General features: G+C 41.8%; 44 protein-coding genes, 2 tRNA genes and 1 other RNA gene (2 of these 47 only partly in view). 3 read left to right on the top strand and 44 right to left on the bottom strand.

Annotated elements, in window-relative coordinates; all coding sequences use genetic code 11:
* The 10 genes from BPR_RS04815 to rnpB all read right to left on the bottom strand — a co-directional run.
* On the bottom strand, positions 1–930 hold the 5' portion of the coding sequence (locus tag BPR_RS04815) for an ABC transporter substrate-binding protein (RefSeq protein WP_013280335.1). 714 nt of this gene lie to the left of the window's left edge; only the first 930 of its 1,644 coding nucleotides appear in the window; the start codon lies at positions 928–930; its stop codon lies off the left edge, out of view.
* Between the two features lie 44 nt (positions 931–974).
* On the bottom strand, positions 975–1,895 hold the full coding sequence (locus BPR_RS04810) for a carbohydrate ABC transporter permease (RefSeq protein WP_013280334.1): 921 nt from the start codon (positions 1,893–1,895) through the stop codon (positions 975–977).
* Between the two features lie 41 nt (positions 1,896–1,936).
* Positions 1,937–2,893 (bottom strand): ABC transporter permease, encoded by a 957-nt coding sequence (locus BPR_RS04805; protein WP_042256571.1) that lies wholly within the window; start codon positions 2,891–2,893, stop codon positions 1,937–1,939.
* A gap of 295 nt (positions 2,894–3,188) precedes the next feature.
* Entirely contained in the window at positions 3,189–4,238 is a 1,050-nt protein-coding gene (locus BPR_RS04800; protein WP_013280332.1) for a LacI family DNA-binding transcriptional regulator, read from the bottom strand.
* A gap of 172 nt (positions 4,239–4,410) precedes the next feature.
* Positions 4,411–5,676, bottom strand: coding sequence for an HD domain-containing phosphohydrolase (locus tag BPR_RS19660; RefSeq protein WP_052301796.1), 1,266 nt, complete (start codon positions 5,674–5,676; stop codon positions 4,411–4,413).
* A gap of 159 nt (positions 5,677–5,835) precedes the next feature.
* Entirely contained in the window at positions 5,836–6,861 is a 1,026-nt protein-coding gene (locus BPR_RS04790; RefSeq protein ID WP_013280330.1) for a sugar kinase, read from the bottom strand.
* Positions 6,862–6,975: 114 nt separating this feature from the next.
* Positions 6,976–7,941: a bifunctional 4-hydroxy-2-oxoglutarate aldolase/2-dehydro-3-deoxy-phosphogluconate aldolase gene (locus BPR_RS04785; RefSeq protein WP_013280329.1), complete on the bottom strand. Its 966-nt coding sequence runs from the start codon at positions 7,939–7,941 to the stop codon at positions 6,976–6,978.
* Positions 7,942–8,049: 108 nt separating this feature from the next.
* A complete protein-coding gene (locus BPR_RS04780) occupies positions 8,050–8,892 on the bottom strand; it encodes a gluconate 5-dehydrogenase (protein WP_013280328.1) in 843 nt (280 codons plus the stop codon).
* A gap of 45 nt (positions 8,893–8,937) precedes the next feature.
* A complete protein-coding gene (gene kduI / locus BPR_RS04775) occupies positions 8,938–9,801 on the bottom strand; it encodes a 5-dehydro-4-deoxy-D-glucuronate isomerase (RefSeq protein ID WP_013280327.1) in 864 nt (287 codons plus the stop codon).
* A 377-nt stretch (positions 9,802–10,178) separates the two neighbouring features.
* Positions 10,179–10,658: RNase P RNA component class A (gene rnpB / locus BPR_RS20070), an RNA gene on the bottom strand.
* Positions 10,659–10,841: 183 nt separating this feature from the next.
* Between rnpB and BPR_RS04765 the strand changes: the two genes are divergently transcribed.
* Positions 10,842–12,278 (top strand): cell wall hydrolase, encoded by a 1,437-nt coding sequence (locus BPR_RS04765; RefSeq protein ID WP_013280326.1) that lies wholly within the window; start codon positions 10,842–10,844, stop codon positions 12,276–12,278.
* Positions 12,279–12,424: 146 nt separating this feature from the next.
* Here BPR_RS04765 and BPR_RS04760 read toward each other — a convergent pair whose 3' ends face one another.
* The 3 genes from BPR_RS04760 to BPR_RS04750 form a co-directional block, all read right to left on the bottom strand.
* Positions 12,425–13,219 (bottom strand): DUF4367 domain-containing protein, encoded by a 795-nt coding sequence (locus tag BPR_RS04760; RefSeq protein WP_042256566.1) that lies wholly within the window; start codon positions 13,217–13,219, stop codon positions 12,425–12,427.
* Positions 13,212–13,709 carry an RNA polymerase sigma factor gene (locus BPR_RS04755; RefSeq protein WP_042256564.1) on the bottom strand — a complete coding sequence of 166 codons (498 nt, stop codon included), beginning with the start codon at positions 13,707–13,709 and terminating at the stop codon, positions 13,212–13,214. The genes BPR_RS04760 and BPR_RS04755 overlap by 8 nt, the downstream gene beginning before the upstream one ends.
* Before the next feature lie 146 nt (positions 13,710–13,855).
* On the bottom strand, positions 13,856–15,547 hold the full coding sequence (locus tag BPR_RS04750; RefSeq protein WP_042256562.1) for a vWA domain-containing protein: 1,692 nt from the start codon (positions 15,545–15,547) through the stop codon (positions 13,856–13,858).
* Between the two features lie 233 nt (positions 15,548–15,780).
* Here BPR_RS04750 and BPR_RS19655 point away from each other — a divergent pair, with 233 nt between their 5' ends.
* On the top strand, positions 15,781–18,342 hold the full coding sequence (locus tag BPR_RS19655) for a bifunctional diguanylate cyclase/phosphodiesterase (RefSeq protein ID WP_013280322.1): 2,562 nt from the start codon (positions 15,781–15,783) through the stop codon (positions 18,340–18,342).
* 90 nt (positions 18,343–18,432) lie between these two features.
* On the opposite strand, the gene BPR_RS04740 is transcribed toward BPR_RS19655, so the two are convergent.
* From BPR_RS04740 to BPR_RS04660, 17 genes are all read right to left on the bottom strand, one after another.
* Positions 18,433–20,085, bottom strand: a complete 1,653-nt coding sequence (locus tag BPR_RS04740; protein ID WP_013280321.1) for a nucleoside kinase — start codon at positions 20,083–20,085, stop codon at positions 18,433–18,435.
* 68 nt (positions 20,086–20,153) lie between these two features.
* Complete coding sequence (locus BPR_RS04735) at positions 20,154–20,969, bottom strand: class I SAM-dependent methyltransferase (protein ID WP_242662200.1); 816 nt, start codon at positions 20,967–20,969, stop codon at positions 20,154–20,156.
* 39 nt (positions 20,970–21,008) lie between these two features.
* Entirely contained in the window at positions 21,009–22,223 is a 1,215-nt protein-coding gene (rpoD, locus tag BPR_RS04730; RefSeq protein ID WP_026663497.1) for an RNA polymerase sigma factor RpoD, read from the bottom strand.
* Between the two features lie 378 nt (positions 22,224–22,601).
* Positions 22,602–24,380, bottom strand: a complete 1,779-nt coding sequence (dnaG, locus tag BPR_RS04725; protein WP_013280318.1) for a DNA primase — start codon at positions 24,378–24,380, stop codon at positions 22,602–22,604.
* A 2-nt stretch (positions 24,381–24,382) separates the two neighbouring features.
* A complete protein-coding gene (locus BPR_RS04720) occupies positions 24,383–25,390 on the bottom strand; it encodes a deoxyguanosinetriphosphate triphosphohydrolase (RefSeq protein WP_042256560.1) in 1,008 nt (335 codons plus the stop codon).
* 128 nt (positions 25,391–25,518) lie between these two features.
* Positions 25,519–25,821: a hypothetical protein gene (locus BPR_RS04715; protein ID WP_013280316.1), complete on the bottom strand. Its 303-nt coding sequence runs from the start codon at positions 25,819–25,821 to the stop codon at positions 25,519–25,521.
* A gap of 43 nt (positions 25,822–25,864) precedes the next feature.
* Positions 25,865–29,731 carry a SpaA isopeptide-forming pilin-related protein gene (locus BPR_RS04710; protein WP_013280315.1) on the bottom strand — a complete coding sequence of 1,289 codons (3,867 nt, stop codon included), beginning with the start codon at positions 29,729–29,731 and terminating at the stop codon, positions 25,865–25,867.
* 86 nt (positions 29,732–29,817) lie between these two features.
* A complete protein-coding gene (locus tag BPR_RS04705) occupies positions 29,818–30,285 on the bottom strand; it encodes a hypothetical protein (RefSeq protein WP_013280314.1) in 468 nt (155 codons plus the stop codon).
* Between the two features lie 213 nt (positions 30,286–30,498).
* Positions 30,499–31,857: an MATE family efflux transporter gene (locus BPR_RS04700; RefSeq protein WP_013280313.1), complete on the bottom strand. Its 1,359-nt coding sequence runs from the start codon at positions 31,855–31,857 to the stop codon at positions 30,499–30,501.
* A 162-nt stretch (positions 31,858–32,019) separates the two neighbouring features.
* Positions 32,020–33,528: a sensor domain-containing diguanylate cyclase gene (locus BPR_RS19650; RefSeq protein WP_013280312.1), complete on the bottom strand. Its 1,509-nt coding sequence runs from the start codon at positions 33,526–33,528 to the stop codon at positions 32,020–32,022.
* Between the two features lie 80 nt (positions 33,529–33,608).
* A complete protein-coding gene (pgmB, locus tag BPR_RS04690; RefSeq protein ID WP_013280311.1) occupies positions 33,609–34,250 on the bottom strand; it encodes a beta-phosphoglucomutase in 642 nt (213 codons plus the stop codon).
* 15 nt (positions 34,251–34,265) lie between these two features.
* Complete coding sequence (locus tag BPR_RS04685; RefSeq protein ID WP_013280310.1) at positions 34,266–36,026, bottom strand: glycoside hydrolase family 3 protein; 1,761 nt, start codon at positions 36,024–36,026, stop codon at positions 34,266–34,268.
* Positions 36,027–37,568 carry an alpha-L-rhamnosidase-related protein gene (locus BPR_RS04680; protein ID WP_013280309.1) on the bottom strand — a complete coding sequence of 514 codons (1,542 nt, stop codon included), beginning with the start codon at positions 37,566–37,568 and terminating at the stop codon, positions 36,027–36,029.
* Positions 37,561–38,544: an ABC transporter permease gene (locus BPR_RS04675; RefSeq protein ID WP_013280308.1), complete on the bottom strand. Its 984-nt coding sequence runs from the start codon at positions 38,542–38,544 to the stop codon at positions 37,561–37,563. Before BPR_RS04675 ends, BPR_RS04680 begins: the two co-directional genes overlap by 8 nt.
* A gap of 16 nt (positions 38,545–38,560) precedes the next feature.
* Positions 38,561–39,763 (bottom strand): type 1 periplasmic-binding domain-containing protein, encoded by a 1,203-nt coding sequence (locus tag BPR_RS04670; protein WP_013280307.1) that lies wholly within the window; start codon positions 39,761–39,763, stop codon positions 38,561–38,563.
* Positions 39,764–39,792: 29 nt separating this feature from the next.
* Entirely contained in the window at positions 39,793–40,770 is a 978-nt protein-coding gene (locus tag BPR_RS04665; protein ID WP_013280306.1) for an ABC transporter permease, read from the bottom strand.
* A gap of 12 nt (positions 40,771–40,782) precedes the next feature.
* On the bottom strand, positions 40,783–42,282 hold the full coding sequence (locus BPR_RS04660; protein ID WP_013280305.1) for a sugar ABC transporter ATP-binding protein: 1,500 nt from the start codon (positions 42,280–42,282) through the stop codon (positions 40,783–40,785).
* A 227-nt stretch (positions 42,283–42,509) separates the two neighbouring features.
* Between BPR_RS04660 and BPR_RS04655 the strand changes: the two genes are divergently transcribed.
* Positions 42,510–43,565: an AraC family transcriptional regulator gene (locus BPR_RS04655; protein WP_013280304.1), complete on the top strand. Its 1,056-nt coding sequence runs from the start codon at positions 42,510–42,512 to the stop codon at positions 43,563–43,565.
* Positions 43,566–43,793: 228 nt separating this feature from the next.
* On the opposite strand, the gene BPR_RS04650 is transcribed toward BPR_RS04655, so the two are convergent.
* The 14 genes from BPR_RS04650 to BPR_RS04585 form a co-directional block, all read right to left on the bottom strand.
* The gene (locus BPR_RS04650) at positions 43,794–44,453 is read right to left on the bottom strand and encodes a flavin reductase family protein (RefSeq protein WP_013280303.1); all 660 of its coding nucleotides are present in this window, start codon (positions 44,451–44,453) and stop codon (positions 43,794–43,796) included.
* A gap of 9 nt (positions 44,454–44,462) precedes the next feature.
* Entirely contained in the window at positions 44,463–44,699 is a 237-nt protein-coding gene (locus BPR_RS04645) for a hypothetical protein (RefSeq protein ID WP_013280302.1), read from the bottom strand.
* 60 nt (positions 44,700–44,759) lie between these two features.
* Positions 44,760–45,629, bottom strand: coding sequence for a CPBP family glutamic-type intramembrane protease (locus BPR_RS04640; protein ID WP_013280301.1), 870 nt, complete (start codon positions 45,627–45,629; stop codon positions 44,760–44,762).
* A 342-nt stretch (positions 45,630–45,971) separates the two neighbouring features.
* Positions 45,972–46,055: transfer RNA gene (locus tag BPR_RS04635), tRNA-Leu, on the bottom strand.
* Positions 46,056–46,094: 39 nt separating this feature from the next.
* Positions 46,095–46,177: transfer RNA gene (locus BPR_RS04630), tRNA-Leu, on the bottom strand.
* Positions 46,178–46,197: 20 nt separating this feature from the next.
* A complete protein-coding gene (locus BPR_RS04625; RefSeq protein WP_013280300.1) occupies positions 46,198–46,530 on the bottom strand; it encodes a hypothetical protein in 333 nt (110 codons plus the stop codon).
* Positions 46,531–46,701: 171 nt separating this feature from the next.
* Positions 46,702–48,768, bottom strand: coding sequence for a Clp protease/crotonase-like domain-containing protein (locus BPR_RS04620; RefSeq protein ID WP_013280299.1), 2,067 nt, complete (start codon positions 48,766–48,768; stop codon positions 46,702–46,704).
* A gap of 47 nt (positions 48,769–48,815) precedes the next feature.
* Entirely contained in the window at positions 48,816–49,748 is a 933-nt protein-coding gene (locus BPR_RS04615; RefSeq protein WP_013280298.1) for an arginase family protein, read from the bottom strand.
* A complete protein-coding gene (locus BPR_RS04610; protein WP_143754264.1) occupies positions 49,745–50,518 on the bottom strand; it encodes an adaptor protein MecA in 774 nt (257 codons plus the stop codon). The genes BPR_RS04615 and BPR_RS04610 overlap by 4 nt, the downstream gene beginning before the upstream one ends.
* A 348-nt stretch (positions 50,519–50,866) precedes the next feature.
* Complete coding sequence (locus tag BPR_RS19645) at positions 50,867–51,505, bottom strand: sortase (RefSeq protein ID WP_013280296.1); 639 nt, start codon at positions 51,503–51,505, stop codon at positions 50,867–50,869.
* Positions 51,506–51,732: 227 nt separating this feature from the next.
* The gene (locus BPR_RS04600; RefSeq protein WP_042256554.1) at positions 51,733–52,830 is read right to left on the bottom strand and encodes a Cna B-type domain-containing protein; all 1,098 of its coding nucleotides are present in this window, start codon (positions 52,828–52,830) and stop codon (positions 51,733–51,735) included.
* A gap of 11 nt (positions 52,831–52,841) precedes the next feature.
* A complete protein-coding gene (locus BPR_RS04595) occupies positions 52,842–53,705 on the bottom strand; it encodes a class C sortase (protein WP_013280294.1) in 864 nt (287 codons plus the stop codon).
* 197 nt (positions 53,706–53,902) lie between these two features.
* Positions 53,903–55,375, bottom strand: a complete 1,473-nt coding sequence (locus BPR_RS04590) for a SpaA isopeptide-forming pilin-related protein (protein ID WP_013280293.1) — start codon at positions 55,373–55,375, stop codon at positions 53,903–53,905.
* A 98-nt stretch (positions 55,376–55,473) separates the two neighbouring features.
* A protein-coding gene (locus BPR_RS04585; RefSeq protein WP_013280292.1) for a Spy0128 family protein crosses the window boundary here: on the bottom strand, positions 55,474–57,671 show its 3' portion. Its footprint extends 2,956 nt past the window's final position; the window shows 2,198 of its 5,154 coding nt (coding positions 2,957–5,154); the start codon falls outside the window, past its right edge; it ends in the stop codon at positions 55,474–55,476.

Raw genomic sequence — 57,671 nt, 5'->3', positions numbered from 1 at the left:
AACGTCTGTCTTCCAAACGCCAATCTCATCCCATTCCTTCATCATCTTAGCAAATTCAACAAGTGAATCTGTATCTGTTACATATGGTGAATATACTGTGTAAAGGTCATCCTTTGTACCACCCCACATAGCGCCGGAGTTGATACCATCGATTGAAACATAGTTAGAGTGAGATGTGATCCATCCACCAACCATTGTTGCATACTGTGTGCCGTCTGAATCCCAAGGAATAACATCAGGATATGTAGCTTTTACATACTTGAAGTATGTTGTAAGGTCTTCCCAGCTCTTAACGCCATCAGCAAGGCCTGCTTCCTTAGCCCAGTCAAGACGATATGCAAATCCGTGGTTAGTCCACTGTGCATAGTTATCTTCAGGCATAAGATAGATTTCTCCGTTGTATTTGCAGAGATCCCAGTGCTCAGGTGAAACTGAAGCCCATGTCTTAGGAGCGTATGTCTTGAGCATATCCTCAGAAAGCTCAAGGAAAGCACCATTCTTGGCATTTGGCCAAGCATCAAGCCAGTCAGAAGCTGTACCAACGAGGTCAACAGTACCATCCATACGTGCAAGTGTTAAGTTGTAGTTTGAAAGGTAATCTGTCCAGTCGATGTAGTAAACTTCAAGTTCTGCATTAACCTTCTCTGTAAGGATCTTGTTCAGCTGCTCAAGCATTGCATCTGTCTGGTTTCCTTCTGGAGCGCCACCTGTTGTCATGTAAGTGATAACTACATGCTCAGATGTGTCAATTGCAGGAGTCTCAGCTGCTGTATCACTGCTTGCTGTCTCTGTAGTAGTCTCTGTTTTGGTTTCTGTCTGTGTTGCAGTTGTGTCTGCAGGAGCTGGTGTTTCAGCTGTAGATGAGCCACATGCTGCGATTCCCATTACCATGCTTGCGCTAAGTAATGTTGCTAATAACTTTTTCTTCATTTTTATCCTCCTTTTTGATAAGAAAATGAGTATATGTGTTCCGGTTAGCCCTTTACCGCTCCAACCGTAATACCACCGATAAAGTATTTCTGAACGAATGGATACAGGAATACGATAGGACCTGTAGCCATAACTGCAGTTGCCATCTTAAGTGACTCTGTAGGTACATCTGTAAGTGTGATGTACTGTCCGGCGATTGAATTCTTGAGCGCCTGAGTTTCGTTAACAACCTTGTACAGCTGGAACTGAAGTGGCTTAACAGCTACTCTTGAGCTAAGGAAAAGAGATGACTGATACCACTCGTTCCAATAACCAAGTGCAAGGAAAAGACCTATTGTAGCAAGAGCTGGCTTGAGCATAGGAAGAATAAGTCTTGTAAAGATGACCATATCTCCGGCTCCATCAATCTTACCTGATTCTGTAATCTCATGAGGAATAGCCTTAACGAAGTTCTTCATGAGGATGATCAGCCAAGGTGACATGAGAAGAGGGAAAAATACTGCCAGATAGCTATCATTTAATTTGTAGGTCTGTGTCATCAACAGATAATAAGGTGCAAGACCTGCTGAGAACAATGAAGTAAAGTAAATGTAGAAAGATATTGCATTTCTGAGAGGGAAATCTTTTCTCTGAAGTGCATAACCTGTCATAGCAATGATCATAAGTCCAACTGCTGTTCCACAAACAGTAAGAGTAATAGTAAGTCCGTAGGACCTCCAGATCATTCCGCCTCTTACAACCATCTCATAAGCCTTGAGAGTGAAGTCCTTGGGAATAAGCTTAACGCCCTCTGCTCTGATTACTGTTTCATTGGTAAATGATGTACCGATGATAATAAGGAACGGAAAAATACATGCCAGTGCATAAAATGTAATGAGTACATAACCAAATACTCTGATTATAATATCTGAAACGCCAAGTTTAACTTTAACGCCTGTCATTTCAAGTTCATTTGTCTTTGCCATTTTTGACTCCTCTTTTCTCTAATATGATAAGTTCGTAGCAATCAGAATAGTGAATAGTCAGGGTCAATCTTCTTAACTATAAAGTTGACTGCCATAACCATTGCAAAACCGATGATTGACTGGTACAAACCAACAGCAGATGCTGTAGAGAAGTTGAAGTCTGTAATAGTAGCACGGTATACGAAAGTCTCAATAATATCCGTTGTAGGATAAAGAAGTGAGTTAGTACCGATAATATTGTAGAACAGACCAAAGTTACCTTTTACAATTCCGCCAAGAGCAAACAACAAAAGGATTACGATTGTTGGCTTAAGACCAGGAAGAATGATATATCTGATCTTCTGGAAGGCATTTGCACCATCAACCTTGGCTGCCTCAATGATCTCAGCATCAATTCCGCAAATTGCAGCGAAGTAAACAACTGAGTTATAACCTGTCTGCTGCCAAAGATGAACGATTACCAGGATAACCGGCCAAACCGATGGGTCTGAATATGGTCCCCACTTTTCTCTTCCCAAAGCTGTAAGGATCTCATTAACAAAACCATAGTCATAGTTTAAAAGGTTATAAACAAGAATTCCTACAAGAACCTGTGAAATAAAGTAAGGAAGGAACATCATTGTCTGTGAAACCTTCTTGAACATCTTGCTCTGCATTTCATTAAGAAGGATAGCTACCAGAATAGCAAGGAAGTTACCAAGTAAAATGAAAGCAATGTTATAAAGAATTGTATTCTTGGTAAGATCAAAGAGCTTACCTGACTCTGCCAGGAACTGGAAGTTCTTAAGTCCTACAAACTTACTTCCAAAAATTCCATCTCTGTAGTTGTATTTAACAAAGGCCACCCAAATACCGGGCATCGGCATATAGCTGAAAAGGAAGAAAAAGACTACTGCAGGCAAACACATCAGCTCCAAAACTCTGTATCTCCACAAAGTCTCTAGCACTCCGCGCTTCCTGACTACCTGCGTAGAAGATGAATTAGTATTCTTACTCATGGAAACCTCCCAATTACTCGCGATTGCTTTTTCATTAAACACAGTCCCCGTATTGTGCATTTTAACAACTTGCAACCGATTTCATATTATTATTTAATCATTAATGCCATATAATAGTCAATAATTATTTTGAAACCGATTGCAGTTTTAGTGAATTAATACAAAAAGGAGGAAGCTTTACTAGTTACTTCCTCCTATTTTTGTACATTTTGCCATATATTGTATACAAAAATACCATATTGCATTATCACGGTTTCAAAAACAATTTTCCGTATATTTTTCCATCTATCGTTTTTCAGTTATAACAAGCCCCTGTACTATCTCTGATAACCAGCACCGGTTCCACCATCTGAAGATCTTCCACTTCTTTTCCGGCAGATACTGCAACCGCTGTATCTATCAGCTTCTGGCCATACTTATCGTAGTTATAATCAATACTGGTAAGCTTTGGAGACATCAGATCAGCAATATATGTATTGTCAAAACTAACTACAGATATATCCTCAGGCACTCTAAGTCCATGCTCTCTTATGCTCCTGAGAGCACCACTTGCAGCAAAGTCATTTATAGCTATTATCGCAGTAGGCCTATCCTTAAGCGCCAGAATTTTATTGGTCGCATCATAGCCCGATTCAGGATCGTAAGAACCATTAACTACATACTCTCCATTAACCTTTATCCCATGTGCATTAAGCTTTTCCTGATATCTCTGATATTTATAAAAAGTAGAAGCAACGCGCATTTCTCCGCCAACAAGAGCTATTTTACTGTGGCCCAGTCCTATTAAATGTTCCATAACAAGACTCATTCCTTCTGCTTCATCAATCACAACTCTGTGAACCGGGGCCTTATCAAGCTTACCTGTAACTATAACAGGTGTACTTGCACAGACTGACCTTACTTTTTCAGCATAAGCATCGTCTGTTATAAGGTCGTCTACGCGGCCGCCCATCTGAATTATCGCATCAACCTTCTGTTGCAGCAGTAGATCAAGCTGCGACTGCTCTCTTTCTTTTACGCCAAGGGAATTGGCAAGACCCACACTATATCCCGCTTTCTCAGCTGCAATCTCGCATGCTACAAAAAGAGCTGAATAATATGGGTTTCTGACATCTGCCGCAATAATACCAATAGTCTTGGTGGCAGTATCAGAAAGACCCTTGGCCAATGCATTAGGCTTAAAATTATATTTATCTATTATGCTCTGGATTCTGTCCTTCTTTTCCTTGCGAACGGAAGCACTTCCGTTTAGGACACGAGAAACAGTAGAAGCTGAAACTCCAGCCTCCTCTGCAATATCATAGATTGTAATCGACTTACCGGCATTCAGTCTATCGTTTTCCATAAAAAACTCCGTCTTGGGGACTGTCTGAAACCGATTTCAATTTCATATTACGAAATTACAAACATATTGTCAATAGATATATTCAATCATCCCTTTCCCACACCACAACTCTCAGTTACTGTTCACTCGCTAACAGCTATGTTATGGTATGAAGAGGGATGGTTTGGGTGTGTCAGATTCCCATATAGACCCCGGGGATGTCGCTTTCTGTGATGTGGAAACTATTTGGTCCGTTATCATTGTCGGCCGTTTCCATCTTAACGACGTTAACGTAGCCATCATTTATCATGTCGACCATGTATTTGACAAGGTCCGGATCAAACTGTGTTCCTGAACCGTTTTGGATCTCTTCTATTATTTCATCTTTATTAAGGTGGCGTCTGTAAACACGGTTGCTGGACATTGCGTCGTAGGAATCGGCTACTCCGACAATTCTTGCATAAAGCGGAATTGCTTCACCTCTAAGGCCTTCAGGATAGCCCGTTCCATCATACCTCTCATGATGATAAAGAGCTGTCTCTCTTATTCCTCTGATAGAAGACATCTGCTTGAGCATTTTGCCACCGGCGATTGTATGATTCTGAATAAGTTTTCTCTCTTCATCTGTTAGTTTACCCGGTTTATTAAGAACTGCATCAGGAATACTTATTTTCCCTGCATCATGTAATAATCCGGCATAATATATATTCTGAACCTCATCACCGGAAAGCCCCATTCTCTTAGCTATCTCAGCAGCATACATGGCAACTCTCTTGGAATGGCCACGTGTATATGGATCCTTGGCATCAATAAAGCTTATGAAAGTATTCATGGACTGCAGAATGATCTTAACATCATTTTGCTGTCTTTCCTTATAGTTTCTAACATTAACCCTTGTAACCCAGTAGCCGACAAAAGCAACAAGCCAGATTCCTATCGCAACCATTATAATCGGTCCTATAAAGTCTTTTTGTCCGCTTAATATTTCATAACCTACAAAGTTAATTGAATCCGGCTCAAATGGCTCAATAGTATTTAGCAGCACTCTAAAGGATGTAGCCTCATAGGAATTAATGTCTATATTGTAATACTCAGGCGCAAAGATAAGCTCATTTCTATCCAGATGCTGGTTAAGGGCTGCATCCCAGGAATTCTTGACCACTGTTCCTTCAGGGACCATGAGATTTGCCTTCCAGTTTGATATTCTGTTGTCTCCGATATTAGTTATAAGAAATTCAAACTCCGCATCGTATCCTGACGGAGTCCTATGTTCACGTTTTTTTTCGTAAGAAGCATAGATTTTGTCAGACAATCTGGCACCATTCAGATTCAGATCCGACTTATATTCAGATGATACATTATTATCCAGGGCATACTTATTTACCAGATACCCGGTAAGGAGCATCATGAGAACTGCCATGAACATCATTAGTGTATTTAGTGATTTTTCTACGTTCATATATTCATACCCATAGGAGCGCATTTACACACAATTCTACGAATACATTATATACAACCATTTATGGTATATCAGTTATTATTCTATGATATTTTAATTAAAAATAAAAAAACTGTGATGGAATAAACTAATTCCACCACAGTTCTATACAAGTCAATATTATCTCTGGATACGTCCTGAACCGTCTCCACCAGCAAGCTTGTTAACCTCATCAACAGTAACAAGGTTGAAGTCGCCTTCGATTGAGTGCTTAAGAGCAGATGCTGCTACAGCAAACTCAATTGTAGCCTGAGGATCAAATCCATTTACGCAGCTGTAAATAAGACCGCCGCCGAATGAATCACCACCACCTACACGGTCAACGATGTGAAGTGCATACTTCTTGGAGAAGTAAGCCTGTCCATCTGTGTAGAGCATAGCACTCCAGTTGTTATCATTAGCTGAAAGAGACTCACGAAGTGTGATAGCAACCTTCTTAAATCCAAATCTCTCTGTAAGCTTCTGAGCAACTTCGATGTAGCCTTCTCTGTTAAGCTTACCTGTTGTAACGTCTGTTGAAGAAGCTGCGATACCGAATACATCGTTAGCATCCTCCTCATTAGCGATACATACATCAACATACTGGCAAAGCTCAGCCATTACCTTGCCTGCCTTCTCCTTGCTCCAGAGCTTACCTCTGTAGTTAAGGTCGCAAGAAACAGTAAGACCATGCTCCTTAGCCTTCTTACAAGCTTCAAGTGTGATCTCAGCAAGTGAATCACTTACAGCTGGAGTAATACCTGTGAAGTGGAACCACTCAGCGCCCTCGAAGATTTCATCCCAGTTGAAGTCTGCAGGAACAGCCTCAGCGATAGCTGAATGAGCTCTATCATAGATACACTTAGAGCCTCTCTGTGAAGCACCCTTCTCATTGTAGTAGATACCTACACGATCACCGCCTCTGGTAATCTTAGATGTATCAACGCCATACTTTCTAAGTGAGTTAACAGCAGCCTGTCCAATCTCGTGCTTAGGAAGCTTTGTAACATATACAGAATCAAGACCATAGTTAGCAAGAGAAACTGAAACGTTAGCCTCTCCACCACCAAATGTAGCCTCAAGGTGATCAACCTGAACAAATCTGAGATAATTGTCTGGCTGAAGACGAAGCATGATTTCACCAAATGTAACGACTTTCTTTGACATAATAAATATCCTTTCATTTATAACAACAAATTATTAACAGCACTTCAATCTGTACTGAAATTACTAATAAAAACTCTTCAAGTAGTTATTAACTGAATAATGTATCAAATCACATTAGTCATTCTTGCAAAGATGAACAGCAAATCCGCCAAAATCATCTGCAAGATAAGCAACCTTAAGATGGTTGTCTGCATCATATGAGAATGAAGACTCATCAAACTTAACGCCCTGCTTGGACAGATGATATACAGCTCTGTCGATATTGTTGCAGCCAACAGCGATGTGTCCGCATGTTCCACGGCCCTTAGCCTTCATAACTTCTACGAAAGATCCGGCAAATACTGAAGAATTGCCAACCTTCTTGGTAAATCCAAATAATGAATCAAACTTATCAGCAACAGCTTCAGCTGCATCTGCGCTATCCTGATTGATTCCGATGTGCTTAAGTTTGAAGCCAAGCATAGCATTAACTGCATCTCTTGTCATTGCTTCGATCTCATCGAACTTGCCTGCAGAAATGAGGTCTTTTTTAACCATCCAGCTACCGCCGCAGCAGAATACCTTGTTAAATCCAAGATAGTCATTTAAGTTGTTCTTGTTGATACCGCCTGTAGGCATGAAATGCATCTTAGTATAAGGAGCTGCCATAGCCTTGATCTTGGCAATACCACCGTTCTGCTCAGCTGGGAAGAACTTAACGCAATCAAGTCCAAGTTCAATAGCCTGCTCAACCTCACCAGGTGTTGCTGTTCCAGGTACTACAGGTACTCCGATTGACTGAATGTACTCAACATTTGCTCTGTTGAATCCAGGGCTAACGATAAACTTAGCGCCTGCAGCCTTAGCACGATCAGCCTGCTCAGCATTAAGAACTGTGCCTGCACCTACGATCATCTCAGGGAATTTCTGAGAAATGATTCTGATTGCTTCCTCGGCAGCTGCTGTACGGAAAGTAACCTCTGCAGCAGGAAGACCGCCCTTAATAAGTGCCTCTGCAAGTGGCTCAGCGTCCTTGGCATCGTCAATAGCTATTACTGGGACAATACCGATTTTATAAAGTTCTTCACAAATCTTATCCATATTGATTTCCTTTCTGGTTAAACAAAAAATCTAAATACATTTAAAATCCTCCGGTGCTGTTTTTCAAGCACCAGAGAATAATATGCACATTTACAAGCGTAAAATGCGTTACTCTTCAACATCTGCAAATTTGCTAGGATCAAGGTTTCCAGGATCCTGTCCGATGTAAGCAGAAATACCACCATCGATGTAAACAACCTGTCCATTGATGAAGTCAGAAGCAGGAGAAGCAAGGAATACTGCAAGTCCCATAAGGTCCTCTGTCTTGCCCCATCTCTGAGCCGGTGTCTTAGAACGGATGAATCTGTCGAATGGATGCATCTCACCGTTAGGTCCTTTCTCACGAAGAGGAGCTGTCTGTGGTGTAGCGATGTAGCCAGGTCCAATAGCGTTACACTGTATATTGTACTGACCATACTCAGAGCAGATATTTCTTGTGAGCATCTTAAGTCCGCCCTTAGCTGCTGCATAAGCAGATACTGTCTCACGGCCGAACTCTGACATCATAGAACATGCGTTGATGATCTTACCTGATCCCTTCTTGATCATTGCTGGAAGAACAGCCTTAGAACAGATGAATGGACCTGTAAGGTCTACATCAATAACCTGCTGCCACTGGTCAACAGTCATATCGATCATAGGAATTCTCTTAATGATACCTGCGTTGTTAACAAGGATATCAATTGTTCCAACGTTAGCCTCAACGTCAGCAACAAACTTCTGAACCTGATCCTCTTTTGTTACGTCGCAAACTGCACCGAATGCATCGATGCCGAGCTTCTTGTACTCAGCCATTCCCTTGTCTACAAGGTCCTGATTGATATCGTTGAATACTACTCTTGCTCCGCTCTCTGCAAATGCTACTGCATAAGCAAGTCCAAGTCCGTAAGAAGCACCTGTAACCCATGCTACCTTACCTTCAAGTGAAAAATTCTTTAAAAAATCCTGCATTGAAAATACCCTCCTATTATATGCTAAATTGTTTTTATTTATCGCTTACATCAAATCCTGCATTGCGCAGTCATCCATATCATCAAAATCCTGGTTCTCTCCAACCATTCCCCAGATGAATGTATAAGCCTGTGTGCCGCATCCTGAATGAATTGACCAGCTAGGGCTGATAACAGCCTGCTCATTTCTCATGATGATATGTCTTGTCTCCTGAGGTTCTCCCATGAAATGCATTACCATAGCATCTTCAGGAATATCAAAGTAAAGATATACTTCCATTCTGCGGTCATGTGTATGGCATGGCATTGTATTCCATACGCTGCCCGGCTTGAGCTCTGTCATACCCATTTCAAGCTGACAAGTCTCAACCTGTCCGGGAAGGATATACTTGTTGATAACTCTATGATTGGCACCCTCAAGGCTTCCAAGTTCCTTCTTGTTCTCATCCTTGATGATCACAACGCCTTCCTCAGGTGTTCCCTCTCTCTTAATAAGAACTGTAGGATATGTCTTGTGAGCAGGTGCGCTGTTGATATAGAACTTGGCAGGCTTAGCTGAATCAACACTGGCAAAAGAGATATCTCTTGCACCCATTCCAATGTACATGCCCTGCTTGTACTCTACTGTATACTTCTTGCCATCGATAGTGATCACTCCGGCTCCGCCGATATTGATAACGCCCATCTCTCTTCTCTGAAGGAAGTACTCAGCTCTCAGCTCATCTCCTGCTGTAAGCTTAAGCTCTTTGTCTACAGGTACTGCTGATCCAGTGATGATCCTGTCAATATGGCTGTAAACAAGCTTGATATCATCAGGCTGGAAAAGATCATCGATGAGAAATTCCTCTCTTAGTCTCTTGGTATCATAGTACTTCTCATCTTTTGGTGAACATGCAGTTCTAAGTTCCATAACTCCATCTCCTTTACAAACCTTTTTCTATATAATTAATGTTTCTTATCAATTCGTTATCCTGCATAAAAAACTGCACAATATCAAAGCAACATCTCTTGCATATAGCATTTTAGTACTCATGCTCTTGTATCATACTGTATATTTTTTTCTTTGTCAGTTCATTTTTGTTATAAAAACTTGCAAATCTTGACATTATGTAAGTGCTTTCACGTTTTTTACATTTTAACGCTTATAGCCGCAGAATACAAGGAAGAACTCTTGTTTTAATAGAGTAAAAAAGTGCAAATAAAAACCTCGCAGGCTTATATTCGTAAGTCGATGAACAAGTCATCTCATTATTCTGAATATACAGCCAACGAGGTATTTCAAACTTATGAATGAGTAGGACTATAAGCCGGGTTATGTCGTGGATGATCATCTATCTAGGACTGCCGTCGCCGACAGCCTCAAGCGACCCACCTGAAAGCGAACCGGGCCGGTTCATAGCTTTCTATTCGGTCTTGCTTCGGATGGGGTTTACATGGCTACTGATGTTACCACCAGCACGGTAGTCTCTTACACTGCCTTTCCACCCTTACGCCGGCAATATGTGAGGCGGTCACTCGGAATGCAAGCATTCCTCGTTACGCGGCATTCGCCGCATGCCCATAACAATATGTGCCATATTTCATGCAAGCATGAATATGTCCCACATTGTCGCGGTCGCCCGCCTCATTGCTAACGCGGTATATCTCTGTTGCACTATCCTGGGAGTCACCTCCACCAGACGTTATCTGGCATCCTGCCCTGCGAAGCCCGGACTTTCCTCTCCCATGCCCTTTCGTCTGCATGGCAGCGATCATCTATCCTACTCAAGCTTTTAAATTTTAACACATTTACAATCGATGTAAAAGCCTATAGATACTAGCACAGTAGGCCAGTTATGTCAAATTGCTTGTTGTAATTAAATTGTGTACTTGTTATAGTAAATTATAGGGGGAATTTATGAAAAGAGGTTATTTTACGGGGGAATTGCAACAATCACATCATTATCGCTGATGGTCACGGCGGTGCCTTTAGAGGTGCATGCCGAAGAATTGGATGAGACCATTGCTGTCATGCAACAGCAGGAGGCTGAAACTCAGCAGACAATATCAAACCTTGAGAAGCAGACCAAAGAGACTCAGGATGCTATCAAGGCTCTTCAGGGTCAGCAACAGCAGACGCAGACCAATGTTTCCAATCTCCAGAATCAGAGTAGTGCCCTTCAGAGCACTATCAACGGATATTCCAGCAAACTAACAACCCTTAATCAGGAAATCTCAGAGACCGAGAGTCAGATGGCCGAAGTCTCTTCTCAAATAGTCCAATTAGAAAATGAACTCTCAAAAGCGCAGCAACAGGAAAAAGACAGATATGAGCTTCTCAAAAAACGCCTTCAGTCAACCTATGAAAACGGAGGTAGTTCCGGTCTTCTGCGGCTTCTCCTGGAATCAGGCTCCATGAGTGAGTTTCTGACCAAATTTGAATACTTAAATGCAATAATGTCTTATGATCAGCGTAAGATCAGGGAATATCAGTCTCTCCAGGAACAGATACAGGCCAAAAAGGAAGTTGTAGAAGAAAAAGAAGCTGAGCTTGATAAATATCAGGACAGCCTCGATGAAAAGCACGACGAACTCACAGAACTCACCAACACTGTAAAAGGACAGCTTAGCAATACAAATTCCAATCTGAATTCAGAAAAAAACAAGCTTGCCAATTTCGATCAGCAGTTAAAAGAGCTTGATAAAAAAATGAAGGGTCTTGAATCACAGACAGCCGCTGCTCAGGCCAAACTGGCTCAGCAGATTGCGGAACGACTGGCACTTACAAAAGAGGATACATCCGGTTCCTACTCTGCAAGTGATGAAGAACTTATCTGGCTTGCCGCCACAATTCAGGCAGAAGCCGGAGGAGAATCCTACACAGGTAAACTGGCTGTTGGCTCAGTTATAATGAACAGGGTAAAAAGTTCTTCTTTTCCCAATACTATAGTGGGCGTTATAACACAAAACCTGCAGTTCGCATCCTACAGATCAGGAAAGGTTGAACTCATCATATCAAACGGGCCAAACTCCACCTGCGTAAACGCAGCACGAGAAGTTCTTGGAGGTGCCAGAGTAGGTGATTATCTCTTTTTCATGACCAAATACTGGGCAGATTACTACAGAATCAGTGAATACAACATGATCGGTAATCACGCTTTCTTCTATAGATGGATCACCAAGCCCGAGGAGACACCTGCTGAACAGCCACAGGAAAACCAGGATCAGCAGGATGATCAGGAACAGGGAGATCAAAGTCAGGATAACCAGAATCAGTCAGAAGAAGGCAATCAGCAGGAGCAATCCGAAGAAAATCAAGATGATCAGGGACAGCAGGAGCAGCCTGAAGAAAACCCGAACGAGCAGGAAGAATCCGGAGAAAATCAAGAAGGCCAGAGTGAACCTTAACAACCATTTCAAACTATCCCTAAATCACCCAAGCATTTAATTTATCAGCCTTAATACATGAAATAGCCAGAAATGTGCAGTTCTCGGAAAACAAGCATTTCTGGCTATTCATTAATATCGCTGATAACTAAATCTCAACACCCTCATTAATCAAAGGTGAATATATTATTCATAAGCTCTGTCATTTCATCCAGGCTTATCTTCTCCACACTCTCTAGTGTGTACTCAATTTCATTTATGACCCAGATTGCTGTATCGAAGCCATCCTCGGTTCCATACAGTCTTACATCCACACCGTCTATCGTGATCTGCTGCGGTGTTTGATCCTCGGCAAAGGCTCCGCCGGTCTTTGCAACATCCGCAAGCTTGGTTTCTCTGACTGTTATCTGATTGCCTGTAACATCATAGACTATTGTTGCAGTTGTTTCTCCATCAAGATAATAATCTGTCTCTGATGAGATGCTGCTGAGGTACTCTATTTCTGAAAACTCAGCACCGGCAACTTTAGATAGCTTCTGAACAGAGTCATATTTAACCCAGCTCCCTTTGATAAGCTCATTTTCCTGCTTAACATCATCCGCTGTTTCATGGTGAAGATCGGCTGCTGCTTCATGAGCAACCTCCATAGCCACCTCGCTCATAGTAGTCGTTTTCATAAGGCCATTGCCTCTGGAGCCAAATACAACTGCGCCTCCAACAAACAATATAACTGCCGCCGCAGCAAGTCCTGCATACCTTATAATTGACTTAAAATCTATGGTATTATCGTTATCTGATTCCAAGTCACGTACTATAGCATCCTCGCCTTTGGATTTCTCAGCTTTGAATTCCTCATCCTTAAATTCCTCATCCTTGAATTCATCCGCAATATTCTGAAGGATCCTGCTGCGCATTTCTTCAGTAACTTCTATTTTATTCATGACATCATTGTATTTACCCAAAGTCGTACGCCTCCTTCAAAATCTTTTTAAGTTTATCACGTCCACGCTTAAGATCAGATCTAACCGTGGACTCATTTCGGCTAAGTATTTCCGCAATCTCCTTAGTTGAATATCCTTCCTGATAAAAGAGATGTACCACCTCTCTATATTTATCCGGAAGAGCCTTGACAGCTTCCCATACGTAAGAAAGATCCTCTTTATCTTTATCTGCAACCAATTCCTCAGAAAGCTCATCCGACTGCCTTCTCTTAAGATACAGTATCTTGTTCTTACTGAGGTTGGACGCCACAGTAATCAGCCACGCCTTCTCATGTGAATCATTAGCAAAAGTCGGGTTATTCCTCAGAAACTGAATTAGTGTATCCTGCAAAATATCCTCTGCATCCTCCATATTATGTAAATAGGAATACGCTACCCTAAGTATAATATTCCCATATTTGTCCATTAATGCTGCCGCCCTTTCTGTGACAGCCTGATTACAATCTCCCATTATTCCTCCGTAAAGCAAAAAACCTATTATATATTTCCCCATGTCAGCTTATTTGCAAGTAATATCCACAAATATGCGACAGGTAATTATATCATGCTTTACGGAGAAATTGTATTTTTTATATCACTTTACAGAAATAATAATACTCAGCTTCTTTTGCTGAGAGTCTTTACAAGATAAAAGAATTCATCCTGATAATCATCAGTCTCTTCAAGTTCCTTGTATGTCTTGATAATATCCTCAAAGCTGGATGTGCCCTTATTCTCACTGTTCTCCAAGATCATAGCAAATTCTGCGACACTACCAGCAAATTTAAAGTCATCACTTGGATTCTCAGTTACTACATCATCGCCTACAACTACGCTAAAGAGCTGAGACTTATCATCATCAGGATCCTTATAGCGAACACTGACTGTTGCAAACTCATGCGCATACTTAACCTTTTCTCCACTAACAGCCTTCTGCTCATCCTGATACTTAAGATCAATTGCTTTAGGACTGCGCGCAGGAACTATCTCGTAAAGAGCTACTACGCTGTGGCCGGCGCCTATTTCTCCGCCGTCTTTAGTATCATCATTAAAATCCTGGTCATCCATCATTCTGTTCTCATAACCAATAAGTCTGTAGGCATTTACATTTGCAGGATTAAATTCAACCTGGAGCTTAACATCCTTTGCTACTGTGTAAAGAGTTGATGACATCTCATCTACTAAAACTTTTTTGCCTTCTTCAAGAGAATCTATATAGGAATAGTTACCATTTCCACAATCAGCAAGGGTCTGCATCTTGTCATCCTTATAGTTACCCTCGCCAAATCCAAGAATTGAGAGGAATACGCCTTCATCTTTTTTGTCTGTAATAAACTTCTCAAGGTCATCCAAATCTGATATACCAACATTCAGATCACCGTCAGTTGCCATGATAACTCTGTTATTGCCGCCTTCAATAAAGTACTTCTGCGCGATTTCATATGCCTTCTGCATACCGGCCTGACCGTTTGTACATCCGTTTGCATGGAGCTTATCTATAGCCTTTTTGATGCCTTTCTTGTTACTCATAGGTTCACCTGAAAGAACCACCTTCTCTTCACCTGAATATGTGACAATTGAAATAGTTCCTTCATCAGGAAGGGAATCTACAAGCTCATCAAATGACTTCTGTAAAAGAGGAAGCTTATTTCTGGAACTCATTGATCCGGACACATCTATCAGAAATACCAGATTGCTGACCGGAGCTTCTTCCATATCAATCTCTCCTGTCTTCATCCCGACAAACATAAGCTGATTGTCTGAATTCCAGGGGCATGCAGAAACCTCTGTGGTTATACCGAACAGATCTCCTTTTTCAGGTTCATAGAGATCATAATTAAAATAATTGATGAATTCCTCAGGTCTTACAGATTCAGGATCGATTTCTCCAACTGCATAGCCATCCTCGATCATTCTGCGGACATTTGAATATGATGCAGTATCAACGTCAGCTGCAAAAGTAGAAAGCGGCTGATTCATTACAAGATTAAAACCGTTTTCTTCCGGCTTGGTATAGGATTCATTATTATTAATTACTTTTTTATCGCCATAATAATTATCAGTAGTATTGTCAGAATACTTGTAATTATTATTGGTTCCAGCAGAATACTTACCTCTTTCATCAGCGGATTTAGCATCGCTGTTTACCGGAGCCTGTGCTGCGCCCTCAGTATAAGTGTCATTTTGGTAGTACTCTGCCTCGGATGCAGTCGAATCAGTCATATTACTTGTACCTCCGCATCCGGCAAGTGTGGTCATCAAGAGCGATGAGCCAATTAGCAGTGACAAACCTTTTGCATTCTTTTTCATAATTTTTCCCTCCAAGTTTATGCACAGAAATCATTCTGTGTTTTTAACCTTCTATCCATTAAACACATCCCAAGTAAGCCATGTTGCATAATCATCAAAATAAAAAATAAATTTTATTAAAAAAAAATTATTTCTTTACTTCGTATATTTTTATAAATGATTAAAATGATAAAATAAGTACGTAAATTAGTTTATATCCAATTGGACAGTTAGCTGCCCACAGGAGCAAACCATTGGGAATTAACGGCAAAACCACAGCTGAATTTGAGCAATATATCATTGATAATCTTGATATTGCTCTAAAAGAAGAATGGATAAAGGCATATCATCAGCCTCTTATTCGTGCTGCCAGTGGAAAAGTTTCCGATGAAGAAGCTTTTGCCAAATGGGAAGATCCTAAATACGGCACTTTCTCTGCATCTGAATTCGTTCCCATTTTAGAGAGAAAAAAACTCACATATAAACTCGACCTGTACATGGCCGAAAGAATTCTCAAGAAAATAAAGAGCCAGGGAGAACATGGCCTTTATATGGTTCCTGAGTCTATTAATATTGCCAAAACCGATTTTGACCGCTGTGATATGGTCACTGAAATAGCTAAAAGAATAGATGCCTCAGGCTTATCCAGGGACAAGCTCTCAGTTGAGTTATCCGAAAGGACCATATCATCTGACGTTGATTTTATGAAAACTCAGATTGAGCGTTTTCATAACGAAGGAATCAAAGTGTGGATGGATGATTACGGAAGCGGTTACTCATCTCTTCTTTTGCTGTTGCAGATTCGCTTTGACCTTCTCAAAGTTGATAAAGCCTTTGTTGATCAGATTGAACATAGCGAGAAAGGCCGCATCATTCTGACAGAGCTTGTCAAAACAGCTCTTTCTCTTGGAATGGACACAGTTGCTGAAGGCGTTGAAACCAGGGCTCAGAGCGAATTCTTAAGAGAAATCGGTTGTACCAAATTACAGGGCTATTTTTATACACCTGCTCTTTCTCTCGCTGATATCATAGAAAGAAATGAAAAGGGCATACAGATAGGATTTGAAAATCCTGCAGAAGTTGACTATTTTGAGCAGCTTGGCAAAGTAAATCTTTATGATCTGTCCATTTCTACAAATGACGATTACTCCCAGGATACCTATTTTGACACTATGCCTATGGTCATCTTTTCTATCGATGATGTATGTGCTAAGTTCATCCGCGGAAACAAAACCTTCAGAGAATTTATAGAAAATAACTATAAGCATCTATTAGAAATTGACAGATTTATGTTTGAAAACTTCAAGCCTGGGTCTGGTTACTACTCTTTTAATGCAGTAAGACAATGTGCCGCTGACGGAAAAAGAGTGATCATAGATGACAGGTTAAAAGACGGCCGCAGCATACAGCTCCTGATCCGCAGGATTGCTGTTAATCCGGTGACCCATTCTGCCGCTGTAGCTATATGCATATTATCTGTCAGTAACTACAATTCAGAAGAAAATCTCACCTACAACTATGTGGCGCGAATTCTTTCCCAGGACTATATCAGGCTGTACTTTGTCGATATGGACACAGAGAATTATACAGCATATTTTTCAGACGGCCCAAATCGCGATATCAAAATTGACAGACGTGGTTCTAACTTTTTTAACTTTACAAATGATGATTTTGATCTGAATATGCTCCCTGAAGACAAGGAGCAGCTCATAAAATCTTTTACCAAAGAAAATGTAGCGCATGGGATCAAAAATAACGAAATATTCTCAGTAGTTACCAGAGTCATCTTTGACGAAAAGCCAATATTCGTCTCTATTAAAGCTGTTAAGGTTCACGGAAACGGAAATAACATCATTGTAGGAATCTCTGACGCTGATGCCCAGATAAAAGACAGGGAAGCCTTGGAAAAGGCCAGGGAAGAAAGGCTTATTTATTCCAGAATCGGAGCTTTAAACGGTGACTTTGTCTATATTTACACTATTGATCCAAAAACCATGCACTTTATCAAGTACAATCCTTCCGATAATAATTCAGATATGAATTTACCGGCCGAAGGAGATGATTTCTTTAATACCGTTTACAAGAGAATACCTGTTGGTATCTATCATGAAGACGTAGCCGCATATCAAGCTGCTTTTACGAAAGAAAATGTTTTCAGGCAGATTAAAAATACAGGAATCTTCGAGCATCACCACAGACTTAATTTTAATGGCAAACCAGTCTATGTTGTAATGAAAGCAACCATTGTTCATGAAGATGACAGTGATCTTCTTATCATTGGTATCATAAATGTGGACGAGAGGGTCAAAAAAGAGCTTGAATATGCCAAAAGTCTTGATGCTGCTGAAAACAAGGCGGTTATCGATGATCTTACAGGAATTAAAAACAAGACAGCATACTCAGAAGCAGAACGAAAGATAAATGAGCAGATTGCCAATAAGGAAATGTCACCATTTGCCATTGCTGTATTTGATATAAATGACTTAAAGCAGGTAAATGATACACTTGGGCACCAGGCTGGTGATACTCTGATTCAGAACGGATGCGCAATGATCTGTCAGCACTTCAAGCACAGCCCTGTATTTCGTGTGGGCGGTGATGAGTTTGTAGCTATATTAAAGGGCTATGATTACAACAATGTTGTCAGATTAATGGATAATTTCTACAAGCACAACCTGGAGAACAAAGCCAAGGGCGAAGTTGTAGTTGCTGCAGGAATGTCCAAATACGACAACGACAAAGCTGTAGCTACTATATTCAAACGTGCTGATGAGCAGATGTACGCAAACAAAAAGAAGTTAAAAAAGAGTGAATAACTATCTATCATAAGATGGTCATTCACTCTTTTATCATCTGTCATATCAAAATCATAGCTTAATCTTTCAGCTTAAATCCCGCAAATATTCTCATACCTTGAAACAGCTTCCGCCTACAAACTCACGGCATATAGAGTTACGTGGAAGGAAAGAACTGTCCACACTTACAAAGTAATCAAGGAATTTAAGAAGCCTCTTAGCTTCGTAATACTCAGGTTCATCTTTTCCTATATTGAACAAAAGCGGCTCGGCATATTGCTTGATTACTGCAAGCTCGTAGATCTGAGCTGAATTAAACATTTCATCCGCTTCCTCCTGGAATGGGAAAATGTTCTCTTCTTCACCGGCTCTTACAGATCCCCACATGCTGATAGTCTTCTTGGCAGAAGCGCCTCTTGTACGGGCATCTCTGACAATTCTTCTAAGAAGTCTTCCGTCAGTTGTAGGAATTCTGTTGTGATTATCAATACTAAGCGTAGTCAGGGCGCTTATATAAATCTTAAACTTGGACTCACTTGGAAGAGCATAGCTCATTTTCTCATTAAGTCCATGAATTCCCTCAATAACAAGAACGTCATTCTTACCAAGCTGGAGGAAATCACCGTTCATTTCTCTTTTGCCTGTTACAAAATTAAACTCCGGCATCTCAACTCTCTCGCCCTTTAAAAGCCTTGTCATATCCTGATTAAATCTCTCTACATCAAGCGCCTCAAGGCATTCAAAGTTATAGCTTCCATCCTCATTAAGAGGAGTCTTTTCTCTGTCAACGAAATAGTTATCAAGACTTATAGGATGCGGGGTAAGTCCATAGGTACGAAGCTGAATGGAAAGCCTGTTTGCAAAGCTTGTCTTACCTGAAGAACTTGGGCCGGCTATCATGACAAACTTAACATCGATCCTCTTAAAAATCTTCCTTGCAATATCCGCGATACGGCTCTCCTGAAGAGCTTCCTGAACAAGGATCATCTCATTGATCCTGCCTTCGCAGATCATATTGTTAAGATCACCAACATTGGCGATTCCCTGCATAGCGCCCCAGTCACTTGAGAGCATCATTGTATTAAAGAGCTTCTCTCTTGGCTCGGAAACAACTACTTTTTCAGGTTCCTGCTTGGTAGGCAGGGTGAATAATAATCCTCCGTGATAACACTCAACCTGGAAGTTCTCGATATAGGAAGTATTAGGAAGCATATATCCATAAAAATAATCGTACAGATCTCCCAGCTTATAAATATTGATCTCGGAGCTTCTCCTGTATTTAAGAAGGGCTACCTTATCATCCATGCCCTGCTTCTTGAAGATTTCTATAGCATCATCAAGAGGATAAACTCTCTTGGTTATAGGCATTTTCTCTGAAATCAGGAATTTAATCCTGTCAGATACCTTGGCTGCAAATTCATCGTCAACCTTGATATCGCCCTTGATCGTGCAGTAATAGCCATTACCTATAGTAAATTCAACTCTGGTTTTGAGCTGCTTGTCGCCGCCGACATCGCGAACAGCCTTGATAAGAAGCATGATCGCGGTTCTGCGCATGGTCTTATAACCGATAGTATCGCTAAAAGTGATAAAAGAAAGCTCTCCGTCCTTTTTAACTGTCTTCATGAGCTCTCTTATCTTACCGTTAAACATAACAGCAGCAATCCTGCTGTTATACTGGTTCTGATACTCCTTGGCAATTTCTTCGTAGGTAACGCCTTTATTATATTCTTTTTGAATTCCATTAATTGTTATTATAGACATACGGAATTCTCCTTTTCCCTCATATGTTGCAGCAAAAACAAGTTACCCCAATTGCTGCTCTTAAATAATCATTCAAATAACTGAAGAACAGCTGTAGTCTCAGCAAGATCCGTCCGGAGCTCTTCATATCTCCTGGTCTGTCCCTTGCCTTTAAGTTCTTCTAATATCGCGGCTGTAACTTCTGCTCCATGTCTGCAGTATTCCTGTAATAAGGGATCCCCATGCAGAATATTGCATTCGCCAAATCTATCGCAGATATGTTCTGCTCTCTCTACGTCACATCCGCATTTCTCGGTCAAAAGAGCTATAGCATCCGCATAATGATCTCTTTTTCTGCCAAGTCGTCCGGCGGCTCTTTCTCCCACAAAAGAAACCTTCATCGGAAAATAATATTTGCCATCATCAAAAACGATCTTCTCATCGAGAATCACATATCCCTTATCTCTTAGATATTTGCGAAACTCATCAAGATCTGACTGCGGCTGCAAAACTCCAAAGCGAACTCCAAGAGCTACAGGGTCTCCTTCTTCAAGAATACGCATCATGAGTTTGCCGCCCATTCCTGCTATGATAATTGCATCTGCTTCTCCGGGTTCTAAAGCCTTAAGTCCATCTGACAATCTGGTCTTAATATGATCCGAAAACCCAAAGTCATGAATGTTGTTCAACGCTCCTGACAGAGGGCCCTTCCTTACATCCATGGCAATTGCCCTACTGGCAATACCGCTCTCTACAAGATAGATAGACACATATCCGTGGTCACAGCCTATATCTGCGACCACAGGTTTTTTGTCTATATCATTTAGATCATTACTGCCTTCTTCTATAGCATCAGCATCTGTCTGTCTCAGCATTTCTGCAAGCGCCAACAGTCTATGTGACATTCTCGATGCGACGCTTATTTTTTTATCAGCTGCCATATCTTAATCCAAATAATCCTTGAGCTTACGGCTGCGGCTAGGATGACGAAGCTTTCTAAGAGCCTTGGCTTCGATCTGTCTGATACGCTCACGGGTTACGTTAAATTCCTTACCAACTTCTTCAAGAGTTCTTGCTCTTCCGTCATCAAGACCAAAACGGAGACGAAGAACCTTCTGCTCACGCTCTGTAAGAGTTCCAAGAACCTCTACAAGCTGCTCCTTGAGAAGTGTGAATGCTGCTGCGTCAGCAGGTACAGGAACATTGTCATCCTGAATGAAATCACCAAGATGTGAATCTTCCTCTTCACCGATAGGAGTCTCAAGTGATACAGGCTCCTGAGAAATCTTGAGGATTTCGCGAACACGCTCTACAGGCATATTCATCTCTTTTGCTACCTCTTCAGGAAGTGGCTCACGGCCAAGCTCCTGGAGAAGCTGACGGCTGACACGGATGAGCTTGTTGATAGTCTCAACCATGTGAACAGGGATACGGATTGTTCTTGCCTGATCGGCAATAGCTCTTGTAATAGCCTGTCTGATCCACCATGTAGCATATGTAGAGAACTTGAATCCCTTACGGAAATCGAACTTCTCTACTGCCTTGATAAGTCCAAGGTTACCTTCCTGAATAAGATCAAGGAAGAGCATTCCTCTACCAACATATCTCTTGGCAATACTTACAACAAGTCGAAGGTTTGCTTCAGCAAGACGCTTTTTAGCCTCTTCGCCCTCGTAAATAATTGCATTTAATTCTTTCTTTCTGGCATCTGAAAGCTTGTTTACATCCTTGTCATCAGCAAGCTCTTTTTCTGCATCTGCTCCGGCTTCCATGGCCTGAGCAAGATCAATTTCCTGATCAGCTGTAAGAAGTGGAACCTTACCGATTTCCTTGAGGTACATTCTGACAGGATCCTCGATGCTGATTCCGTCAGGAACTGAAAGGTCGATATTCTCCATATCAACTTCTTCGTCATCATCTACAAGGAGCATGTCATCGTCATCCGGGATATCATCTACGTCATCCTCAGATACTCTCAGGACATCAATTCCGGAATTCTCAAGAACTTCCAGTACATTGTCAAACTGCTCTTCATTAAGATTGAGTTCAGCAAAGAAATCACTGATTTCAGCGTACTCAAGTACATTTTTCTTTTTCTTGGCAAGTGCAAGGATTTCCTTGACCTTCTGGGAAAAGAGCTCTCTTGTAGCCTCATCGATCTCGCCATCCTCAGAGTTCTGTGAAGGAGCTTCCTTGTCAGCCTTGCTCTTTCTTCCCTTTGTCTTAGGAGCTTCCTCTGCAGAATCAGCAGTAACAACTACAATATTCTTTTTGCTTCTCTTAGCAGGCTTCTTCTCTGCAATTTCTGCCTCTGCAACTTCTGCTTCTGCTGCCTTTTTGGACTTCTTGGCCTTGGTTTCTACTGCAGCTTCTTCTGTAGCAGCTGCTGCCTTCTTAGTTGTCTTCTTTTCTGTCTTAGCTGTTTCCTTCTTGGCTGTCTCTTTCTTAGCGGCAGCCTTTACAGTCTTCTTAGCTTCTGTTTCCTTTGGTGTAGTTTCTTTCTTTGCCATTTTTATATTTTCCTTTTCTTATTATTCTTAATCATCCGGTGAAATGTTTGCATGTGCCAGTTTTTCCAGGGCTTTTTTGCCTTGAATTGTCTTATTGAGATAATCAGGATCGTCCGGTTTAAGCTCTTTCTTTTGCCTGTCGTATCCAGCCTGCTTAACTCCCAGGATTATATCCCTGAAAGCCTTGCGCCTCTGATCCTTGGTCTCTATGTCCACCAGATTTGTGTTGAACATCTCTGCAACCTGCCCATACTGTTCCTCTTCTGTGAAGTGGTCCAGTATAGCCGCCGGTGAAAAATTGCCATTAGCCATTCCGGTGAAAACTTCAGTTGCGACCTTCCTGTAGAGATCGTCCGAAAAGTCATCCGGTGTTACCCATGCTGCGACCTTGGGATAAATATCAGGCTCATCTGTCAGCCAAGTAAGAAGGAGTCTCTGGTTCTTCCTCGCTCCATCCTCCGGCTTCTTTTTACTTTGTATTCCTGATTCAGGTCTTCTTGCCGGGGTAACCATTCCGGCTCTGCCTGCATAAGATGCTACAAGTCCCTTTAAATCCGCTATGGCTATGTTATATCTGGCAGCCACAGCCTCTGTGTAGTTCTCTCTTTCAAGAGGTTCCTCAAACTCGCAGAGTTTTCTTGCTATGTCTCTGTAAAACTCTGTCTTGTCCTCGGGATCTGCCAGATTACGATGAGATTCCATAACCCTGACTTCAAAAAAGAAAGTGCTCTCTGCATTTCTGATCCGCTCTTCAAAAGCCTCTTTACCCTCATTCTTGATGAACTCGTCAGGATCCTTGTGAGGGCGAAGATCAAGGACCTTACCCTTGAGACCTGCCTCTTTGAGAATACCGATTCCTCTAAGCGCCGCCTTGGTTCCTGCCTCGTCACTGTCATAAGATAAAATGACTTCGTCGGTGTATCTCTTGAGGATCATGGCCTGTCCTGTAGTAAAAGCTGTTCCCAGTGAAGCAACAGCCATGGTAAAGCCTGCCTGATGCATAGCTATAACATCCATATATCCTTCGCAGATTATCATATAGCCTGCTCTGGAATTCTTGGCGTAATTAAGTCCAAAAAGGTTGCGGCTCTTATCAAAGATAAGTGTTTCCGGAGAGTTCAGGTATTTGGGTTTGCCATCTCCCAGAACTCTTCCTCCAAAACCAATTACTTTCTGGGATGCATCCTGTATAGGAAACATCACTCTGTTCCAGAATTTATCATGTGTTCCGTATTTCTCGTCGTAGGAAGCAAGGCCTGCGTCAATGATCTGACTGTCCTCATATCCTAGACTCTTTAAATGTTTGACCAGATCATCACTTGTAATATTGGAATATCCAAGTCCAAAGTGCTGCATGGTCTCATCGGTAAGTTTCCTCCCTCTGAAATACTCCATGCCCTTCTGGCCATTTCTGCCTCGAAGCTGATAGTAATAATACTTGGCAGCTTCCTTGTTGATATCAAGCAAAATCTGGCGCTTATCTCTCATAGCCTTGGCTGCAGGTGAATCATCCTCATCGGGAAGCTTTATTCCTGCCCTGTCTGCCAGTTGCTTGACTGCTTCTGTAAATGTTAAGTTGTCATATTTCATCAAAAAAGTAATGACATTGCCTCCTGCTCCGCATCCAAAGCAGTAATACATCTGCTTGTGACCGGATACTGAAAAAGAGCCGGATTTCTCGTTGTGGAAGGGGCATAGGCCAAAGTAATTTGCTCCCTTTTTCTGAAGGTGAACATATTGTCCAACCACGTCAACAATGTCATTTCTACTGCGGACTTCTTCGATGATTTCGTCCGAATATCGCATTGTTATAATACTCCCCAGGATCGAGGTATATATACCTCTTCAAATACTGCTACTGCGTATCTGTCAGTCATAGAGCTAACATAATCGCATACCAGGCGCTCTTTGGGAACGCCTTCCTCCATCATCCTCTTAAGGTATTCCGGAATCTTGTCTATATGATCAATATAGTAGTGATACAGAATCTTGATCATATCTTCTACCTTACCCTCCTGTCCCTTGGCAACAGGGTTGGTATAAACTCTCTCAAACATGAACTTACGAAGCCTGTGAAATGCATCATAGACTTCATCAGACATTCTGATATCGTCAGTATCCATGCTGACTGAAATAATATCGTGGATAAAGGTATCAATCCACTCTCTGTTGGAATTGCCGATAACCTTGGCAAGGTCACGTGGAATATCACTCTCCACAAGGATCCCGCCTCTTATGGCATCGTCCATGTCGTGATGCATATAAGCGATCTTGTCAGATAATCTTACAACTCTTCCTTCCAAAGTGGCTGGCCTGAGATCCATCTCATGGTTGAGGATTCCATCCCTCACTTCCCATGTAAGGTTAAGCCCCTGGCCATAGTTCTCAAGCTTCTCCACGATCCTAAGGCTCTGTTCATTATGCTTAAAGCCAAAGGGACAGACTTCATTAAGAGCCCTCTCCCCTGCATGTCCAAAGGGCGTATGCCCCAGATCATGCCCCAGTGCTATCGCCTCGGCAAGGTCTTCGTTAAGTCTGAGAGCCTTGGCAATTGTCCTGGCATTCTGCGATACCTCAAGAGTATGCGTCATACGTGTTCTGTAATGATCACCCTCAGGAGATAAAAAAACCTGCGTCTTATCCTTGAGTCTTCTAAAGGACTTGGAATATAGTATTCTGTCTCTGTCTCTCTGAAAACAAGGCCTGATATCACAGGGTTTCTCGTCTATTTCTCTCCCTTTCGATTCAGAACTAAGTGTTGCATACTTACTAAGGATCTGAGCTTCTCTTTCTTCCAGTTGTTCTCGTATTTTCATTAAGTCGCCTCTTCTAAAGTATAAAAAAACACCAAAACAAAACCCCACATCAAATAATATTCGACGTGAGGTTTCAAAATCCTTTTTAATTGTTAAAAATTTTTAGAAAAGTTGTTGCAATTGCCTATTTACTGCCAGTTGCCGTTTTCATACTGATCATTTATCCATTTGACAGCGGCTTCAAAGCCTTCCTGAGATACCTCGAAATTCTCTGAAGTCATCAGCTTCTTGTCAGTCATCCCATAGGAATAAGGTTCAGGCCATACAGTAGCCATAAGTGTTGCAGGTCCTCTTTTATCAACAGGAATGAACTTGACGTTTTCAAGAGGTTCCCTCGCAAGCCTGTAACGCATTCCCTTATAACTTCCAAAGAAAGCTTCTCCATATTCATAGTGCATAAGATTAAAAAATGTATTCTGCTCTATTAACATATTTAAATAATATCCTGCCTATACAAATGATCATTATATGATATCACATTTTCTCTGAACCGGTAGTTTCTTTATTTCTCCTGATACCTACAAATGCAAGGATCATAAATGCCATGATCATAGCACTTACTGTGCCTGTCATATCACTGTCCCCTGTATCAGATCCTCTGGCAACACCAAGAACTTCCGGAAGATCATCCGGATTTCTGCTAACGCCAAGTACCTCAGGCAGATCTGGAAGTGCAATGGTTGTATTGCTGCTTGTCACAACAGGATCAGCAAGCGTAATAACAGTACTGTTCTCCTGTGATACCGGTGTTTCAGGTGTCTTCGGCGTCTCATCATCGCGATCAGGATCTGTTGGTGGATCTATAATCTCCAATTCAGGCTTCTTACTGTTTTTAACCACAAACTCTGCTGTCTTACCGGAACTTGTTACATCTACAATTTCAAGATCAGCCTTATCAATGCCTACTGATTTAGCATAATCATTTACATATTCCTTGACATCAGCTATTACTGAGTCAAACTTTCTATCCTTGAATATAACAAAATGTCTGTACTGATCTCTCTGATAATCCTTGGGAGCTTCAAGCTCTTCGTAGTAATAAAGAGTATCAAAGATAAGTGATTCGTACTTGCCATCTTCACTAAAGGTTATATTAAAGAATGGATCAGTAGTCTCCTTTACTGCCACCTCTGAAACTGACTTGTCTTGAAGGTTAACTCTGTAAAGACCAAACTTTGCTCCTGCAAGTCCGTTTGCTACATTGTCCGCATCCACCTTGGTAATACGTATAGCTCCTTTAGAACTTGAAATATTAGCTGATAACTTGTCAAAAACGAACTCGCCATCTTCTGTATCTGCAATGCTGCTCTTACCACTAAGAGTCGCGGTATTGCTAATAGCAACTTTGATCTTGCCATCACCTATTTCTTGGCCCTTGGAAGAATCCGGCTTAACCTGATATTCAACAAGAATTGCTCTGCTGTCCGGAACTGCTATTTCAACCTTTGTTCCCTGTATAGTAACATTTGGTTCCGGAATGCTTATTTCATTTCCCTTAACACCGCCTGCATAATCATATACATGGAGAGATCCTGTGACATATACTCCATTTTGTATTTCGTCACTCAGAATGATGGTATCTCCATCTACAAGATCAAGCGCCTTGTCATTTACAACTATAGAATAGTCAACAGCCTGTGCCTTCTCGTTCATGACAGCTCTCTTATCAAGGAAAGTAAATGCATCCGCACTGCTGCCCTTAGCTTCTCCTGTCACACCTGCAACGTCTCCGCTTACAGTATTGTCAAAAGATAAAATTGCACTGCTGCCACTTTTTTTAATAAAGTTCGATAAGTATTCACTGCTAACAACTGTCTCAAAAGAAATTACACATGCATTATCTGTTTCTGACATTTCTTCAGGCCATGTAAATGCCCATTTAAGCTCTGTCTTTCCATTATCTGCCGACACAATCTGAGGCTCTGTTGTTGCAATTATTCCTCCTCCAAGACTACTGATCTTGGTTGAGCCGCTTCTATAGCTGAGATTCTCAAGAAGAACATCTGTAATCTCTGCCTTGGCTCCTGCTGCAATTCTCTTATTAGTCTGTCCCACGTCGTTTTTGTTAACAGTTACAGTCCATGGAATAACATACTTGCCGGATTTCTGATCATAATAGCCCTTTGAAGCTTCTTTCATCATAGGAAGTCCCTCTGATGAAACTTCGTAAGATTTATTATCACTCTTTGTTTTTTTATCAATTGTGATTTGAATATTGTTATTAAACTTAACAGTACTTCCCTGAGGATAACTGTGTACATCCTCGCGTCCGTAGTAATCCTGTGTCTGATAGTTTATTACATAATTACCGGGCTCAAGCATTTTAGCTTCAATCTGGAATTTACTCTTATCATCATCAAAGTATTTAAATTTGGTATGAGCATCTGCAATTTTCTTGTATGTTCCATCTTCCTGAACTCTATAAAGTACTACTGACTTTGGTACTATTACTGATACTACGTCAACACCATTTATTGCTTTATTAGAATCCTCAGCTTTGATCGTATCAGTGATCATAACATTATATGTTGATTTTTCTCCGCTTACAGTAAATTCAGCCTTCCAGGATACAATACCCTCCGCATTTCTCTCCTCTGCAATCTCCTTACTGATAGAAGTTTCAAAGGAACCGGAATGCTTATATACAGCTTCAATTTGTGCCTCATCCAAAAGAACACCATTTCTGTTAATACCGGCATAGTTAGTATATTCTGTTTTGGTAGTAGGCAGCTTCCCTCTGATTTTGGAAGTATATGTAAGCTTATAGTAGTGGACAGGTGTATTTTCAGGGAAATCTATCTTGAGCTTCCACTGTCCATTTTCTTCAACGAAATATGGCTCAAAGCCATTATAGGCTCTCCAATATTTCTGATCATCGGAATAAACGATTTTAACTGTATCCTGTTCAAATTCCATATTTGGATCAAGGACATCTTCAAAAGTACATCCGGAAATATCACTGGCATATGCGCCGTTATTGATATATAATTCCCAGCTCACTACTCCATCAGCTGTTATGTTTGGGTTCGTGTTGCCATACTTACCAGTTTTCTTAATAAGCTTGCCAGCCTTCATAGTTGCATAGCCGGTGTCATTTAGTGGCTCTGAAGCGCCATCCCATTTCCAGGTAACTATATTTCCATTGCCAGCAGCAAATATCTCATCCTCTGACATTCCATCTGTAGAGATAATATTTACAGGCTTAATCATATACTCAAGGGTATATTTGCCTGCCTCGATATGAGCTACTGTAACCTTAAGAGTATGATCATCAATCTGCTCGAAAAGGGCTCCTTTTACGCCGCTTAACTTAAAGCCTCCGTCCAGAACAAGATTATCCCCAAGAACATCAGTTATCTCAAAATTATCCGCAGCAGCACTTACATCAAATGTAACAGTCCACTTTGCAGCTTCATCAAGAATTGATACGTTTCCTTTTTCTCCTGTGATTACAGGCTTTTTAACTACAATCTGAATCTTCTGGGTATCAGAAAAAGAAATCTCAATAGTACCATCGCCATTTATACTATTGGGATTGACTTTACACAAAAGGCCAACGCTTCCGCTAAGTCCGTTTGGCTTTTTTTCAAGAACATCAGTCTTAATTTCAAAGGTCATTACATTATTGTCATCAACAATAGCTGACCCAATTTCTATATCGCCCTCGCTAACAGGAATGATATTACCTTTAGCTCTGGTAAAATCAAGGCTGTCAGGTAATGTATAAGTAAACTTACCATCGGGTATTTTTTCTGCATTTTTAATGTGAAACTCAAAACCTATTTCAAAAAACTCTTCTGAAGAATCTAATTCATTCTTACTGGTTGTAACCTTAGTTATTTCTCCAAAATCCGGATTACTAAGATCAGCTGTTACAGCAGGTGTTACAGAAAGTAGCATAGACTTAAGCAGTAATCCTCCTTCGTCAGGCTCGATAACTGTTGTAACTGTAGCAGCTTCGTCAGTTTCACTACTCTCTTCAGAAGAAGCATCCACAGATGCGTCGCTCTCTTCAATAGACTCAATATCAGATGAAATGAGTGTAGTTGAATCCTCATACGCAGATGCATCATCCATCTCCTCAGATTCAGCATCAGATGAAATAAGTGCAGCTGAATCCTCATACGCAGATGTATCACTGCCATCAGCACCACTACTCTCCTGTACCGTGTCATTTACCAACTCAAAAATTGAGTCTTCTGATGGCGCATGATCGTCATCATAAACCATCGCAGGCATTTCCCCGTCGCCTGCATACACAACAGTAGTCCCCAAACTTGAGAATACTGTTGTAAGCGTAAGAACGCTAACAAGTATCCTCCTTAATACCTTGTTTTTCATTAACCCTTTCCTCCAATAAAACCAGATACCTCATACCGTTTTCCCCCTTTTATAACGCCTGAGAATCTATGATAACTTATAAAACTTTATCTAAATTTGTTCATGAATGATGCCATTGGTCCAACAGCATCCTGAAGATCCTTGATAGCTTTGTTAAGCCCGTCAAAATCAATCTCAGATATTTCCTTGATGGATTCTGTCAGTTCCTTACTGTTCTCCGCAAGAAGCTTATCAAAGTTTGCTGCTGAGTTAGACACATCTGCAGCCATAGTATCTACATTAGCAAGAGATTCCTCTGCCTTAACGGCAACACTGTTGATATGATCAAGTGTTATTGTCACCTTGGGAATCAGAATAATAACAGCTATAGCTACAACAACCAGGATTCCCGCAAGGCACCAAGTCCCAATCCTCCGATAAAAGAGCTGTTTGCGATTCAGCTTGATCAGCTCCTCTAATGCTCCTGCGCTTACTGCTGCCGATTCTTGTCCCTCTTTGCAAATCTCATTCTCTTTAACAGCATTTTCATTTTCAGAACTAAAATTTTTTTCCATTTTGACCCCCTGCTATTTAGAATAAAATTTCACGTGTACTTTACCATAATTCCCAGTTTGATTCAATGCAAATATTGCTAAAAACGTGCTTTTTGGTACTTTTTATTGTTTATATTTTTGCAATTGTTCATACAATTACGACACTTTATTACAAATAAAAAGAACATTCCAAATCAGTACATACATAAACTGATTCAAAATGTTCTCATAGATTTATTTATTCCTGTTCCACAGAGCAAGTCGTATCAGGAACAAGGTTCCTCTTACACATAATTCCGTGGCCATGGCTATCCATGCGCCCCTTAGTCCAAACATACTTCCAAGGTAGTAAGCAAGTGGGATTCTCACTGCCCATACGCTCAGCAGATTCAGCACGCTAGATAAAAGAGTTTCTCCCGCCCCTCTGAAAACACCGGCAGCTACAATCGATGCGCCATACAGAGGTTCTGCAAAGGCTTCAATCCTGAGGATCCGTGTGCCAAGCATTCGTATCTCCTGATCAGGAGATAGAATTCCAATCATCCACGGGGCAAATATCCACATGAGTATTCCACTACACCCCATGATGACCATGCCCAGAATTACTGACATCCAGCCAAGTCTTCTTGCAAGTGTCTTTCTGTTTGCTCCAATACACTGTCCGACAATAGTGGTTGCAGCTACGCCTATACCAAATCCCGGCATATAACACAGGCTTTCAGCTGTTATGGAAAAAGAGTTTGCTGCCACAGAAACAGTTCCAAATGGTGAAACGATCCTTGTAAATGCCACATAGGCAAAGCCCATGATAACATTGTCGATTGCCACAGGAATCGCTATTTTAAGGGCTGTCAGCAGTTCTTTTGACAAGAAAGCAAAAAGGCTCGTATTGCCATCCCCGGAGCGTCCTATAATGTAAAGGGCCGGAGATTTAACAAGTAATTCATACATCATGACTATCATGATCACAACAAAAGAAAATGCAGTTCCCAACGCAGCGCCCATTACTCCAAAGTGCGGGATCAAAAGGGCATTGAATACAACGTCAAGAGCACACATTATGACATTTAATATACTTGGGAGACGAATATTCCCGCTTGACTGGATCATTCCCTGAGAAGTAAGGAACATCTCTCGTACAGGTACAGAAAAGGCATAGACCAAAAAGTAAGCTGTCGCGTCTTTTCTGATAGCCGCATCTCCTCCCATCCACATTGGCAGCATCGGACTTACCATCACACATGCAGCCATTATCAGCAGACTGAAAAAGAAGTTACATATAAGTCCCCATCTGACTATGACTCTTGCACCACGCTCATCCTGTGCTCCTATCCTATGTGCCACACAAACCGAAAAGCCCATGGAAGCAGCTGTTATGATTCCGCCTACAAGCCAGGTAGAACTGGATACAAGACCTATGGATGCCGATGCATTAGCCCCCAAGTGTCCTACCATTGAAGCATCTATGTATTGCATTATTATTGAGGAAATCTGCGCAAGTATCGCAGGAAGACTCAGCCTCAGAATAAGAATGATTTCTTCTCTTACAGTTAATTTCTGCCCCGTTCTGATTGGGAGTAAGTAGTCCTTCATAAATAGTCCATCCGATTCATATTGCTATTTGATACACGAATTGCTCTAAGCCTTCATAAAGCTAACAATTCTCTGTTTAAAAACAGCGCAAATAAATTGCACCCAAAGATTTTATAATCTTATGGGTGCATTATGTCAATGTATATTTTTCCATGTAACTATTTAACGTTTACCTGACGCTCTTCTGTCTACGCCCTTTGCCGCATAATATCTGGCTTTAGCCTGGTACATTTCATTATCAGCTTTTTTCTCAAGTTCATTGACATTCAGGTCTTGATTGTCTGCATAGGCCGCAACGCCAATAGAAATAGTCAGAGATTCAGAAAACTTACCATGCCACTCGTTCACACAACTCTCTATATCTGCGCAAATTTTCTGAGGATTATCTGCATGTATGAGCGCTATAAACTCATCTCCTCCTGTTCTGTATACCTTGCCCTTATTACCAATAGCCAGGACCAGACAGTCTGCCGCACCTTTTATCAATTCATCACCGGCCGCATGTCCTATGGTATCGTTAACCTTTTTAAGACCATTTACATCTGCTGATAAGATAATAAAGTCTTTATCAAGCCCATTTTCTCTGTATGATGCCAGATCTTCTTCATAGCTGCGGCGATTGAATAGTCTGGTAAGCTCATCAGTCATGGCAATTCTGACAAGCCTCTCCTCACGCTTTTTCTCATCATCAACATTTCTCGTTGTAAAGACTATTCTGCTGGGGATGCCGTTTTCATCCACTTCTACAGGAATGTACTGAGCACGAAACCATCCATCAACCACGTCAATGAAATCATCGCTGAGAAGTCTTTTACCCGCAAGTCTTGACCTGACAGTTTTGAGATTAGTGTATTCTATAAAGCTGTCCAGTTGATCCGGCATAAGCCTCTTACGTATCATACGACTCATAACAGTGTGTGTCTGTGAAACAGGATCAATATCATGCTTGATCTGTTCCTTACTTCTGACAGACATCTCATAGTTGTTCACAAAATCAATCAGATTGACCTTGTCGTAAATATTTGCGATAGCCTGAAGCATATTGATCTTATCCTGAATCTCCGAGTCTTTGGTTTTCTGAAGTTCAACAGTGGCCTGAGAGGCCCTGATAAGAGTATGATAGCGAACTCCCATGCCAATCGCAGAAACCAGTGCAAGAATGGAATAATTGATTATATTAATTCCGGCAGCTCCATCTACCAGGTAAAGAACTAAATACAAAATGATGTAAGAACTGATCGTCAAAGCTGTGCTGACCCAGGGCTTTAAAGCGATGAAACATACAACCATCACCTCGACGGCATAGAAGGTCAATATCTGCTCTCCCCTACCATAACGCCGATAAGAAGCCCACATGCCCCACAGGGACATGAGCATAAGGTAAATTGCATTGAGCATCGTGACAAGAATGTGTTTCAGCTTTTTCTCCCTTAATATGTATTTTGCGGAAAAATAGCCACAAGTACACGTAGCAACGCAGAATAAAACGCTGGTAATGCTCTTCCATTCTTCGCTGCCAAAGCTCTTTCTTGTCAGCACAAAGATAGCTAATGTTATTGCCTCAAAGATAGCTACGATCAGAGATATATTTTCTATTCCTTTCGTGCTGATCTTATCCATTATTTCCAGGACATCTTTATCTATTGAAGGAAAGAAAAACTTTTTTATCATACTTAAATCATAACATAATTTTGTCTTTTTTTGTGCGTTTTATAACATTTTCACAATTTGGCATGAACTACCTTTTGAAACTAAATATCCAGTATTTCGGAAAAAAAACTTATTTTAAACTCTGCTTCGTCACACTCCGCGGCAGGGCCTATTCCGACACTGTGAAACCCCGCTGCATTTGCCGCGTTTATACCCGAGATTGCATCTTCTATCACAAAGCACTCCTCGTTTTTAAGCCCAAGAATTCCCGCAGCCTTGATGAACACCTCAGGGTCGGGCTTGGACCTGGAGATCATGTTGCCGTCGCTGATACCGTCAAAGGCATCAGTAAGGGCTGTCCTCTCCAGGATGAACCGGGTATTCTTTGAGGAAGAGCCAATGGCAAGACCATATCCTCTTTCCTTAAGCTCCCTTAAGGTGCTTCTTACCTCCTCAGTGACATCCCCGGGGCCCATATTCTTCAGAAGTTCTCTGTAGATATTGTTCTTTTTTTCCATGAGAGCAGCCTTTTCCTCCGGGCTGTATACAGCTGCTGCCCTCTCAAGTATGATCTCAAGGCTTTCTGCCCTTGAGACTCCACGGAGTCTTTCATTTATCTTTCTGTCAAAATATATCCCCTCATCGTCCGCGATGGATTTCCACGCCTGATAGTGATACTCATCGGTGCTACAGATGACTCCGTCCAGGTCAAAGATTATCCCTTTTATATTCATCTTGCCCATCCTTTCTCCATCTCTTTATATGTAATCCTTTCCGCAGAAGGGATCTATGGGGCTTACTCCCTCAAACTTCGATCTTCCCATGAGTTTTTCAATCACAGCATTGCAGAAGTCTTCATTACCGCTGTAAGCATTGATATAGGTTCCGATCATGGGTGCATCAAAAAGATGATAGGGGTATGCAGTGGAGACCATTATCATCGGTATCTCTTTTGCATGCCAGGGAGCATCATCACCGAGGCCAAAGAGCACATTCCAGTTAAGACGCAGGGTGGTGTTATTGGATGCATTCTCCATGTTGCAGACATAGATATACAGATCGTAATCCTTCTTCATCTCGGAAACGCTTCTGTACATTTCATTCAAAAGAGCCTTCTTCTTGTCCGGGAGGTTTTCAACATCCATGAAATCCATGGGCGTTATCCGCGTTCTCCTGTCCCTTACGGTAACTTCGAACCCTTCCTTCTCAAGCTTTTCCTTCCACATCAGCGCAAAATCGCTGCAGGGATCCATCTCTTTGTCTATAACATTAAGGTATATCCTCTTATATTTACCCGGATTTACAGGCAAAAGAGCCTTCTCATCCCTGACAAGTGTGATGGCCTTATCGGCAACCTCTTTTGCAAAAGCTCTATGCTCACTGCAGCCAACAATGTCTATGGCATCCTCCGGGGGAACAAGTCTTCCTTCCCTCTGCTTTACATGAAGCCCCAGTGAGGCCTTTGTGGCAAGGATGCGAAGAACCGCCTCATCCAGGCGCTCATTTGTAAGAAGACCGCTTTTCAGTCCATCTTTCAAAAAGCCGATGTCCTCGGAAAGATCCTTGTTAAAGAGGATCATATCGCAGCCGCTCATAATTGCCGTAGGGATGGCCCTGCTCCTTGGCATTGCCGAGGTAAAGCCCACCATCGGGGTCGCATCAGTGATGATAAGACCGTTAAAGCCAAGTTTTCCTCTAAGCAGTCCCTGCAGGAGCTCCTTAGAAAGAGAGGCGGGGCGGAGCATCTCCTCTTTTGTGGCATCCCTGTTAATCTCCTTTACATAGGCAGGCTGAGCGATATGTCCAACCATCACGGTCTTTGCTCCCTTGCCTATAAGCGATCCGTAGATATAGCCAAAGCTCTCATCCCACTCCCTGACGCCAAGTGAGTTAACACTTGTAACGATGTGCTGGTCCCTCTCATCTATGCCGTCTCCGGGAAAGTGCTTGATTGATACCGCTACGCCGCATTCATCGGCTCCATCCATGTATCTTGAGGCAAAGGCTTCGATTTTCTTCGGGTCATCTCCGAAGGTCCTTACATTGGTTATGGGATTGTGAAATTCCCTGTTGATATCCACGATAGGGGCAAAGGACCAGTTAAGCCCAAGCGCTGCGCCTTCTTTGCAGGCAACATATCCCATCCGGTATCCGTTTTCCGGATCGTTTGTTGCAGCTACCGCCATTGGTTTTCCAAAACTCGTCCCCTCAAAGGAGAGTCCGTCTCCTCCGGCCTCTGTATTGGCAGCGATAAGAAGAGGAATCCTGGCCATGTCCTGTATCTTCCTGTGGGTGGCTCTCAGTTCTTTTGCCGGGCCGCTTCTGTACATCATTCCTCCCACAGCTGCGCCTTCAACTATGCCCCGAAGAACATTATCGTCATTGGAAAATCCCATGGGGCAGAATACCTGCCCACACTTCTCATCTTCCGTCATTGAGGCAAAGGTATCCTCTACCCACTTTATCGCCTCATCATCAAGGCAGAACGGGTTTGCTTTATAATCAATCTTTATGCTCATTTACGATTCATCCTTCGTATCATTAAAATAGGTTCTCAGAAAATATGCCGGTCCGCAGCTCCATGCATGGCAATAGCTGTTCACAATGGTCCCACCGTAGGGCGACTCGTTGGGTTTTTCCGGATTGTACAGTTCCCAGAAGGTATCGGCGGAATTTGCCACCATTCCTCCCCAGTACTTTGACATTTTCCTGTGAGCCACATCTTTTTTTCCAATTTTAATAAGCGCATCTATGTAGTTATGGTACATGTAGGGAGTCACCATGGTCACTGCTTCAGGGCAGGCCTCCATTCTGTCAAAGAGCCGCTCTGCTGCCTTTCCCTCCATGGCTCCTCCAAGCACCATCCATATCTGCGAGGCAAAAGAAATCTGGCTTTCCGCTCCGCTTACATAGAGCTTCTTCTCAACATCATAAAGGAATCTGTTGGAAGCTTCCTTGAGCTTGAGATAAAGCTGCGCATATTCCTCCTCCGCAAGAACGTCTCCGACGCACTGGGCAAGCTCGATGGCTGCCTCAAGGGCATACATGAAGATTCCCTGAGCGGAGGCCTGTTTGTTGAGGGCAAGATTCCAGTCCACAAAACACCAGCCAAGAACATCCGAGTCCCTTACCACATGCCGCTCATCGAGGCTGTTACTTGCCAGCTGGATCTGTCTTTTGCAGACGTCGAAAAGGTCCAGCACAGCTTTTTTATCCCCGGTCCTTTTGTAGTAATCCCGAAGTATCACAATAAAGAACAGAGAATAGTCAAACATATTCGTGTCATCAACTTCAGGCTTCGGATCAAGGAAGATACAGGCTCCCACCCGTCCGTCTTCCTGGGTCAGAGCCCCGAACAGATAAAGATTTGACTTTACCATGTCATTCATGTTGTAGGTGACATAGTTCACCAGAGCCTGAATTCGCAGGTCTCCGATCCAAAGCCTTCTGTCCCTTTTGGGTCCATCCTCAAAGACCGTCTGCATACAGTCATGGAGTGTTTTTACAGCCACCCTGTCAATCTCCCTGTCCAGCTCATTACTGCTGTAGTAGGGCAAAAGAGCTTCATCAGGGGCAGAGGATACTGCTGTGAGGGATGCATCATTTACCCTTAAGGAAAATCTGGAGCTGATATCAACCACCTCTATCCTCACGTATCTGAAGGAGTATCTCCTGTCCAGTTTCACAACAGACGGCACTATGTCCACATGGATAATCTCCTCCTCAATCCAGGCCGGTGAGACCCAGCCCTTATATTCTGAGGCATCCTCAAAAAGCTCGATCTCTCTTTCCGCAAAACGGATTCTCAGAAGAACCGGTGAATCAGGGTGTGCCCCCTCATAGCCAAGGTCCAGGGACAGGTACCCCACATAGTGGTCCTCAAAATCCAGGATGATGGAGTCGTCTTTTTTCAGTGCGATAGACTCATATGCCGGACGGGGATCTCTTTTTATGACATCCCCATCCTTCTTTAAGTCAATACACTTGCATTCGTTTATCTTGTTTTTCTTTATTTCAGGGAAAAGAGCTGTCGCTTCCCGTAATAATTTTTCGTTATACATGTGCAAATATTCTCTTGATCAAATGATTATTGTTTAAATAGATTAAGAAGATCACCAGCAGTACTGCGTTTATGATCGACTGAGTTGTGGCATTTATACGGTTTGAGAAAACCGCAAAGGTGGAATTCAGAAGGGACATACACAGGGCAGAGAGCAGAAAGCCCACCTTCTCGTTTCCGAACCTTCCGATATAGCCTGCAATGAACATCGGAAGAAAGGCCGTGAACATAATGGCTATACTTCCGAAATTCAGCTGTCCTCCGTTTATAGTGGTATTTCTTGCGGCATTCAGCATACCCACAAGTCCCATAAGGCCGCCGCAGATCGTGTAACAGATAAGGGCGTTTTTAACCTCATTGATACCGGTGGCTACAGCTACCTTCTGCCCTGACTTAAGGGCGTTGTAATCATAGCCGAAGGAGGTCCGCTCAAAGACAATGATCATAAAGATAAGAACCGCCGCAATGATAACAGCTGCGTAAAGCCAGGTTCCAACAAAGCCTGACATAGATCTGTTCTGAACCTCACTCATAAGGTATTTGCCGCCTGTTATGGTATACATTATTCCCTCGTATACCAGGGTCACACCAAGAGAAACGATAATGGGCGGAAGCCTCAAAGCGCAGTACACAGCTCCCGATATAAGTCCCAGCAGTGCTCCCGCAAGAACCGTTATTATCAGCATAAGAAGTGCAGAACCAGAGCCCCCTTTAAGAAAACCGTATGTGATCTTCGCACCTATCACAGATGAAAGTCCTGCCATTGCCCCCAGGGAAAAATCAAATCTTCCGCTGTTTAAGTTTATGGAGAGCGCCATGGTGGTGATCATAACGATGGCTGTATACACCACAAAGTTATCAAAGCTCTTTGCTCCCGATATGATGGTCTGCCCGTTTGCAAGGCAGATTCCTTCCAATACCACTGCCACAGCCGCAGGGATTGCCAATGTCTTTAAAATCTTCTTAAGGGTGCTCATAAACTGCCTCCATTCATCACTTACTCTCGATAAGTGCCTTTACATCATCATAGGTAACATCCTGACCGATAATGCCATCAAGACTTGCCTTGTCAAAAATAGGTGTATCACCGTTGTCGTTTACATAGTACTGGTCAAAGGATTCTGCATCTGTTGCCACAAGATAGCTCTGAGTAAAGGAGACCGCATTTCCTTCGGGATCTCTTATAACATTTCCGTTAATCGCATCCATTACCAGAGCAAATACAGGTCCGATGGAAGAAGAGTACTTGCCTGCAAGATACTCAAGAGAGCCATTCTTCATTGATTCGCTGTTCATGGCTGTAAAGGAGTCAATATCGGAGAAAGGGATGTTCTCCTGGCTAAGTGTCTGAGCAAAGAAAGTTGTTGCCATTCCCACTGAGATAAATGCCTCAGGAGCTTTCTGGATTGCTGCATTGAGCTCATCGGTGGTTGTGTCGCCATATCCCTGGAGGTAAGCTACCACTTCAACATCTCCCGAAACCTTTGTAAGATCAACACCCTGATCCTGGAATATCTGTCCGATCATACCGTTCATATCATCTGTTCCGCCGTAAGTATCACCAAGTCCGGCGATCACACCTGCTGCACGGTATACGTGCATGGGGTTGGGGATAAACGCTCCGTAGATGGCAACGCTCTTTACTCCCTTATCCTTAAAGTACTTTCCCATCTCCTTGCCGGCTTCAAACTCTGTCTCGTTTGAAGGTCCAACCTGGCCGGCAAAATGCTCATAAGTCTTGTAGGTCTCATACTGACTCTCATCAAGCACGCCGGATGCAACCGCATAGTATACGCCATACTCTTCACAGGTCTCGATCTGCTGAGCTCTGTCACTGCTGGAGAGTGAGATAACGGCGTCATATCCCTTTGATGCAAACTTCTCGATGGCTGCCTTCTCATCCTCAGCACTGGCAAGAGCATCTGTATAATCAAAGGTTACGTTATAGTTGTTCTGAATATATTTCTCGTAGTAGTTTCTGAATCCAAGTGCCTCCTCGCCGCTGACGTCGGCCACAAGAACACCGATCTTACGAGTTTCACCCTGATCCGCGGAAGCTTCACTTACAACCGCATTATCAGTGCTGTTATCTGTTGTGTCTGAAGCCGCAGCAGGTGCACTGTTACCGCATCCTGTCATTACGGTCATGGCTGCTGCCATGGCAAGTCCAAGTACCTTTGTTACTTTCCTGTTCATAATCTTTCCTCCGTTTTTTCTAAAGTTCTTTATCTTGGCAACAGTGCGGTTTTGTAATTCATTCCCGTGATATATACCACTATCAGGAAGAAAACTGCGCTGATCACCTGTGTTATTCCGTATGCTGCACTGGAATCAATCACTATCTCCAGAATGTCGTTCAGCAACATATATGAGAAGCCTCCAACCAGTGCGGCGTATATCCTGGATCTTGCGCCTCCCGATATTGGCATTCCTCCGAATACTATAGCTATAAAGATATTCATTCCTATACTTGAAGCCGTTGTCGTAGTGACCGAAGGGGTATACACAAGAGTAAGGAATGCTCCGAGTCCTATACCGATACCCGCCATAACAAAAGCCAGTATCGTGTATTTGTCGGCTTTGATGCCTGTAAGATATGCACAGAGGGGATTTCCTCCCACGAACTTCATCCTTCTTCCCGCCTTTGTGAACTCAAATACAAAGACTGAGACTGCAAAGAACAGCAAAAGAGTTGCTATCTTGAAGGGCATATTGTCAAAGGGCTTTACTACGCTGCTGGGAATGCTTATCCCACCCAGCGCTCCTCCGTTTACCGTAATTATCTGCGCAGATACAGCTGACAGTACGGACATCATCGCGACCGTGGTTACAAAGGCCGGTATGTGGAAGATTGAGGCCAGCACCGAATTGAGCAGCGAACACACAATTCCCGTAAGCAGTATCACCGCCATCATCAGCGCTATATTCTCTGTTCTGTTGTAGGCCATTACTCCGAGAGTTGCCGAAAACAGTGTGGAAGCGCCAAGGCTGATATCAAAGGTTCCAAGGGTATAGATGAAGGTTGCTCCCGTTGCTACAATTGCCAGAACCAGCGCCTCATTGAACACAATCTTCAGATACATATCAAGTCTGTAACCCTTTGCATTAACCACTGTGCAGAAAACAAGAAAGAGCACCGCCAGCGCCGCCATGGGCAAAAGAGCTATGATATTCTGCCTGTTTATGATTTTCTTTATATTCATTTCTTTTGCCTCCTAGATCATGCATCCTATGATGTCGCTCTCGGACAGATCTTTACTCCGCTGAAATTCTCCTGTTATTTCACCGTTCTTCATGATAAGAACCCTGTCGCTCATCCCGATGAGTTCAGGAAGCTCTTCACTTATCATGAGAATGGCCTTTCCTTCGCTCTTAAGCTGTGACATAAGCTGATACATTGCCTGCTTGACACCGATGTCCACACCTCTCGTGGGGCAATCCAGTATCAGGATCTTACTGTCGCAACCTATCCATTTTCCAAAGACTACCTTTTGTTTGTTGCCGCCGGAGAGCTGGGCTACTGCCTGATCTCTTCCCGAGCATTTGATCCTCAGGGCATCTATCTGCGCGTCTACATATTTTCTTTCCGCGGACCTGGTTATAAGTCCCGCCCCGGATTTGAATATGTTCATTCCCGCAATCGCGATATTGTCCTTGATGCTGGCCTCAAGGCACAGGGATTTTCTGTCTCTGTCCTTGGATACATATCCTATCTTGTCAGTCATTGCGTTGTGAGGAGACTTTATCTGCCGCCCTTTCAGGGATATGACTGTGCCACTCTCGGGTTTAAGCGCTCCGAACATAGCCTCTCCAAGTTCATGCATTCCGCAGTCCGCAAGTCCTCCAATTCCCAGGATCTCTCCGCAGTGAAGTGTCAGGGACACGTCCTTAAGTTTGTCCTTAAAGCACAGATTCTTTACCACAATGGCTTCTTCATCAAGGAAGCTGCAGCTAAAGTCCGGTCTGTAGTAATCGCCCTCTATCTCTCTTCCTATCATGCTGGTCCTTATAAGTTCTTCATCAAATTCCTCTTTAGCGAAAGTTCTTATAAGATTCCCGTCCCTTAGGACTGTCAGGGTGTCGCAGACCTCCATTATTTCCTCCAGATCATGGGAGATAAAAAGTACTGAACCGCCCTCTTTTTTCATCTTTTTCATGATGCCGTACATGATCTGTCTTCCGTCATGAGATAGTGCCGTGCTGGTTTCATCTATCACCAGGATCTTCGGCTTTTTAAGTATGACCTTGGCGATTTCCACCAGCTTCCTGTCCTGGAAGGAAAGGCTGTCCATCATATCCTTTCCGGAAATGGAGGTTATTCCTATATTGGAAAGGGCTCTGTCCGCTTCCTCGAAGAGTCTTTTTCTATCCACAAGAAGCCCCTTCTTAAACTTCTTCATCTCTGCCAGAAATATATTCTCCGCAACGGTGATCCCCGTTATTGTTCCACTCTCCTGAACCACCATTCCTATACCTTTATTCAAAGCATCGATCATGCTCTCGGGTTCCCAGGCGTTTCCTTCATAAGACATCTGCCCCGAGGTTGCTTTCTGCATTCCCGCCGCTATGGATGATATGGTGGATTTTCCAGAACCGTTCTCACCTATGAGACCTCTTATCTCACCGGGGTAAACCTCAAGGTCTACTCCGTTTAGAGCAGTCACACTTCCGAATTTTTTTGTTATGTTTTTCATTTCCAGAATCGGAGTATTCATAACCAATGAATCCTTTCTGTCTGAGGTATTGCTTGTTTATGGATTCATTATATTGAGCAAACATCTTTTACATAATTCACATAATCGTTCAATTATATTGACTTATTATGATGAAAATCTATTATTTATGATACTAATATGAACTATTTTGACATTTACCTCTGTTAGGGGTATTATTTACCTGTTTTAACCGGACGTTCATTTAAGATAATAAGGAAATTAAAGATATGGATCACACAGCGGTAAAGCAGCACATATACGACATTACCGAAACTGAGAAATTTTACAGAGACTACTATCTTGCCGGAAAGGACAAAGACAGTCTGAGGGCTTTTCTTGATGGTCTTGATATGAAGCTTGTTCTTGACAGACACCTTCTGATTACCGAAAAGCCCGAGACAATCCCCGAGGTATTCGAAGATTCCTTCTTTTTCGACCTGTCAAATAATGACAGTATAGTGGTACAGAAGCACGAGAGATATTCACCGGCCATCGAGCACAGTCATACCTTTTTTGAGCTGAGCTATGTCTATGACGGCAAGTGCTCCCAGACCATCTCCGGAAGGGCCATCGAGATGCGTACGGGAGATTTCTGTGTTATTCCTCCCGGGATCAAACACTCCATCAGCGTGTTTGACGACACCATAGTCATAAACATAATGCTCAGAAGGGATACTTTACATTCCATGTTCTATTCCTTCCTGAACACCCCGAATATACTCAGTTCTTTTTTCCTGAATAATATATATGCCAAGAAGGCCAACGACTACATCATGTTCCACACAGGCTCCGATGATGGCATAGCCACTTCCTTTATCTGGATGCTGACAGAATCCCTCAACAGACAGGAGTACCATTACCAGGCCATTACAAATACCCTGCTTCTTGATTTTTATCTGATAATAAGGAACTACTCGGAATCCGTTCAGATGCCGCTGTTTGACAGCCGCATAGATGTACAGCGATATGCCCTTATCCAGTATATTCAGGAGAATTACAAGGAGGTAACTCTCTCGGACCTCTCCGAGAAATTCCATTATTCCAACGAGTACACCTCAAGACTGATAAAAGAGCTTACGGGAATGACCTACACCGAGATCCTCAGGACCGTGCGAATAGAGCGAAGTCAGGATCTTCTTGCAAACTCCACAATGAGTGTTGCCACCATAGCTGAAGCTGTGGGATATGACACCACGGAGCACTATATCCGTCAGTTTAAAAAGCACACAAAAATGACTCCTTCCGCTTATCGAAAGGAGTCTGCATCCAGTAGGAACAGGTAAAAGACCTTACAGGAACTTCTCCGGCAATGTAACGCCAAAGTCTTTTGCCAGTTGTCCAAAGAAGTGAGAAATACATATAGAACACACGTTGAGAAATACATTGAAGATCAACGAACAGAGGAACACTAACGCAAATACATTAAGACGGGGAAATACAAAACCTTTTTTCTTGTGAAGTTAATTCTTTGCTCACGCCCTAAATCCTCCATTTTCAGGTTTATGCATTTCTTAATACTCCATAACATCAATTTTCTTTTGCAGTACTCCGGCGTAATCATGTGCGGTTTTGCCTACATTTTCGGGATTGACCTGATAGTGGATGTTATATAGGATCCCGCTTTCTCCGGTTCTGTCAGGTAAATGGTTTTCATCGATATGAAGGCCGATCACCTCAAGGCAAAGCATTGCATGGTCATCACCGGGAACAATTTCCTTTTCCCATTTGAGCTTACATTCAAGATTCATGAAGCATTCCTGTACCAATGGTGCATTAACCCAAGATGCCTTTTCTACAGTAAGCCCGGATGCTGTGATCTCATCTTCCTCATACTGATTGTTCTTGATGGTGCTCATACAAGCTGCATGATATTCTGCCGACATGAAATTGATAACGGCTTCTTTGGTTTCAGAGATACTCGTGTATAAGTGGCCGTTTTTATTGACGCTGGCAAGGATAGCATAAAACCCATTACCATGATCTGCGCTTGTAAATGTAGCCCAGGACTGCATGCAGGCATTAGGCTGACCGTTTGCCTTATATGTTGTTACAAGAAATAACGGAGATGGTACTGTAACAACAAATTCTTTCCACGAAAATCCGAAGTTACGGGAAAAATCCCCAAATGTTCCTTTCATCTGTTCCGGCATTTCTTTGTATGAATATTTCATCTTCGTACCTCACTCATCTAACATCAGTTTGCCGTAGAGTCCCATGTATCCAGCATTCTGAAAGATGGCAAATTCTTCATTGGTGATAACTCCGGCATCATGAACAATTTCAGCAAGAAGCTGATTCCATTGCTTAAAATTTCCACGGACAACGAGTCTTCTGCGGTCCTCGTCCAATTGATTAAAGTGATCTGCCAGTTCTTGCCTGTATGTCTGGATTGTAAGATAACTTTCGAGATAAATCAAATATAAATAAATGTTGACAGGTACGCCCCCGCATTACTGCGAGGGCGCATTTATTGAAATTTAATTCATGGCTTCAAGACTATCTTTATATAATCTTGTTCTGGTAATGATTACAAAAAATACTATATCAAGTACAATTGAAACCGGATTAACCAGTGTTTTGTAAACATCACTGAATGGATAGATCATTGCTCCTGTAAGAACGATATTTTCAAACATATGTAAAAAGAATATTGGAAAGACTTTTCTTTGTGAAATAACATATATCGAACTATATACAAGGGAATTTGTTACACACATAAGTACAAAGCATACCGCTAAAAGCATGTTCGAATGAGCCCATTCATACTGAATCTGAGCAGGATAAAAGAACAGTGGTAAATGCCATATTCCCCAGATTAATCCAATAATTATCGAACCTTTTACAACATTCTTTTTATTGATTACCATATCTGAGAGAAAGCCTCTCCAGCCAAACTCTTCAGAGAATGGTCCTGATATCAGCCCCCAAAACAGGAAATAGAAAAACATTAATGGATTTCCCGCAATAAGTTTTAGCCCCTCAAATCCGAGATTTTCTCCTCCATTCATCTTGGATATTGTCTGTGTGACAAAGCACTCAATACATATGAGAAGCAAGCTGATAAATATAGCTAAAATACTTCTTTTATCCGGTACAAGACATCTTTTGAAGAAATCTTTAATATTCTCTTTTTTGTATAAAACAGCGACAAAAATGCCTCCTAAAAGTGATGGAAGCATACCCCCGATAACAAAAAAGATAGATGCAAAGTCAAATGAAGATACCGAAGTCTCTTCTACATTCATTTGTAATACTATTGGCGTAAATTGAAAGAGCCACGTTAGTAAAAGTGTAACTATAACGAAAATAACAGCTACCTTTTTCTTGCTTAAATTCTCATTTTTCATGCACTACCCCCATCCCCGTAACATTTTTTTACAATACAGTTCAATATTTTATCAGTTTATATGGCTGTAAATCTGACTGTCTTTTTATTATTAATCTGCTGCCTCTTAATGCCATCCACATTAAAAAATACACTTAGAAATGCACTTTTTGCACTAAGCCAGTATTCATGCGGATTGTCGACTACTAAACTGACTACTTTTATGACTACTTTTGAAGCTGAATAAGACATATTTTGACATATTTCAGCATACAACTATAAACAAAGTGAATGAAGCAGAAACCGCATGAATACTAAGAAAAAAGGTTGTCTGTGAACACTCACAAACAACCTCATTCATTCGTGCGGAAGATGGGACTTGAACCCACACGATGTAAGCATCACAAGATCCTTAGTCTTGCTCGTCTGCCAATTCCGACACTTCCGCATTTTCAATATTGAATTCGCAGTCGCACATAAAGCAAAGTGCAGGAGAAGGGACTTGAACCCTCATGTTGTTGCCAACACATGGACCTGAACCATGCGCGTCTGCCATTCCGCCACTCCTGCGAGCGACAAAAATTATATTATCACAACAATGTGAGTTTGTCTACAAACATATCCAAATTTTTTAATATTCTTTTTATAGAATTATAAAGAATAGCCGCGCAGATGACACAAAGGCCTGTTACAATAGCCAAAACAAGGCATATCAGGTTGCTGCCAATAAGCCCAGTTGACAGAAAAACGCAGGTACAGATCAGCATCCCCACCATAACAATAAGAATCCTAACAAGCTCCTGATGAAGAATTGTCATTTTGAGTTGAAGGCTGCTCTTCTCAGCTTCAATCTCTTCTTCAGAAAGAACATCATAGTCAAGCTTTTCAAAATGCTTTAAGAACTCCCTAAATCTTTTTTCCATGTCACGTTCCTCATTAAACCAGATTGTCACTTGTCTTTACACTGTTTCCCTGATCATCGCTATAGCAAAACATAGTTTTCTCAGTAAAAAGCGATAATCACAAGGCCCGAGTGCACATTAATCATTATACGCTTTTTCGTATATTACATGCAACTTTCTTTACTTTCCCCATTATTCACAGCGCTCCAGTACCACCGCTCCATTCTGCTCAATGACTTTGTATATCACTCCGGCAGAATACTCTTCTCCATCAGCAAGCAGCGGCTTAAAAAGATCTGCTGATACTCCTGCTTCATCTTCCACATACAGGTATGATGCGTGCTTATCCATTATTTTAGAAGCCATCACAGCGCTGTCATCGCTCTCCGCAAGAAATGCATCATATACAAGTGGCACAGGGGAAGCCTCTTTACTAATGTAAGTATCGTGAACCCAGTGATAAGTGTGACCGTCGCGCATCACAAGAACTCTTTTGCCCCATAAGCTCTTATCTTCAAGAACAGCATTTACAATTATCCTTCCGTCATCGCCAACCATATCGTATGAGTCTTGTAAAAGACTCGCAGCGTTTTGCCTATAGCCCCAGATGTGCTTATAGATACCTGAATAGTCTGCTGTAAGTAAAACAAAAACCATAAATCCAAAAACGAAGATCTGTCCATATGATTTACTATTTCCATCGCAGGATTGGATTTGCAAGCCATCTGTTCTGCGTGTATCACCGCTTTCCGTAAGGCCGCACCCACGCTCTCCACCAAGTGCTGCCCTGATCGTCAGAACAAAACCTCCAAAGGCAAACGGAAAGCCATATCGCGCCACAGACACCGCCATTGCATAAGCATCAAGATACTGATCTTCCCCCTGGAATATAGATATATGCGCAAGGAAGATGATTCCATAGGTCAAAAGACCTGTCACCAGCATAAAAATTAAAATCCTAAAACCACTCTTTTTATCCAGCACCTTAAGAAAGACAAGGCTGATCAAAAGCGCAAAAATAATAAGCACCATCACGCCTGTCGGAAGGTCAAGGGTGACATTTCTGTCAGCGTGCATTGGCATAGTCCAAAGTCCCTCCCAGAAAAAGCCTGCTTTATCGGAGGTATTAAGAGGCGCTGTATAAGTCCCCGATGTAGCCATTTTAATGCCAGCGCCTGTAAGTTTGGCAACTCTCCTTCTGATCAGGCAAAAGACAAGCCAGCTGCCGTAAAAGACTGCGCTTCCCGCCACAGACCAGATCATTTTCACACTCTTTTGGGCAATCATCAGGTAGAAAATAAGCGCAAACACAGCCCATTCAATTCCCACAGACTTAGTCAGCAAAAGAACTGCCGTATATAACATGATCCTCGCATAATAAAAGGTCTGCGAACACTGATCCTGCTCGTAAATCGAAATAAGAAGCGTCCCATACAGAATACCCATTGTGATATCTGCCGGAGTTCCGTAATAAATTATGCCATTAAAAACTCCGGGAAGAACTACCACGGAAATAAAGGCAAGGCACATAAGCAAAAAGACAAAGAACTTAAACCAAGCACCTCTCTTTTTGTCCACACCGGCATTATCTGAAGGGGCAGAGTCTGAATATGACATTCCAAGATACAAAGAACCCACAATTCTGCCTGCTAGTGGCATCAGGAATACAGTATTAAGTGCAAAATACCCCGCAAACTGAAGTCCCTCTTTATACTCCCCATTTCCAAGCTGTAAAAAGAGCCACTTAAATATCGAAGTCACAGGAGGATAATCCCCAAACTCAGGAGAGACATTTCCATATTTCCCCGGAAATCCATTCATGAAAAAGAGCTGTTTGGCATCAGATGACCAGAAATTTATATCATCCCACCAGGAAAAAACATTCCCCGATACAAGAACACTCACAATAGCGGTAACAAATATAAACATGCCAAGAACGAATCCATTCTCATAAAAAAACCGCTTGGTCAAACAAGTTCCAGTTATACCATTGACATTTCTTTCGTTTTTATCTATTTCCTTACCACAATTATCAGCGCCATCACGCTTTTGAAACATTTTATATATGGCATAAAAACCGCACGCTAAAGCCGGGATCCAGATAAACTGCATCAATCTAAAAAATGCCAGAACATACAGTGCCAGTATCAGCGCAGAAGCTGACACCGCTAGTCCGTCACCGATATTAACTTTATTAACCTGGGAAATATAAATTGCAATAACCAATAAAGATAAAGCAGATATTATAAAAACAAGCATACACCCCAAAACCTTTCCAAATAATCCTCTTCCACTAATGTGGAGTCCTACACTGTATCCAAATGATCAAGAACCCTCTCAAGTATCTCCCCATTAAAGGCATCATTCCCAGCAATCGCCTCATCCACATTTATGCCCTCCTGCTCAGGAGCACATTCTCCGCAGATATCTACACCTATAACTTTTTTCTCGTCAAAAAACCTGTCTATAGTAGCCAGCAATTCGCTAACTCTCATCTCCCCCTGATCCCAGTTTGTTGTAATCTCATCAGGGGTAACAACATCTTTATCCACAGAAATATAAACCGGAAACTGTGTTTCAGGAAGAATCACGCATTTTTTCAAATCATCTATATCATCATAATCATTGCAACTTGCAGATTCACCGTCAACTCTTTTCTCATGCACGTCAGAACCATTGAAGTAATAGTCTCTTCTACAAATCACATCATAGACATCATAAAAATGAGCTCTTTCCCTCACATCATCAGGAAGCTCATCAATTAGCTTTCTGTCAGCACCAATTATATGAACATCCCTGATATTGGGATTGTTCTCAAGAGCATATAACACCCAGCCTCCGCAGGATAATATATCTCCAAACATCGGTGGCTGCATGTCCGGGTGGTGATCAAACACGACAAGTGAAAACGGCTCTTTGACCTGCTCGAGCATAATTGCGGACATGTAATGATAATTGCCATTATCGATAAAATGGATTTCATCTGCTCCGATTCCGTGTTGACGGATTTCACTTCTGATCTGGCTCATGGCTCCATCATCACACATACAGTTCGTGCCGGAAACCGCAGAAAAATCGACCATCTCAACTCCTGCTCTATTTCCTGTTTCGCATGAATCTGAATCATCAACACATGGTTCTTTCTCTATATCACAAGAAATAGAGCTTTTATCATCACGATAAAAGCTCTCCTTGTTATAGACATTAGTAAAATTAAATATCGAAACTTTTTTCTTCATCTAGCTAAATCTGCCAAGTGAACTATGGCATCTTCTCCAATCAGACAATCTCCGTGCTCAGCTATGAACATGGCTTCAGGGGAATTAACGGTCAGCATCTGAGAGTACTCAACTCCTGCCCTTCTCATTTCATAAATAATTCCCTCATCAGCAGTCATAAGCCCTGCAAGCATATAAAAGCGTCCCTGATACTTGTACAGAACTGAATCCACAATCGGAAGTCTCTGAACAACCTTGGAAAATCTCTCTGCTTCCTCGAGTGCCTCGAACTCCATCATATATCTGGCATATTCTGAAATTGGCTGATAAACAGCTTCAGCTCCCTGCGCCGGAATATCCGGTTCAAGCTCTCTTCCGTAAATTCTATTTATAGTATCTGTTACGTTAGTGATAACCTCATTAAGCGCAACACCCTTCTCTCTTCCGGTCTTGGACTTGATATCGTCCACCTTCTCCTGAGTCAGCATCTTGAGAACAGTCTCTGCTGCTCCGCGAATACGGTCTGTTGCCTTCTGAATATCTTCATTACTCATCTTAACAGCAAAAATACGAACACTTCCATCCATCATCATATTCTTGCTCATCATCATAACCTCAGTTTCAGGATTATAATCGAGCTGCGCTCCAACCTCTTTATTGAGCTGGGCAAAGAAAGATGAAGTGTTCTCAGCGCCATTTATAACTGCCTCTGGAGTAAGACCAATCTCATGAAGTTCTGATGCAGCGATACTACATTCTACAGTTGTCTCATTCATTTTTACTATAATCACTACGCATCAACTCCTCTCCCTGGAAATCCGCTGCGCGAGAGCCACATCCTGTGTCTCCTATATGAGCGCAACGACAACTTGCTCCTTCTGTACACATTATATCATGAATTTTAGCACTGTCCACTCGAGAGTGCTAATTCTTTTCCAAAGGCTACTAAAAATGTATTCTTTTCTAACCTAATTATACCAAAAAACGTAGAATTCTTAATCAAATTTGTATATCCAATGTATTAAACTATTATGAACTACATTACAGAACAAAGAGTCGCTGCGACTCTTCCGCGCCCTAGCTCCTAATATATAAAAAAAGGCAGCGGGGAAATAATCCTCGTTGCCATACTAATCATTTTATTTTCTGATATGCTTACTCTTCTCTGCCGCATCCAGAACGTCAGGAGCTGATCCGATTTCGGTAACTTCACCGGTTGCTTCACATCTGATCGTAACTCTGTTTGCACCACCTATTGTACAGGTAAAGAGTGTCAGATCCCAATCGCCTGATTCCATCTCTTCAATATCCGTAGCGCCAAGTGTCTCCATATTGGAAACCTTGAAGTAATAGCTGATACCGTTCATATCTGTCACGATAACATCATCACCGGAATTAAGCTGATTCAGCTTGCCAAAATGTTCTTCATAATTGTGGCCGCAAATGATCAGATCATTCTCATAAACAGATCCCTTATATCTGCAGACCGCATATTTGGCATCCTTCTTATCCCATTCATTCTGAACCGGTAAAAGAAGTCCCAAAGAAGGAATCTCAACGGTTCCAATAAAGCTATGACCGTCTACATCTACAACAGGCATGTCTCCGCTCGCTGCAAAAACAGTATCAGGAATCTGGGCAATAACACCGCCTAAAAGCTCATCAGATGCGCTTCCTGCCTGCTCATTTTCTATTAGATTGTTTCTGATGATAAATACTGCCAGGAATATGCAGGCTGCTCCCATCAGAATATATAAATATCCTACTAGCTTCTTCATAAATGATGCCCTTTTCTCTTCTATCCTTGCGGATAATCTACAATAAGCTGCAAATCCTTTTACTGCTTAATGTAAAATGCATCATACCCTACAGACATTTTTTATCCCCAAATCTGTAGCTCCCTATTTCTTTTTCTATTTCTTTTTCTTTAATTATCCGAAAATCTGTAACTAAAAAACTTTTCTTGAAGATTTACTTCTTCGCTTATCTGTTTTCTTAAGCAATATCAGGCTTCTCTGCTCTTCTTGATTCCCCTTACAATAAGCAGAATTCCAACGATAACCAGTACGGGAAGCGGCCACCAAAGCTGTCCTGTCTGAGGAAGTCTCCTTGCTCCAAGAACAGCAGGAAGGTTATCTCTTACTGCTCCAAGTACTTCCGGAAGGCTTGGCAAACCTGGTGTCTCACTTGGAGTATCGGGTGTACCAGGTGTCTCAGGAGTTTCAGGTGTATCCGGAGGAGTCTCAGGTGGATTATATGTATTGGTGATCCTAAATGTATTGCCGCCTTGTTCAAGCGAAACGGTGTATCTTCCTGTTACATGCTCTGAAATAGTCCATACATGGCCCTCCATGTAAGTCCAGGAATATCTCCAGTTATTGGATGCACTAAGTGTTACTGTCTTATATTCAGCGCCATCACAGTAGAGTGTAACTGCAATTGATGATGGTCTTGCTGACTCGTATCCTGCATCATTCCAGGACTTTAATACTTCGTAGGAAACATCCTTGGGAAGCATTGTAATCTTACATTTAACCCTTGCAACAAGCGCATTTACAGGATTCACCCACTCATCGTTCTCATCAAGCCCGGGTACAGAAATCATAAATGGGTCAAAAGAGTAGATACAGTCATTAGTATTTTTTACAACAGGACCTACATAATACAGTCCCATATCAATTCCGCTAAAATGAGCATTTCCTTCGCTATCTGTCGTGATGGAAGCGCTCGGCCAGATATTGTTCTGATAAATGAATCCCCCAATAACTGAGGCAATCTGTTTCCATATCTTCTGATCATTTATCTTATTGATATCAGTAACAGGGAAGTTACCAATATTGGAATAAGTATTCCAGAGCTTAAACTCTCCGTTTGGGCTAATATCTGCAACCTTGTAGATACTGACCTTAACCCCTGTTATAGGGATTATCTTATCGCTGTTCTCCGCCTCGTATGAGGTATACTGCAGTGTCATATCTCCGGGCTGGGTTGTATCAATAAGGCCTCTTGCATTTACCTGCATTGGCAAACACAAGGTTATCACAAGCACCATTGCTAAAAGAGCCGAAATATTAAGTTTTCGCCACGCAAATTTTTTATTCATAAAATGCTTCCTCATTTATGCGGCTTACTGTCAGCTTTCTTTCTATTTCTAAACCACTTGGATGTCATCACCAAGTAAACTATAAAAGCGATTACAAGTACCGGAGCTGCTATAAAGGGTGCTACTATCAGATTACCATATCTTGTAGCATCTGCCGGAACAATAATCTTTGTTTCTTCATTATAATCAACACGCTTTGCTCTTACCAGGAGCCTGTGAGTATTTACACCATAAGGTGTGCAGGTCACGAGCGTGACGTAGTCTTGGTCATTATCTATTGCCAAACCTTGAACTTCTTCCGGCAATACAATTGTTATCTGATCCACCTGATATGCAAAGGTCTGATCCATTATGTGTAAAAGAAATGTATCTCCCACTATCATCTGGTCAAGATCAGAAAAAAGTTTTGAGGACGGAAGTCCTCTGTGTCCTGAAAGCACTGCATGAGTGCCTATAGTTCCTGTAGGGAAGGACGTTCCTTCCAGATGTCCTATTCCCACCTGAAGAACAGATTCTTCTGTTCCGTGGTATATAGGAAGGTTTACTCCTATATTTTCAATTTCTATAAATCCCATGACTCCTGTCCCTGTGGGATCAAGAATCCTGTTGTATTCCTGAAGCTCCTCTTCATTTAAAGAAAGCTTCATTGGCTTACTTGCAAGCTCTTCGTTATACTTCCGGGCTTCCTGCCAAAATCTGGTATAATCTTCTTCTGATACTGATTCAAGAGCCGTCTGGTAATTTGTAATGGCTCTGCTCTGGTGTTTGGAATTAATATAGTTACTCACTGACGGATAAAGAAAAATCGCAAGCCCTACCAAAAATATGACTCCGAATATTATGTTTGGTATTTGTTTCTTAAACTTCTTATTCATCCTACTTCCATCAGTACTAACTTGGCAAATCCTGTAAAAAAAGCACAGATTACATGATCATTTCAATTAGTGCTCTTTTTAAATCAATCCTGCATTTTCCAAAAGAAGCTATAAAGCCCTTTTGGAAAACACAGTAAACAAGATTCAAATTCTAATTCTTATTATTTATAAACAAAACCTTTTCATCCACGGGTCAATCACTCTGCCTGAGCTTTTCTGCGAAGCATGAAATATGCAAAAGCTGCTGCGATGAGTACTCCACCAACAATATAGAAGCTTGTTGTACCAATTCCACCTGTTGAAGGAAGGATTGAACCTGTCTTGTTAACTACTACAAATTCTGCTGCAGGTACATCTGCATTGTTAACCTTAGCTGCCTTACGATCTGTAAGTCTGTTGTAACCAGCTGGAGCTGCAGTCTCTTCGAAATAGTAATCACCGTTCTTAAGGCCCTTAACTACGATAACACCTGTCTTACCTGTTACCATCTCAACGCCCTGAACATTATTCTGAACTTCCTCAGCTGTAAGAACACGATATACATTGTCTAATTCTGATGTAGCATCGCCTGTTCCTGAAACAAGTACTACAGGAATCTCATCTTTTCCGTTCTGTGAAGCATAGAGCCTAAAGTGTGCATCAGCAAGAGAATTTCCGGCTTCATCTGTCTTCTTAAGTGAAATGCTGTAGTTTCTAACCTTTGTTTCATCTGTACCAAGTGTATCGCCATTATTATCAGTAAGAACTACCTTGTTGTCCTGAACATTATCAAGTGCTTTTTCATTGATAGTTGCAGTATATGTGATCTCATATGATGCATTTGATTCATAGAGGAATTCACCTGCTGCATTTACAGTAGGAAGCTTAATTGTTGTAACCTGTCCATCATAGTTAACTTCAGCAGTTACCTCAGAACCATTAACCTTAACAACAACGTCCTTATTAGGTGTAAGTCCTTCTGACATTGTATCTGTAAACAGAAGGAATGTTACCTTCTTATCTTTATTGTACTGAGTTACTGTACCGGATACTTTGTAATTAACTACCTTGCCAACAAGCTGTGTAGGAAGAGTATCTTCTACAGCAGGGTTACCATTATATTTCCAGGTAATACCTCCATCAACGCTTTCAGTCTTATCAATAGTTGTTTCCTGGTTCTTATCAATTACAGTCTGGCTTGGAACTGCACTTGTAATAGTAACCTCTGATCCAAGCTGTGAAGTGATGTAATAGTAACCAAATCCAAGTCCTGTAAATGTAAGTGCTTTACCTGTTCCCGGTTTGCTTGCTACAGCTACTCCAAAGTTAGCAGCATTTTCTTTGATGAAGTTTGTAACATCTGTATCTAATGTGTTAGCTTTTCTAACGACGTTATAACCACCATTGTATGCTTTTACCTCAAATGGGCTACCAGCTCCCTGAAGAGCAGCAAGGAAAGCTTCGTTTGATCCATCGTAGCTATATGCAACTTTAACAGGGTCAGAGCCCTCTACATATGTTGCATCAAAAACCTTATAAAGGCTGTAATCTTTGCCTTCTGTCGTGTTGCTGATAGTAATAGTTCCTGTTGTCTCTGCTGCCTTAGCTGTTACGTCACCTGTACCAAATGCCATTGTAAGGGCAAGTGCGCTGGCAACAATTCCAGTCAAAATCTTTTTAAGTCCCTTCATTTTTCCTCTCCTTTGAATCTTGCGTTTTTTCTTTTTTTGTTATATCCGGTGCAAATGAGCACCTGTTTTAAAATCTTGACGATTTTATAACCACTGTTTCAGGCTCTATTTCTTTTGCCAAGGAATAACATTCCCACAAATGCAAATAGTATAAGCCCAAATCCTGCTGCCGTAAACGGCATTGTTCCACTTCCTCCTGTTGAAGGAAGTTCATTAGCATATGTTGTCTTGTTAGTAATTGTTACTGATCCATAGTCAATTCCGCCATTGGTGATCATAGAATAGCCGGTATCCTTGACCTTGGTTTTACTTACTTTGATTTGCTTCTGTGAATTTCCATCGTATGTTCCCTTCACAGACTGATCACTTGAGCTGTATGAATATGAGACTTCGTAAGTAAATAGGTACTCATCAGGCTCTTTGACACAATACTCATATGTCTCGCCATTCTTATCCATAAGCGGAAGGTTTTCTATTGTCTGTGTCCAACCATTTTCATCGGACAACTGAATAGATGTGCCTTCGTATATCTTCCAGGATGACTTCTTACCTGACGCCTTCACCGTTCTCTGCCAGATCTGCAAAGTCAGCGGTGAATGTCCGCTTTGATTAATCTGTCCGTCACTGTCAATCCATACTTTGTTAACTGTAAGTCTGCCTTCCATAGTGTTGTTAAAGGCAACATCCGCACCAGAGCCCTTACTATAGTCAATCTTGAACTCAAGCTGATCAGGCTTTTCAGTGTCTGGATCCTTGAGAAGATACAGCTCGCACTCTGCAACTACATTCTGGAAGTCTGCATCTGCAGCATATATAACATCTGCTCCCAGATAGAAGAAATCCTCTGTAACTACTGTCTGACCATTTTCTACGAACTTTCCACCTATATTATGTTCCGGTATAGGATGTGTTAACTTATCGCAGTTGTACCTCTTGGTAAACGTAGTGTATTTTTTGGATACTACCACTTTGACATAGTAGGTTCTTGTGTCATATTTAACGCCATCTATTTCAGTATTATTCTCAGTTATCGTATAATAATAGGTTCCCTCATATCTATAAGGTATTGAACTAAACTGAGCCACAGCAGTGTAATTGCCTGTCTTACTGTCATAAGTAGCATCCTTACCGGTAACTGTAATTGTATTTCCTTCTTCCGGCATAGGAATGTGATCTCTGTCAATCTTTACTTCATGGCCTTCTGAATCATGAACATTTTCACTGCGATCCGCAGCAATAGTAAATTCAAATGCCATGTTTTCTGACCAGACACTTCCTGCAAAGTTCTTGGTAACCTGAATTGGTCCTATCGGACTACTGTAGTAGTTACATACCTGAACTGTCTGAACTGCGCCGCCTACCTTGACATTAGTAGGTGGGAAGTCGCTCTTGCCGTTAAGGTCACGGGAGAATACTTTTCTATAATTATCCCCGCCTGATCCATATTGCCATACACCAGGTTCTTCATCATCAATGGTCACATCATATTTAGTGACTCTGCACATCTTCTCACCGTCAAGTACGGTGCTGGTATTAGTGTCAGGATTATAAGTAAACGTCTTACCATCTGCGACTTCTTCTACAGAATATAGTCCGGAAGGAAGGCCTTCTATAGTCCACTGGGCACTCTGGTTGTATGTTACAAGATACTTCTTACCATTTTGTTTGTGAGTCTTGCTGTCATACTCATAAGCATAAGCGGTGTCCGTGTGATCCTTTTTATTACCAATAAATCCATCAAGAACAATGTAATTACCTGTGTCATTATTGGTGATACGGAATATTACAGTATCCAAAAGAGCTGTTCCATCAGTAGCATCTCTCACAACCTTAGAACCAAATACGTTCACAACCATCTTGTGAATTCTGAGCATTGTTGCCTTTGAATTGGTATTGAAGAATGCAACCTTGCCGTATTCCTTGCCCTTAGATTTCTCTTTTTCCGGTTTGATCCTGTATTCATCCGAATTATATGTACCATCAATAGTTCCGGACTTGATCATAGAATCTACGCCTTCTTCAGGCACTCTGTAATAATTTATCTCATCAATTACGCGAGTTACATTGCCCCAGACATCCTTCTTAGGATAATACTTAACCTTGGCAAGTATACCTGTTTTATCCTTGGTGTAATTACCCTTAGTATCATTCTCTGTCAAAAGGAAGAAATAATCTGTTTTATTGTCATAGTGCATTGCAAGTTCTTCAAGCGGATTAGCTACTGAATACTTGATTACTTCGCCATCATTATGAAGATTATTTGCCAGAACATACCATTTATTTGTGGATGGATTTA

This window comes from Butyrivibrio proteoclasticus B316 (assembly GCF_000145035.1).
Taxonomy (GTDB): domain Bacteria; phylum Bacillota; class Clostridia; order Lachnospirales; family Lachnospiraceae; genus Butyrivibrio; species Butyrivibrio proteoclasticus.
Note: the sequence above shows the minus strand (reverse complement) of the source record. Positions and strands in the feature narration are given on the sequence as shown.

Coding starts and splice junctions, on each gene's coding strand:
- BPR_RS04780 (WP_013280328.1), bottom strand. CDS start 8,892: ATGCAGGATTTTTTAAAGAATTTTTCACTTGAAGGTAAGGTAGCATGG.
- BPR_RS04810 (WP_013280334.1), bottom strand. CDS start 1,895: ATGGCAAAGACAAATGAACTTGAAATGACAGGCGTTAAAGTTAAACTT.
- BPR_RS04660 (WP_013280305.1), bottom strand. CDS start 42,282: ATGAATACTCCGATTCTGGAAATGAAAAACATAACAAAAAAATTCGGA.
- BPR_RS04665 (WP_013280306.1), bottom strand. CDS start 40,770: ATGAATATAAAGAAAATCATAAACAGGCAGAATATCATAGCTCTTTTG.
- BPR_RS19645 (WP_013280296.1), bottom strand. CDS start 51,505: ATGAAGAAGCTAGTAGGATATTTATATATTCTGATGGGAGCAGCCTGC.
- pgmB (WP_013280311.1), bottom strand. CDS start 34,250: ATGGGCAAGATGAATATAAAAGGGATAATCTTTGACCTGGACGGAGTC.
- BPR_RS04655 (WP_013280304.1), top strand. CDS start 42,510: ATGGATCACACAGCGGTAAAGCAGCACATATACGACATTACCGAAACT.
- dnaG (WP_013280318.1), bottom strand. CDS start 24,380: ATGCGATATTCGGACGAAATCATCGAAGAAGTCCGCAGTAGAAATGAC.
- BPR_RS04800 (WP_013280332.1), bottom strand. CDS start 4,238: ATGGAAAACGATAGACTGAATGCCGGTAAGTCGATTACAATCTATGAT.
- BPR_RS04595 (WP_013280294.1), bottom strand. CDS start 53,705: ATGAATAAGAAGTTTAAGAAACAAATACCAAACATAATATTCGGAGTC.
- BPR_RS04785 (WP_013280329.1), bottom strand. CDS start 7,941: ATGGATAAGATTTGTGAAGAACTTTATAAAATCGGTATTGTCCCAGTA.
- BPR_RS04650 (WP_013280303.1), bottom strand. CDS start 44,453: ATGAAATATTCATACAAAGAAATGCCGGAACAGATGAAAGGAACATTT.
- BPR_RS04740 (WP_013280321.1), bottom strand. CDS start 20,085: ATGTCTATAATAACAATTAATGGAATTCAAAAAGAATATAATAAAGGC.
- BPR_RS04705 (WP_013280314.1), bottom strand. CDS start 30,285: ATGGAAAAAAATTTTAGTTCTGAAAATGAAAATGCTGTTAAAGAGAAT.
- BPR_RS04715 (WP_013280316.1), bottom strand. CDS start 25,821: ATGTTAATAGAGCAGAATACATTTTTTAATCTTATGCACTATGAATAT.
- BPR_RS04675 (WP_013280308.1), bottom strand. CDS start 38,544: ATGAGCACCCTTAAGAAGATTTTAAAGACATTGGCAATCCCTGCGGCT.
- BPR_RS04805 (WP_042256571.1), bottom strand. CDS start 2,893: ATGAGTAAGAATACTAATTCATCTTCTACGCAGGTAGTCAGGAAGCGC.
- BPR_RS04790 (WP_013280330.1), bottom strand. CDS start 6,861: ATGTCAAAGAAAGTCGTTACATTTGGTGAAATCATGCTTCGTCTTCAG.
- BPR_RS04600 (WP_042256554.1), bottom strand. CDS start 52,830: ATGAATAAAAAATTTGCGTGGCGAAAACTTAATATTTCGGCTCTTTTA.
- BPR_RS19650 (WP_013280312.1), bottom strand. CDS start 33,528: ATGATAAAAAAGTTTTTCTTTCCTTCAATAGATAAAGATGTCCTGGAA.
- BPR_RS04765 (WP_013280326.1), top strand. CDS start 10,842: ATGGTCACGGCGGTGCCTTTAGAGGTGCATGCCGAAGAATTGGATGAG.
- BPR_RS04590 (WP_013280293.1), bottom strand. CDS start 55,375: ATGAAGGGACTTAAAAAGATTTTGACTGGAATTGTTGCCAGCGCACTT.
- BPR_RS04735 (WP_242662200.1), bottom strand. CDS start 20,969: ATGTCACATAGACTGTTGGCGCTTGCAGAAATGCTGAGACAGACAGAT.
- BPR_RS04640 (WP_013280301.1), bottom strand. CDS start 45,629: ATGAAAAATGAGAATTTAAGCAAGAAAAAGGTAGCTGTTATTTTCGTT.
- BPR_RS04685 (WP_013280310.1), bottom strand. CDS start 36,026: ATGAGCATAAAGATTGATTATAAAGCAAACCCGTTCTGCCTTGATGAT.
- kduI (WP_013280327.1), bottom strand. CDS start 9,801: ATGGAACTTAGAACTGCATGTTCACCAAAAGATGAGAAGTACTATGAT.
- BPR_RS04615 (WP_013280298.1), bottom strand. CDS start 49,748: ATGAAGAAAAAAGTTTCGATATTTAATTTTACTAATGTCTATAACAAG.
- BPR_RS04700 (WP_013280313.1), bottom strand. CDS start 31,857: ATGAAGGACTACTTACTCCCAATCAGAACGGGGCAGAAATTAACTGTA.
- BPR_RS04750 (WP_042256562.1), bottom strand. CDS start 15,547: ATGAAAAAGAATGCAAAAGGTTTGTCACTGCTAATTGGCTCATCGCTC.
- BPR_RS04670 (WP_013280307.1), bottom strand. CDS start 39,763: ATGAACAGGAAAGTAACAAAGGTACTTGGACTTGCCATGGCAGCAGCC.
- BPR_RS04720 (WP_042256560.1), bottom strand. CDS start 25,390: ATGAAAATACGAGAACAACTGGAAGAAAGAGAAGCTCAGATCCTTAGT.
- BPR_RS04620 (WP_013280299.1), bottom strand. CDS start 48,768: ATGCTTGTTTTTATAATATCTGCTTTATCTTTATTGGTTATTGCAATT.
- BPR_RS04710 (WP_013280315.1), bottom strand. CDS start 29,731: ATGAAAAACAAGGTATTAAGGAGGATACTTGTTAGCGTTCTTACGCTT.
- BPR_RS04625 (WP_013280300.1), bottom strand. CDS start 46,530: ATGGAAAAAAGATTTAGGGAGTTCTTAAAGCATTTTGAAAAGCTTGAC.
- BPR_RS19660 (WP_052301796.1), bottom strand. CDS start 5,676: ATGAACGTAGAAAAATCACTAAATACACTAATGATGTTCATGGCAGTT.
- BPR_RS04755 (WP_042256564.1), bottom strand. CDS start 13,709: ATGGGAGATTGTAATCAGGCTGTCACAGAAAGGGCGGCAGCATTAATG.
- BPR_RS04680 (WP_013280309.1), bottom strand. CDS start 37,568: ATGTATAACGAAAAATTATTACGGGAAGCGACAGCTCTTTTCCCTGAA.